Genomic DNA, 57,671 nt, shown 5'->3' on the forward strand with positions numbered 1-57,671 from the left:
GCTTAGCCGGAAATCCTTTGCAGTATTTATTTTCGCTATCGTTATCCGGTGCGTTCGGGCCGCATTTTGCCCAGCTAGGGTTGGCGCAGTTGCCGCGGGCGTTTTGCTGTGCAAATACGATAGAAGCATTGACCTGAGCCTGGGTGCAGTGATCCGGGAACATGGAGCTGAAAGATTTAATGTAAGTACTTTTATTAAAACTCAGGGCAATTTTTTTAAGGGTGTAGATGCCGGAGGCATTCGGGGAATCCCCTTTTTGTGAGCTGAGGTAGTCACTGGGCGGCTGGTTTTGCGGCATGGAATGAAAGCCTTTGGCATTACCGCTTTTTGCTGGTTCACCACAAAAAATATGATGCTGGTTAACCTGCATGCCTTCTATTGGAGTACTCCACTCGCTGAGATTACTGCAGTTTATGCCGTCAGCAAGGGACAAGGCCGGGAGTATCAGGGCTGATATAAATAAGAGTGTTTTCATGGATCCTTCCTTTGTACTCGGGATTATTTCATTGCTCACAGAGCAGGAGTCGGGCGTCCGTCAGACTCCAGAGGGGCGCTTTATAGCAGAATATTGGCGAGATACAAGAAAAATGGCCGATATTAACCTGCTTAACTGACTGCGCCGCCAGTTAAAGGAGGGGGGTATCCTGTTGGTTGTGGGCTTATTTGCCGGAATATTGCGCGGAATTGTCTTATTTCATCCGCTGAGGTGTCTAATTCGCCAGAATTGGTCGGAATATTGAAACAGTTTGGCTACAAAACCTCTGTTTACACTGAACACATTACCGTTAGACTGCTACGATTTTCGTAGTATTTTCTGGGTCTGACATGTCTAAACAACAAAAACTAAGCGTGTTACTGGTCGTTCTGCTGCTGGCCGGTGGTTATTGGTGGTGGTGGCATCAGGGCCGTGAAGATACTGATAATGCCTATGTAAAAGCCGATATCGTGCCGGTCATGAGCCGTATTTCGGGGACGGTAACGGCGACTCCTGCACCGGCCAACCGCCTGGTAGCCGAAGGTGATGTGCTGCTGCAGCTCGACCCGGCGCTGTATCAGGCGAAGCTGGCGGAGGCCGAGGCTGTGCAGGCCGAGGCGGAAGCGCGTCTGGTGCATCTGGCCGACCGTGAGAACGCCCAGCAATCGCAGATTGTCGCCGCCCGTGCCAGCGTGGCTGCCGCCGATGCCGAATGGCGCCGTACGGTGCAGCAGGCTGATCGCCTGTTGCAGTTAATGGGCAAACAATATGTGTCGCAGGATGATCTGGATGCGGCCGAACTGAATAAGGCAGCGGCGCAGGCGCGCCTCAATCAGGCCAAGGCTCAGCTGGCTGCACAGCAGGCCAACCTGGTGACGCTGAGTGGTGAAAAGCCACAGTTGGCTGCCGAGGTGGCCAAGGCTGCGGCGGCGGTACAGCGGGCGCAGCTGGAGCTGGATTACACCACCATCCGTGCGCCGCGTGCGGGGATTGTAACCAGTCGTCAGGTGCAGGTGGGGCAGAGTGTTGAGCCGGGTATCCGTCTGCTCAGTCTGGTGACTGAACCGATCTGGGTGTACGCCAATTTTAAAGAAACCCAGGTTGCCGCTATGGTGGTCGGTCAGGCCGTCGATATTCATGTGGATGCGTTGGGCGGCAAAGTACTGAAGGGCCATATCGACAGTTTCTTTGCTGCCACCGGCTCTGAATTTGCGTTGCTGCCACCACAGAATGCGACCGGCAATTTCACCAAGGTGATTCAGCGTTTACCGGTAAAAATTCTGTTTGATGAAGATCAGGATCTGAGCGCGGTGCGTCCGGGCATGTCGCTGGAAGTGACGGTTTTTACTGAATGAGCGAGCGCTTTCCCAAGCACTGGCTGGCCATCAGTGGCGCTCTGTTGGGCGCTTTTATGGCCATTCTCGATATCCAGATTACCAACTCATCGCTGAAGGATATTCAGGCAGCGCTGGGTGCGACGCTGGAAGAATCTTCCTGGATTGCGACCTCGTATCTGGTCGCCGAGATGATCGCTATTCCGCTCTGTGGTTTCTTTGCTGCCTGGCTATCGCCGCGGCGTTATCTGCTGTGGAACGGTACGATATTTATTCTCGCCTCACTGGCCTGTTCTTTTGCCTGGAATCTGGAGTCGATGATTGTCTTCCGCGCCGTGCAGGGCTTCAGTGGCGGCGCGCTGATTCCGATGGCCTTTACCCTGATTATTACCCTGCTGCCGCTGGATAAGCGTCCTCTGGGAATGGCGTTGTTTGGTGTTACAGCGACCTTCGCGCCAACCATTGGCCCGACGCTGGGCGGCTGGCTGACCGAAGCCTTCAGCTGGCATTACATCTTCTATCTGAATGTTATTCCCGGTATCGCTGTATTAATGTTGCTGGCGGCGGGTCTGGATAAAGAAGAAGGTGATCCGGAACAGCTTAAAAAAATCGATCTTTTCGGCATGCTGACCATGGCTCTCGGCCTGGGCTGTCTGGAGATCATGCTGGAAGAAGGCGCGCGCGACGATTGGTTTGATGCCGAATATATCCGCTGGCTGGGGCTGGTTTCGGCCATGAGCCTGTTTCTGTTTGTGCGCAAACAGCTGACTACGGAACATCCGCTGGTGGATCTGCGCCTGTTCCGCAGCCTCGATTTTTCTCTCGCCTGTGTGGCGTACTTTGTTCTTGGTGCAGGTTTATTCGGCTCGGTGTATCTGGTGCCGTTATATCTGGCATCGGTACATGACTATACGGCGCTGGATATTGGCCTGGTATTAATGTGGGTCGGCTTTCCACAGTTGCCTTTCTTTCCGCTGATTCCCCGTCTGCTGAAATTTATTGACGCCAAATATCTGGTGGCTTTTGGCTTCTTTGTGGTCGGCGGCAGTATGTGGATGAATATGCATATGAGCATCGATTACAACGGCTCTTATCTTATTCCGGCACTGCTGGTTCGTGCTTTGGGACAGCCATTTATTATGGTGCCGCTGTCGATTATGTCGTCGCAGAATCTCGACCCCAAAGACGCTCCCTCGGCTTCTACGCTGTTTAATGTGATGCGTAACCTGGGCGGCGCTGTGGGGATTGCTCTGCTGGCAACCCTGCTGTCGGAACGCACCGATTACCATCTGGCCGAGCTTAAACAGACGCTGGTCAGTGGCAGTCAGAATCTGGCGGAATACCTGCGCCTGCTCGGAGGCGCTCTGGAGAGTGGCGGGGGCAGTGCCGATCAGAGCTATGGTGTCTTGATGAAGGAAGTAACTCAGCAGGCCATGGTGATGTCTTATAACGAGGCTTTCTTTGTGCTCGGGCTGACCCTGATGGTTGCTGCCCTGGCATCGCTGGCGATCCGTTCGGCTGATAAGCAGGCAGCAGGGGCTGAAGCCGCTGTTCATTAATATTGCCGGTTGTTATTAAAGCCGCAGGCGGAGTTTTCCGGCTGCGGCTTTTTTGTTGCCGATTCTGCAACTGGCCGGTAAACCTGCCCGCTTCCGAAAGTTTCCTGCGGCCCGTTTTGCGTCAATTATCCATCCCGGATTTGTTTATATAATTCTTTATTATTGGATTTATAAATTTGTTAACAACGTCTGAGATATTGCGCAGCTGTCCTGATTGGTGAGTAATATTGTCCGGATGCGTGATTGCATTCCGGATGCTATTTGTCCTCAGTAAAAAATTGTCGGATAAGTTGCATTAATTCTTATTTTTTCTTTTTCAGTCTCTGGCCTTAAGGGAATGCTCTGGGTAATATCCGCGGCCGTTCCGGGCATTGTTACAACGATTATTCTAAAGCCGCTGATGGCAAACGATGTGCCAGTTTTTTTTAGCAAGGCTAAAAGGATTTTATCGTGTCATTCTCACTGCGTTATCCGTGGCTGGTTATTGTTGCCGCCATGATACTAATAATAAGTCTGACAACAGGGGCGACAAAGCTGTCATTTGTGTCAGACTTCCGGGTTTATTTCAGTGCTGATAATCCGCAGCTGCTGAGCTTTGAGCAGCTTGAAAAGGATTTTAATAAACAGGATACGCTGACGTTTCTGTTGCGGCCGTCATCGTCAGCCACTGTGCTTGATCCCCTTGCGCTGAATGAAATTGCGCAACTCACCCAGGCCGCCTGGGAAATTCCCTACGCCCGTCGGGTAGATTCTCTTACCAATTATCAGCGTATTCAGTCTGCTGATGACAATATTAATATCGATGATTTCTATCGGCCCGAGCAAGCGTCTGCTTGGGATATTGCGGGTGAGTTGGAATATATCCGGACTCAACCCGATCTGTTGAATCGTCTGGTCAATAAAGACGGCGATCTGGCATTAATTATTGTCAGCCTTTCATTACCGGACGGTGACGAAAAAGCAACCGCCGAACTGGTCGCCTATACCCGTGAATTACTCGCCGCCACAGAATTGCAGTATCTGGATGTGCAGCTGTTTGGTACGGCGATTATTAATCTGGCGCTGGCTGAAGCCGTAGAGCGTGATATGGAAGCCTTGATTCCGGCCAGTTATCTGCTGATTTTCGCCGGTATCTTTTTTCTGACCCGCTCTCTGGCCGGTACTTTTCTGGCATTAACCCTGACGCTGCTGAGTGTAATGGCGACCTTTGGTGCTCTGGGGTGGGCCGGTGCGCTGGGACTGACAACGGCACGCCTGACTCCGGTGGTGGGTGTTGTGCCATCGATGATTATGATTATCGTAATTGCTGACTGTCTGCATATTCTGGCGACCTATCAGCATGGGCTGCGTGCCGGTATGAGCAAAGTACCTGCACTGGCGGAAGCGGTTAAATCCAATATCCGTCCGGTGTGGATTACTTCGATTACTACTGCGCTTGGTTTGTTGTGCCTGAATTTCAGTGAGTCTCCGCCATATCGCGACCTGGGCAATTTAGTCGCTTTTGCCGCGCTGTTAGCTGCGGTGCTGAGTCTGACTCTGTTTATTGCCGCATTGCGTGTTTTACCACAGCCAAAAATACAGCCGGGCCGGACGCTGGCGCATCCCGGACAATGGCTCAGTGGTTTATTGCTGACATTCTGGCAGCGGGTATTGCAGCCGCATCCGCGGGCGTTACTGCTGGGGGCGGTCATTGTTTCAGCGATGCTGGCAGCAGGTGTCAGTCAGCTGAAATTCAATGAACAGTGGCATCAGTATTACGATGAATCTTTTGCGGTTCGCCAGGCACTGGATCTGCAGAACGATAAACTTAACGGCGTTAATTTTATTCAGTACCGCATCGCGGCACAGGATGGTGGCTCGCTGTACCGTACCGAACCTATGCAACAGTTGCAGCAACTGGCTGAGCATCTGGAAACCTTTGCCGAAGTCGGTTTTGTTGACAGTCTGCATCAGCCATTACTGACACTGAATCAGGCACTGCATGATGGCGATAAAAATTACTACCGCATTCCCGCTTCCGATGAGCAGGTCGCTCAGGCAATGCTGCTGTACGAAATGTCTCTGCCTTTTGGCATGGGTCTGAATGAGCGTCTTACTATTGATCAGACCGCCAGCCGTTTTACCGTGCATTTATTCAAGCGTACATCGCGTGAATTAGTGGCCTTTGATCAGGCGTTACTCGACTGGGCGGCAGAACATACTCCGGCGCTGAGTATCGCTCCGGGCAGTGGGCTGGATATGGTATTTGCCCAGATTTCTGACCGTAACAGCATCAGCCTGTTTCAGGGCACATTACTGGCGCTGGTATTAATTTCGGCGGTCATGATGCTGGTACTGCGTTCGGTACGCCTCGGGTTGATCAGTCTGGTGCCGAATTTACTGCCGGCACTGCTGGCCTACGGTATCTGGGGTTATATCAGCGGCCATGTTGATCTGGGGCTGAGCATTGTTGCCTGTATGAGTCTTGGTCTGGTGGTTGATGACACCGTGCATTTTCTTGCCAAGTACCGCAGCGCCAGGGCCAGAGGTGAAAGCACCGAAGCGGCCATCGAATACGCATTTTCTACCGTTGGCGTGGCCATGATTATTACCAGCCTGGTACTGGCCGCCGGTTTTGCACTGTTGCTGTTGTCACCTTTTTCGCCCACCTGGGGCATGGGTGGGCTGATGGCTCTGACGGTTATCGTTGCCTTACTGGCCGATCTTATTCTTTTACCTTTGTTGCTGATGCTGTTGGATCGCGACTGAATTTTTCTGATTTATTCAATTAATGAGACCTCTCTATGACTAACTCTGCTGTTATTGCCGGCGAGCCGTTGCTGCGCCGTATCCGCGCCTGGATGGACGAACGTTTTCCGTTCGCCAATGCCTTGCTGTTTTTTATTCTTTATCTGGTCACCGCCAGTGTTGTTCGTGCCAGTCAGGGCGAATGGTTTTTTAACTGGAGCGATATCGTTTCCTGCCTGATTACCTGGTCGTTGTTTTTAACCATCCGTATTTTCGATGAACATAAAGATTACGAGCTGGATGTTAAAAACCACCCGCAACGTGTACTGCAGAGTGGCCGCATTACTCTGACGCATCTGAAAAGTCTGGGCATTATTGCGGTCATTGCCCAGCTGCTGTGGAGCCTGTTTCTGGGTACCGATACCCTGATCGTCTGGGCCGTGATGTTTGTTTACCTGTGTTTAATGGGTGCCGAGTTTTTTTGTGGCGCCTGGCTGGAAAAACGTCTGTTGCTGTATGCCCTGAGCCATATGGCGATTATGCCGCTGATCGTGCTCTGGCTGGCGGCGATGGCACAACCACAACTGCCGGTGATGCAGCTACTGAATTCTGCACCTTTAATGGCGATGATGAGCCTGGCGTTTATCAGCGGCTTCTGTTTTGAAATTACCCGTAAAACCCGTGGCCCGGAAGAAGAGCGCGAAACGGTCGATTCTTACTCGCGCATCCTTGGCGTACAGGGTGCCGCTAATCTGGTCATTGCGCTGGTCTGCGCCATGGTGGTGAACCAGCTGGTATTACTGTGGCTGCTGGATGTCGCAGTATTAGTGGTTTATGCCATATTGCTGGTACTGGTTCTGGTACTGGCTCTTAAAGCTGTTTTCAAATTCAAACAATCCCCCCATGAAAGCGGCCGTGAAAATAACGAGAAAGCCGTCGCCCTGACGATGTTGCTGGGCTATCTGGTGGTGATTATCGCTGCTGCATTAAACATTCACCTGCTGGGAGCTGCCGTATGAAAAAGGCCCGCGTTTATACTACTCAAGCCCGTTATGAATTCAGCCCTGAACAGAACGCCAGCGTACGCCTTCAGTGCGGTGATAACTGGCGCAATGCCGAAGCCGTGGATGTTTCCAAAAGCCATTTATGCGTGCTGGCTGAACCCTGTGAACAATGGCAGCTGGATGCTGCTTTTACCACGGTGACTCTGGTTCTGGCCGACAAAGAATATGTGCTGCGCGATTTAATCATCAGCAAACTGGAAGTCGCGCAGAATTCTAAATTATGGCGTCTGGTATTGCGTAACGATACCGATGGTGAAAACACCGCCGAAAACAGCCGCCAGCTGTGGCAGATCAGTTATGCGCTGCGTCAGCGTGCGGCAGAAGATGATGGCCGTTTATACGACGAACTGACGTTGCCGAAAGTGCCGGCGCGTGGTTTATACACCGAAGAGGCCCGTCAGGAGCGTCTGGGTTTTGTCCGCGCAGAAACCGGTGCGGCGATGGAGCGGGTAGCGGACATTACTCTCGATCCGAAAGCGCTGGTCAGTAATATCGAAGCGTTAATCGGTACGGTCGAAATTCCGGTGGGTGTGGCCGGGCCATTGCATATCCGTGGCGAACACGCGAACGGTTTATTTTATGCACCAATGGCAACTTCTGAAGGTGCACTGGTGGCATCGGCTACCCGTGGTGCCACAGCGATTTCCCGTGCCGGTGGTGTGAATGTGCGGGTACTGGGCCAGCGTATGCTGCGCGTACCGGTATTCGTATTAAGCGATTTATCTTCGGCGTTATTTTTTGCCGAATGGGTAAAAGACCATCAGAACGAAATTGCCGCCCAAACCCGTAAATATTCGAACTATGCCAATCTGGTGGAAGTGCATACCGAATTAATGGGCCGCACGGTGCACGTACAGTTTGTGTATGAAACCGGTGATGCTGCGGGTCAGAATATGACCACCACCTGCACCTGGCAGGCGTGTCAGTGGATTCTGGCCGAAATGCGTGCTTTCGAAGGGATTGAGTTCGAAAACTTTATGGTTGAGGCCAACCTCTCCAACGATAAAAAAGTTACCTATAACTCTTTCCTGCGTGGCCGTGGTGTGCGCGTACTGGCAGAAGCCGTACTCAGCGATGATGTCTGCCGTAAGGTATTAAAAGTCAGCGCGCGCGAACTGTTCACCGCCTATAACCATTTTGTCGGCGGCAGTATTGCGGCCGGTATGGTCGGTCTGAATATTAATATCGCCAACGTGATCGGTGCGATGTTTACCGCCACCGGTCAGGACATTGCCTGTGTACACGAGTCGGCCATCGGCCAGCTGCATATGGAAATGACCGATGATAATGCGATTTACGCCACGCTGCGCCTGCCAAGTCTGGTGGTCGGTACGGTTGGTGGCGGCACCAGTCTGCCGCAGCAGAAAGAATGCCTGCAGATGATTGGCTGTGCTGGCCCCGGCTGTGCGCATAAACTGGCCGAAGTGATTGCCGGTTACTGTCTGGCGCTTGATTTATCCACGCTGTCGGCCATTGCCAGCGACCAGTTTGCCCGCGCTCACGAAAAACTCGGCCGTAACCGCCCGGTAGAATGGTTAAAACTCGGTGATTTAAATCCGGAGTTTTTCAGCCGTGCATTATCGCAGGGTTTAAACCGCAACGTGCAGGTCAGTGCGCAGCAGAGTCTGAGCCTGTCGGGTAAAGGCAGCAGCATTATTACCGAACTGACAGCACATAAAATCAATAAGCTGGTTGGCCATTATCCGTTCCGCCTGACACTGGACGATGCCGATCAGACGCTGGATGTAATGGTTAAAGTGAAGCCGCTGGATGACGAAGTTATCCTGATGCTTAACTCTATGGCGTCGATGTGTGATGCCCGTCTGGCGCATGCTTACAACGAATTCCGCAAGCATGTTGGTTTCCGTGGCTGTCATGTGCGTGAGCTGGAAGTGATGGCGCAGCAGGATGAACGTTTCCGCCGTGTTGCTCCGACCACCTATATGGCCTGGGCGGATGCCTCACGTGAAGCCTATGTTCTGGTGCAGGAATATCTCGACGGTCTGGAATTAATGGATTCCGCTGACGACACTTCCGGCTGGACGACCGAACACTTTAATGCCGCCGTTGATGGCATTGCTCAGGTGCACAGTATCTGGCTGAACCGCGAAGACGAACTGCTGACTCAGGACTGGATCTGCGACGCACCGAATACCGCCAATATGCTGGAAAAAACCCGCCTGTGGGAAATGCTTGGTGCTCACGCCCAGCAGGAATTCCCGGAGTGGTTCAGTGCCGGTGATATGGAGCGCTTCCGCGATCGCGTGTACAGCATGGAGCAGTGGTATCCGCAGCTGGATGCCTTACCGAAAACCCTGATCCATAACGATTTTAATCCGCGCAATATTGCCTTCCGTCGTCAGGGTAGTGAACTGACACTCTGCGCTTACGACTGGGAACTGGCGACCGTTCAGGCACCGCAACACGATCTGGCTGAATTGCTGGTATTTACCCTGAATCCGGATTTTGATCCGCAGCTGGTGGAAGCCTTAATTGAGCGTCACCGTGTGCAACTGGAACAGGCCGCTGGCGTTACGCTGGATGCTGCACAATGGCGTTATGGCTTTACCCTGACACTGTGGGATCTGGTTGTTAACCGTGTACCTATGTATGTGATGGCCCATACCTTCCGTCATTATCCGTTTATGGAGCGGGTGGTGCGTACCTTCCGTCGTCTGCTGGATCTGGAAATTCAGCGTCTGGAAAACGGAGATCAAAGCCTGTGAAAAAAGACACTGTAAACAGCCCGGCTAATTATTGTCTGGATGCACTGCAGGCCGCAGCGCTGAGTGCTGATCAGGTCGGTGGCAAAGCCTTTAACCTGGCATTTTTAAGCCGCCAGACTCTGGCCATTAATAGTCTTCAGGTGCCGCAATGGTGGGTGGTACCCGTTGCGGCTTTCCGTGCACAGTTACGCTCGCTGAATCTTGAGCAGTGGATTGAAACCGAACTGGCGTCACTGGGCGATAAACCCGACAGCAGCGCGCTGGAACAGGTTGCCCAGGGGATTCAGCAGAAAATCCGTGATGGCGGTTTATTAATTGCCATTGCCGACGACGTACGCACGGCCATTGGCAGCGATGCATTGGCACATGGCTGGTGGGCGGTGCGCTCATCGGTGGTGGGTGAAGATGCTGAAGGTGCGTCTTTTGCCGGACAGATGGACAGCTGCTTATATCAGCGTGGTGAAGAGCAGATTGCCGCGGCCATTATTACCGTGATGCAGAGTGCCTTTAATGCCCGCGCTCTGGCTTATCGCATCCAGAAAGGTCTGGGCCTGACCGATATTAATGCTGCGGTGATTATTCAGCGCATGATTGATGCCGATGTGGCCGGTGTGATGTTTACCGCCAACCCGGTAAATGGTGATCGTGGCGAAGCTTTTATTTCGGCTACCTGGGGTTGTGGTGAAGGTCTGGTTTCCGGCCATTGCAATGCCGATGAAATCAGCGTGCGTTTAAACAGCAATGAACTCAGCGTGCAGGTCAATGATAAAGACCTGTGTCTGGTGCAGGATGCTGAGCAGGGTGGTACCCGTGAACAGGAAGTGGCCGCCGATAAACGTACGGTTGCCTGTTTAACCGACACGCAGATTTTTGCCCTGCGTGATCTGGGACGCCGCATTGCGGAAGCCTATTGCGCACCACAGGATATTGAATGGTGCCTGAAAGACGGTGCGTTTTATATTCTGCAGGCGCGTCCGGTGACGCGTTTACCGGAACAGAACCCCGATACCGACCGTTTGCAGGTCTGGGATAATTCCAATATTCAGGAATCCTATTGTGGGGTAACCACACCGCTGACCTTCAGCTTTGCCAACCGCGCTTATAAAACCGTATACGAGCAGACCCTGCGTTTATTGGGTGTACGTGAAAATGTCGTACAGCAGCATCAGGATATGCTGGAAAATATGCTCGGCCTGATTCGTGGCCGGGTGTATTACAACATTAATAACTGGTATCGCGGTTTATTATTCCTGCCATCTTTCCGTACCAATAAAGCCGATATGGAACGCATGATGGGCCTGACCGATCCGGTAGATCTGATTCAGGATCGCGAACTGAGTGGCCGCGAAAAGCTGGCACGCCTGCCGCAGATGTTGCGCGCATTGTTTGCCATGCTCAGCCGTTTCCGCCGAATGGATGATCTGGTGGCTGAATTCCGCGCGCACTTTGCCGCTGAATATGCCCGGGTCGAGCGCAATAAACTGCACAGCCTGAGCATGGATGCATTAATCAGCCTCAGCCGTACGCTGGATAAAACCCTGCTGAATAACTGGACCACGCCCATCGTTAACGATTTTTACGTAATGATGATGAATGGCAAGGTACACCGTTGGCTGGAAAAACTCGGCGTAGAAAATCCGGCACTGGTACAGAACAACCTGCTGTCCGGTGAAGAAGGCATCGAAAGTACTGAACCTACCAAATTCCTGCTGCGTTTATGCGATGAAGCGCGCACGCAGCCGGAATTGCTGTCGTGCTTAAAAGATCAGCCAAACGATCAGCTTCTGGTTCTGCTGCAATTAAAATTCCCGGATTTCCACAGCCGCTGTCTGCAGTACATTGAACTGTACGGCGACCGCACCATGGGCGAGCTGAAGCTGGAGTCGGTAACGCTGCGTCAGGATGCATCCTTTATGTTTGCGGTGCTGAAAAACTTTTTAAGCCGTGACGATCTGACCCTGGCGACGCTGGCCGAAAACGAAGCCCGTTTCCGTGCCGAAGCAGAACAGGCCGTATTGCCGGCGTTGCAGAAGCAATTTGGTCGCCGTAGCTTAAAAAAATTCCAGCGTGATTTAAGCCGCCTGCGCGATGCCATCCGCAACCGCGAGAATATGCGTCTGGCGCGTACCCGGATGTTTGGTCTGTACCGCGATATTTTCCGTCAGCTCGGTGAGCAGCTGGCGTTTTATTCGCAACTTGAGCAGGCCGAGGATATTTTTTATCTGACGCTGGAAGAAATCTACGCCTATGCCGATGGCCGTTCGGTGACTGCTGATTTAAAACCGCTGGTGGCAATCCGTCGTGCGGAGTTCGCGTCTTACGAAGCGGATGAACCGCCGCATCATTTCCACACCCGTGGGCCACTGTACTGCAATAACCGCTTTGAATATCCGCATGCTCAGGAAGAAACCGCAGCCGCCGATGGCAGTCTGCAGGGCACCGGTTGTTATCCGGGTATTGTTGAGCAGAAAGTGCGGCTGATTTTCTCACCGGACGATGAGCTGAATTTAAATGGTCAGATTCTCTGCACCGTACGTACCGATCCGGGCTGGGCACCGTTATTTCCGACTGCCGGCGGTATCCTGGTGGAGCGTGGCTCAACCCTCAGTCACTCGGCGGTGGTGGCCCGTGAGCTGGGAATTCCTGCGGTGGTGGGCATTCCGGGGTTAACCAAATTACTGGCCGACCAGGAGCTGGTGCGCATGGATGGTTCCAGTGGCCGTGTAGAACGGCTGGAATTTAATGCCGCCGAGTCTGTGTCTGCGGCCGAGGAGTCGGTGGCATGAACAGCATCCCGGAACTGAGTGATGAGTTTTTCCGTATTGCCCGTGAGCGTTACAGTGACGATGCCTTCTGGCTGGGTGAAGACGAAGCTGCAGTGCGCCGTCAGTTCAGTACGGCAAATGATTATTTCCGCACTGGCCGTGCCTGGGCAGAAACCGCAGAAGGTTGTCGTTTAGCCGGTTTTTTTAATCCCGAGCAGCGTATTAATGATGAAGCTGTTGCCTATTTCGGTTTCTGGGAAAACAGCGGCGACACCGACGCGGTACTGAATGCGCAGCGGGATTTATTCGCCCGCTTTGAGCGCTGGGCCGCGGAGCAGGGAGCGGAGCGTATTTACGGGCCGATTAATTTTAATACCTACGGCCCGTACCGTTTGCGCTTAGCCGATGAGCAGGGCGGTATGCCGGGGCCGGTATTTGCCGGCGAACCCTATAATCCGCTCAGTTATGGCGAGCAGTTACAGGCGCTGGGTTACGACATTCATTACCGCTATTACACCCGCATTAATAATAATTTACCGGCACTGGCGCTACAGATGGAAAAACCACTGGCGCAGGCGTTACAGCAATTGCAGGGTGAATTTATTGTCAGCCGTCTGGATGGCGACACCTGGATGAATAATCTGCCGGAGCTGTATCCGTTAATCGACCGTATGTTTCGCCAGAACTTTGCCTACAGCCCGATCAGCGAAGCACAGTTTGTCGCCGCCTGTGGTGAGCCTTTTGCGCGCAAGCTCTGCCCGCAGTCGTCGGTACTGGTACGGCATAAGAGCGGCGCCATTGCCGGATTTTTCCTGTGTTATCCGGATTACAGTCCGCTGCAGGTTGCTGGCTCATTGATGAAGGCTGCGGATATCAGCTACGCCAAGCATGCGGCACTGTTGCCTGAGCCGCGTCTGGCGTTGGCGAAAACCGGGGCTATTCATCCCGATTATCGTCAGGCCGGTCTGTTCACCCTGATGTCGATGCAGCTGACCTGCTGGGCGGCACCTCACTATCAGCGTGTGGCTGCAGCCCTGGTGCGTGAAGATAATCCGTCACTGCGTTATGCCCACAACGGCGAAGAAGTGCGGGTGTACGGTCTGTTTACCAAACAGCTGGCCCGTGCGGCTGCTCAGGAAGGCTGATATGAGCGGGCTGAATTTCTGCCGTCATGTGCTTGAGGAGGCACGGCGTAATCCGCAGCGGTTGGCGCTGGATATTCCATTAATGCAGGGGCGTCGTTGTCTGGGCGCTGAGCAATGTACCTATGGTGAGCTGATGCAGCGTGTGAGTGCGTTGCAGTTACTGTGGCAGCAGCAGGGATTGCAGCCCGGCGAGCGGGTGGTGGTGATCGCCCGGCCGTCGGTTGATCTGTATGCGGTGGTGCTGAGTTTGCTGGCCTCCGGTCTGGTGGCGGTGTTTATCGATACCGGCATGGGCCGCAAGAAAATCCGCATGGCGCTGGCCGATGCCCGCCCGGTGGCGATTGTCAGTATGCAGGTGCTGTTGCGCTGGTTCTGGCTGATCCCTGAACTCTGGTCTTTAAAGCGCTTCAGTATTGACCGGACAACGTTAGGAAGTCGTTCGCTGAGTAAAGCGCTGGCGGCGTTTAAGGGCAAGCTGGCGTCTGTTGATAGCGGCACATGGCCGCAGCTGGCGGCGCCTCCCACAGGCGATCACGGTCTTATTTCCTTTACCTCCGGCAGTACCGGGCGGCCGAAAGGCGCCGACCGGACTCATGCCAGTCTGGATGCCCAGCATGCAGCGATCCGTCATCACTGGCCGGATGCCGATGGCGAGCGTGACAGCCCGTGTTTCCCGGTGATGGTGCTGCATAACCTCAGTTGCGGCATGAGCAGCTGTTTGCCAGAGGTGGATCTGGCTGCTCCGGCACAGGTGGATGCGGCGGCGGTTCTGACACGCTGGCAGCAGCAGGGTGTTACCCGCATCAGTGGTGCGCCGGCCTATTTTCGCGCCCTTTGTGATGAGCTGTTACTGCGCAAGACGACCTTGCCGCAGATCACCAGTCTGGTAATTGGCGGTGCGCCGGTCAGTCAGCTGCTGGCGCGCGATTTGCTGCAGGTCTTCCCCAATGCCTATGCGCGCATTGCCTATGGTTCCACCGAAGCTGAGCCCATTGCCTCGCTGTTGCTGCAGGATTATCTGCACAGTGACGAGCAGCCCGGTGTGGCCGGTTTGCTGGTGGGGAACATTGCCGAAGACACCGATGTGCTGATCTGCAATCTGCCTGCAAACAACGATGCCCTTCTCAATGAAAGTCTGGTTAACGAAAGCCCTGTTAATGAACATCATGTGCGGGATGGCCGTTGTGATGTGGGCGAAGAGGGCGAAATTCTGGTCGCCGGCCGTCATGTGCTGCGTGGTTATTACCACAACCCTCAGGCCGATGCAGAAAACAAAATCCCGCGCGCTGATGGTCTGGTCTGGCACCGTACCGGCGATACCGGCTGGCTCGATGAACAGGGCAGGTTGTGGCTCAGTGGCCGGGTAAAGGATGCGGTGCAGCTTGGCAGCCAGCGCCGTTTGCAGCCGCTCTGGCTGGAGCAACAGCTGGATGCGCTGGCCGGTGTACAGCGCAGCGCGCTGATCGGCTATGAACAGCAGAGCTGGCTGTTCCTGTGCTGTGACGAGCCTCTGGAAAACCTGAAAAGTGCGTTGCTGGCTTTGCTGCCGGCCGGTGAATGGCAGGTTGCCCGGCTGAAGTACATGCCGGTGGATGGTCGCCACAACAGCAAGATTGACCGTCCGCTGCTGCGTCAGATGGCGGCTGCAGGCCGTACCGACATGGTGGTTACCTGGAACAAAACGGAGAGTACATCAATATGAGCAGTTTACCGGCCGGTGGCTGGATTATCCGCCTGAACCGGGTTGATCTGATAACCCTGAGCAGTGTTCCGCTGACCTTGCTGGCCTTGTTTTTTACCTTGCAACAGGAGCTGCTGACGGCGCTGGCGTTGCTGTTTCTGGCGATGACCGCCGATGCGCTGGATGGCTTGCTGGCCCGGCGCTGGGGGCTGACCCGTGAGTTTGGTCGTTACCTCGATGGTTTTATGGACGTGCTGATTTATCTGGTCAGTCCGGCGCTGATTTTACTGCAGTGGGGTTTTGATGGTGCTTATGCCGTGGCGCTGGTGACTATGGTCGCCGCGGGTTGTATCCGTCTGTCGGTATTCAATCAGACCGGCAATATTGAGGATGCGAGCAAGGGCAGCGCCCGCCCTGCCTATCTGGGCATGCCGGTATTCTGGAGCCTGCTGATTATTGCGCCATTGGTATTGCTGGAGCATTGGCTGGGTTGGACTGCCTTTATTAAAGCTTTGCTGGCGCTGGTGCTGCTGTGGTTTTCGGTACAGATGTTGCGCGCCCGGCCGTTCTTTAAGTTCACCTCCCTGGCACAGATGCTGTGGATTACGCTGGGTGGTTTCTCACTGCTGTGCGCCACTACGCTGGCGGCTAAGGGCGCACAGGCGCCGTTGCATCCGCTGCTGATGGCGCTGTACCTGCAGGTGCCGGTGGTGATTGGCGGTGTGGCGCATATGTGGTGTGTCAGCAATGACGTGCTGCCTTCTCTTGCCCGGCCGCTGTGGAAGTCGGCCTTTGGTGCCAACAAAACCTGGCGCGGCGTTTTATTGGTGCCGCTGCTGACGGCGCTGGGCGCACTCTGTCTGTGGCCACTGGAACTGATATTTCAGGCGCTGGGCTGGCCGACCGTGTGGAGTGGTTACTCATTGCTGCTGGCCGGTGCGGTTGCCGGCGCTGGCTATATTCTCGGTGAATTGCCCAATTCCTGGTTTAAGCGCCGGCTGGGCATTGCGCCGGGGCAGGTACCTGAGGATCAGCGTTACTGGTTTATCGCCCTTGATCAGATCGACTCGGCTGTTGGCGTTGCTCTGATACTTGGCTGGTGGCTGGATCTGAGCTGGACGGTGGTGGCCCTGTACATTCTGACCTTCCCGCTGACCGCGCTGCTGGTTAAACAATGGTTGTACCGTAACAAACTCAAAGACAGTGCTGTCTGAGGCGTGAATGAATGCTTGTGGCAGCAGGGCAGATTTTATACACTACGCGCCCTTTTATTAGGTCTCGTCTGGCTGGATGCCATGTTTGCGTGCATAACATGCCGCTGTAATGGTGTTGGGGCAGATGAGTTGATGAACGGCAGGCGATCCCAAAACCTGTCCCTTGATAAACGATCGGAGTGATCTGAAACTATGGTAGTAATCCGTTTGGCCCGTGGTGGCTCTAAAAAACGTCCTTTTTATCACATTAACGTAGCTGACGCGCGTAGCCCTCGCGACGGTCGCTTTATCGAGCGCGTTGGGTTCTTTAACCCTGTTGCTCGCGGCCAGGAAGTTGCTTTCCGCATCGATGCGGAACGCGTTGAATACTGGTTGGCCAAAGGTGCTCAGCCAACTGATCGCGTAGCTAGCTTACTGAAGCAAGCCAAAAAAGCTCAGGCTTAATTGGCGACGACCGGAGTTCTGATGTTGAACGACCAGATTGCGGGTGAGGAAATCACCGTCCTCGGTAAAGTAACCACCGCATTTGGTATTAAAGGCTGGGTGAAGGTGTATTCGTACACAGATCCCATGACCAACATCCTGGATTACCCGACCTGGCTGTTACGTATTAACGGACAGTGGCGCGAATTCAAGGTGACCGACAGCAAACTCCAGCCAAAAGGGTTGGCTGTAGCTCTGGCAGGAATTACCGACCGGGATGCCGCTCTGGCGTTATCCCAGATTGAAATCGGTGTACCTACTTCGGAGTTACCGGAACTCGAAGAAGACGAACATTATTGGTTCCAGCTCGAAGGCTTGAAGGTGGTTAACACCGACGGCGTGTGGCTGGGCCAGGTGAAAGAACTGTTTGATTCCGGCGGCGGTAATCAGGTGATGAGCGTAAAAGGTTGCGAAGGCAGCATTGATAAGCGCGAACGTCTGATTCCATACGCAGAAACAATCGTTCTTGAAGTTGATCTGGATAACGGTGAAATCCAGGTTGACTGGGACCCGGATTTTTAAGCCCGGTGTTGTAATTATGTGGTTTGGGGTTATTTCCCTCTTTCCTGACATGTTCCGCGCACTCACCGACCATGGTGTCAGCGGGCGGGCAGTCAAACAGGAAAAAGTGAGTATCGAATGCTGGAATCCGCGTGATTTCGCCTACGATAACTACCAGACCGTGGACGATCGTCCATACGGCGGCGGCCCCGGCATGCTGATGAAAATTCAGCCTCTGCAGGATGCCATCCACGCAGCCAGAACGGCCGCGGGGGAAGGCGCTAAGGTGATTTATTTATCACCTCAGGGACGCAAGCTGGATCAGGCCGGCGTGTTAGAGCTTGCTCAGCGCGACAAACTGATTCTGGTGGCCGGACGGTACGAAGGTATTGATGAGCGTTTGATTGAGCGCGAAGTCGACGAAGAGTGGTCTCTTGGCGATTTTGTTCTCAGTGGTGGCGAACTGGCTGCCATGACGCTGATGGATGCCGTGATCCGATTGGTACCCGGCGTGCTGGGGCATGACCAGTCGGCACAGCAGGACTCCTTTATGGAAGGCTTGCTGGATTGTCCACATTACACCCGCCCGGAAGTTTACGAAGGGCAGGCCGTACCGGACGTGTTGCTGAGTGGCAACCACGAAAAGATCCGCCAGTGGCGCCTTAAGCAGTCACTGGGCAGAACCTGGCAGCGCAGACCCGATTTACTGGAAGCGCTGGAACTGACAAACGAGCAACAAAGGTTATTGACAGAGTATCTGCAAGAGCTAGAACAGAACTCAGCAGACTGTTAAGGAGCGAACAATGAGCAACAAGAACCCAATCATTCAGCAGATTGAAAATGCGCAGCTGAAAGACAACATCCCTGCATTCAGCACCGGTGATACCGTTGTTGTGCAGGTTAAAGTAAAAGAAGGTAACCGTGAGCGTCTGCAGGCGTTCGAAGGCGTAGTTATCGGTAAGCGTAACCGTGGCCTGAACTCTGCATTCACTGTACGTAAAATCTCCCACGGTGTGGGCGTTGAGCGTACTTTCCAGACTCACAGCCCGATGATTGACAGCCTGGCTGTTAAACGTCGCGGTGACGTGCGTCAGGCGAAACTGTACTACCTGCGTGAGCGTAGCGGTAAGTCTGCACGTATCAAAGAAAAGGTTTAATCCTTCTCTTGCAGAAAAAACGGGCCTCTGGCCCGTTTTTTTATGCCCGTTTTTATGTTTGTTGTTATATCTGTGCAGTGTTTGTCATCAGAAAAGCACGTACGGCTGATATACTGCTGTCTGGTTTGACACTTACTTTCTTGACACTGGCAGGCGCATTTGAAAGGGTAGGGCCCGGAACAAACAAGGGCTCTGGGCCTCCAAGCCTGAATGATGACGTAAAGGTTGCAGTAATGAAGAAAACACTTTTAGCCGCCGCGCTGGGCCTGAGCCTGACGTTACCGGCAATGGGCGCCGCCGCTGACAAAGCGCTGCCGCTCGACAAGCAGGTCGAAGCCAAACTGGTGCAGGCTTTCGGTCCGCGTCTGCAGGTACGTGAAGTTGCGCCTTTGGCTGGCAACCAGATTCTGGAAGTGGTCCTGATTGACGGTTCTGTTATGCACATGACACCGGATCTGAGCCACTTTATTTACCGTGATGAGCTGTATGAGCTGAGTGCCGAAGGCCCGCAGAACATCACCCAGAACCGTAACAATCCTAAGCGTGCTGAGCGCCTGGCGGCCGTCACTGACAGTCAGACGGTTGTATTCAAAGCCAAGGGCGAACAGAAAGCCCTGATCAACGTCTTTACCGATATTGATTGTGGCTATTGCCAGAAGCTGCATCAGGAAATCCCGCGTCTGAACGAGCTGGGTATTACTGTGCGTTATCTGGCTTATCCACGTGCCGGTATCAAAGATCCGCGCAATGGTGAGCTGACCGATTCCTATCGCAAGATTAACTATGTCTGGTGTCAGGCTGATCGCAAGTCCGCAATGACCAGCATGAAGAACACTCAGCGTGACATGAATATGCTGGGTCAGCGTCTGCGCCAGTCTGGTGGTTCAGCAGAACTGGAAGACCAGTACCGTGCCCTGCAGGGACAGGTTGTGGCGATGATGGACAAGAGCAAAGACTGTGGTGCTCCTATTGCTGCCCAGTACGATCTTGGCCAGGAAGTAGGTGTAACCGGTACTCCGGCGATCGTGGTTGATGATGGCCGTCTGTTCCCCGGTTATATGCCGGCAGATGATCTCGCCCGTCGCCTCGGCGTGATGTAATTTCAGTATCGTTTACTGGAATACCTGAAAACCTCCTGCGGGAGGTTTTTTTATACCTTTTTGCAAGGTTATGCACAGCGCACCGATTTACTTCACATTCATCCCATTAAATTAGTACCTTTGTATTAAAACTATAACAGTCTGTTTTCTATGGATATTTTCTGACCGATTGCAGCCTATGAGCTGGCTCTTCATTCCATCGCTCAGATGGCAGCGGCTTTTTTCAGAATTTACCCCCTGAATTATCCACAGATTTTTAAGGGAAGTGATTACTTACCGTCTAGGCCTTTTATTCTCAGGCTGAGTGACGGGGGCGGGTCTGGTGCAACCGGAGGCTCTATTTTGGCGCAGGATGAACTCAGATGATGCATCTTATGCACACTGGGCCATAGGCTTGTTCATTCCGGAGAAATTTGGCCTGAAAATAGGCAAAATGACTATTGATTTTTATAAGCCGTTGAAAAATAAGGATTTTTAATATTGGTTAAAAAGTGATCAATCTAAGGTGGGGCCTCTGTTTATGCGAAACAGGGATACTTTCCAAGAGCTTACTCACAAAGTTATGCACAGAAATTGTGGACATTTTGGCAGTCCTTCCTGCTGGGCACTGAGGACATTTTCAGCGCAACTGGCATTGTTTTTCCCTTGACTTAAAAAATATACCTCCGAGTGGTTATGCACATCGCTGGGTCTCTCTTTTTGAACGGACATTCAAAAGTCAAAAAACTGAAACAAATCGGGAGGGAGTATATAAGCCATTGAATTATATAAGATTTGGCTGTTGTTGTTATTTCAGCCAATCTGACCTGAAGCCGCATGAATACTGGATTTGTGGCACTTATCAGAAACTTACCCAGAGAATTATCCACAGTTTTTGTTGATAACCCAAAGAAAACCAGAAACGGCGCGACCCGGCGCCGTTGTGGATGGTTTTTCCGGCCTTTCAGACGCTCTCTTCGTCGTCCTCATCCGTGACATTCAGGAAACAATCCAGCGATGGATGCGGCGTATCCTGTTCATTGAAACGCAATGCTTCTGGCAGGGCGCCGTACCAGTCAAATTGCTGAACCAGACGTCGCCAGATGCCATCCAATGGGGCATTGAACACCAGCGTTTCACCGCTGACAGGGTGACTCATGGTCAGCTGCGAGGCGTGCAGCAGTAAGCGTGGCGCCTGCAACTGATCGCGGAAATAGCGGCTGTGGCGGCCTTTGCCATAACGGGCGTCACCGATGATCGGGTGGCTGAGGTGTTTCAGGTGACGGCGCAGCTGGTGCTTACGTCCGGTGTGTGGAATGCACTCGACCAGCGAATAACGCGACTGCGGGTATTTATCGATAAAGACTGGAATTTCGGCATGGGCCAGCGAGCGGAAATCAGTGATGGCTTCCTGCTCGGGTTTGATTCTTTCATGTTTGGCGTATTTATCGACCGGTGGCGCCATGGGCTTATCGAGATGGATAAACTCGGGCATCCAGCCACGGACGATGACGAGATAACGTTTATCCACGGCGCGCTGGCGCCACTGGTCGGTAATCAGGCTGGCCATTTCCTGGCTCAGGGCAAAAGCCAGAACACCGGATGTGGGTTTATCCAGACGATGTACCGGGTATACCCGTTGCCCCAGTTGATTACGCAGCAGCTGCAGGGCGAAACGGGTTTCATGGCGGTCAATTTCGCTGCGGTGTACCAGCAGGCCGCTGGGTTTGTTGATAACGACCAGTTCGTTATCGAGGTAAAGAATATCGAGATCCACTGCATGCCCGGCGTGATCACCGGCCCCCGGATAAAACGCGGCACTTTACCCTATGTGCTGCAGTGCGGGTAGCACAGCTGGATTACCGGGAGTGGTCTTGCGCGGTTATATGGCGCAGGTTTTCCATTGGGCGGCAAACTTTGCTACTTTGTGCTCCGCGAATGACTGTCCGTCCAGATTAAAAATAACAAAGGAGTCGTCATGATCAGTCGCTGGATTATTGCTGTATTGCTGTTGTTGGTCCTGCTGTTTGGCACGCTGCGCCAGGTGTATGTAGAAAGTGCTTCATTCCCGGATCGCAGTGGCGCACCGCGTCTGCCATCGACCGAGCTGGAGCTGGTCGCCAGCCTGCCTGAACCTCCCGGAAATCTGGCAGTGGCTGATGATCAGCGGATCTTTTTTACCTTCCATCCGGAAGCTTCGCCAAAAACCAATGTCGCTTTATGGGCGGATGGCGAAGTCAGTGCTTTCCCGTCGTTACAATGGCAACCCGGCGGCAGCGAAGAAGGTGCGCTGAATGAAGTACTGTCGCTGCGCCTGCATAACAATGAATTGTGGTTGCTGGATAATGGCCGTCATGCGCTGAACAGCGTACGTCTGCTGGCCTTTGATATTAACAGCCGCGAGTTGCTGCACAGCTATCGCTTTCCACGCGATGTGTTTCCGCTGGGCGCCCACGCCAATGATTTCCGCATCAGTGCCGATGGCCGCTATTTCTTTATCACCGATGCCAGCCTGCTGGCGCGCACCCCTGCTCTGGTGGTGTACGATCGTGTCAGCAACAGCAGTCGCCGCCTGCTGCAGGGCGACGCCAGTGTCCGCGCCGGAGAGTTTGAACCCGTGGTGCAGGGCCAGGCGATGACCTTGTACGGACTTTTTACGGTTAATCCGGGGGTGGATGGCATCGCACTGGATGACGCCAATGAGTGGCTGTACTTTGCAGCCGTTGCGGCTGACCAGCTGTACCGTATCCGGGTGGCGGATCTTGTTGATACAGAGTTGCCCCATGCAACGCTGAGCTCCCGCGTGGAAAGCCTGGGTGCGAAAACCATGACCGATGGTATGGCAATGGATGCCGCCGGTCATGTCTATCTGTCTGATCTGGAACATTCAGCGATTGTGCGCCGCACGCCGGATGGTGAATTACAGACGCTGTTGCGCAGTGTGGATCTGCGCTGGCCGGATGGCTTCAGCCGTCAGGGCGACTATCTTTATGTTACCTGTTCCGCTTTGCATCAGGTGATCGGCCACAGTCGTGAAGAGATTCTCGCTGCCGGACCTTATCCGATTTACCGTTTTTCGCTGAGCAGGGCAGAATCCTATCTGAATCCCTGACGTATGAGGCCGATGAATGAAGTGTGTTTACCAGGCTGCGGATACACTGGAAGCCCATCTGGTGCTCGGGCTGCTTGAGCAGCATCGTATTCAGGGATTTATCGAAGGGGCTCACCTGACGGGTGGTCTGGGTGAGCTGCCGGTGCAGAATTATGTACGGGTTCTGGTGAACGACGTTGATTACGAGGCGGGGCGGCGGCTGATGCTGGAATACGATCAGGCCAATGCCATCACCGATCCGTTGCCGCAGCCGGTGTTCCGTCACTGGGGCTGGTTTGTATTGGCGTTGCTGGCCATTATTGCCGCTGAAAGTCTGCGTTTTCTCTGATTTTCCTGCTGCTTACTGTTACTGACCGTTGAGCAGGTTCTGAAAGACCGCCTGACTGCCGGCATCATTATCACGATGAAAGTCCGTTAACAGCATGGCCAGATGTTCAGCATCTTCCAGATGCGGAAAGTGACCGGTTTTTACCCGCAGCGCGCCGTTGCTTTTGCTGTGTCTGCTCAGTGGATCATATTCGCCGTCGATGTACTGCTGTGTATTGCTGCTGGCCATACTGGTTTCGCTGCTGAGTGGCAGTTCATAACGATAGTGCAGCAGCTGCGGCAAAACCTGCAGCCCCTGATGGGCACATAATAATTGCCAAAGATCCTGCCGGGTCTGACTGCTTATCGGAGTGAAAGGACCACTCAGGGTTTCCAGATAACGACCATACAGACCTTCACTGATGCAGTGACTGAGCAGCGGGCCCAGCGGTCCGGCGAGCCAGAGTTCACGCCAGAGAAAGTAGCGCGCTTCGCCGCCGCGGCGAGCGGCAATCCAGCTGCAGCGGCCAAATTCGATATCGCCGGGGGACTTAAGCAGCTGGCGGCCAAGGCTGGCGCCGTAATCATGGCCGATAATCTGGCACTGGCGGATATTAAGGTGCCCGAGTAAATCACTCACCAGCTGAGCCTGATCCTGTAAGCGGTAACTGTATTCGGAGGGTTTATCGGAGTCACCACAGCCGGGCAGATCGGGGCAGATCAGGCGGAACTGTCCGGCCAGCATCGGCCACAGACGGTGCCAGTCCCAGCTGCTGCCTGGCAGACCATGCAATAACAATAGTGCCGGACCTTGCCCTTCATCGTGAAAGCCGACACGCAGTCCCTGCCAATGAAAATCACGTTGCTGACTGCGCCAGATATTAGGGTTAAGCACGGCTGCTCCTTAGCAACTTTTTATTATTGTTATTATTTTCACCGGTCCGCTCCGCCGGTACTCAGTCATTAAGATCCGCAGTCAGCAGCAGGTCGGTAATACCGAAGTCGACTCCCAGGCGGCTCAGTTCAGCCGTGATCTGACCGCGGTGGTGAGTCTGATGATTGAATATATGCTGCAGCACCAGATCCAGTGGCTTGGCCATCTCTTCGCCGCGGCTGTTGGTGTACTGCAATACATCGCGGGCGTCATCGGCACGCAGCAGATCGCACCAGCGGATATAGGTATCGTCGAGGCGTTCGCGCAGTGGACGCAGGCTGTTCAGATCGGGGGCGAGGATCACGTTTAATGCGCCCGGAGTGGGCAGATCATGCAGCTCTTCAAGGATGGGAAAGATAAGAGATAAACGTTTGAGCCAGAGAATGTCGGTTACCAGCAGGTGATTCCAGGTGCCAAGCAGTGAGTCAAAATAAAGACCGCAGGATTTTTCCAGTTGCTCACGGCTTAAGGGCATACAGGCCTCAAGCAGCTGCTGATTCATTGTCCGGTTATAGCGGGCGTAGCGACGATAAATGTCTGACCATGACATGATATTTCTCCCGGCTGTGAACAGGTTTTTTATCGCAATCGGTTACCGGTTTTTCCCTGCTGTCAGGCGCATTGGTAAATGCCTGCAGATCTCTACTCTATGTCAGCCTGAACCATGCGGCAAGCAGCGTGGGATGGTTGTTGTTGTGCTTGTTGTTGCAGTTGTTGTTGTCATACGAATCCGCTATTTTCGGGCAACCATTTTTCAGGGAAGCCGGGTCATGAACGGAGCTGTTATCTGTCGTGCAATACTGTTGTTGTTATTCACTCTGCTGAGTCGTCAGGGACTGGCTATTCCGGCCGCCTGGGATCGCACGGATACCAACTGGCAGACCCGCACGTCAGCGCATTTCGAGCTGCATTATCCGGCCCGCTACGATCAGATGGCGCAACACGCGCTGACCATTGCCGAGCGCGTACACGATGAACTGGTGCCGTTTTTCACACAGGAACCGGACGAGCGCACGCAGATGGTGCTGGTGGATGATTACGACTATTCCAACGGTTGGGCCACGCCATTTCCTTTTGTGCAGATTCGCCTGTTTGCCAGTCCGGCTGAGGATGTTGCCGGGCTCGAACATATGGATGAATGGCTGCACGGTCTGATCCGTCACGAGTATGTGCATATTCTGCATATGAATATGAGCCGTGGCGTGACCCGCAGCGGCCGTAAAGTGTTTGGCCGTCTGTTCTGGCTGTTCCCGCATGTGTTTACCCCGTCGATGTTTACCGAAGGGCTGGCGGTCTATCTGGAAACCAACCGCAAGCTGGGATATGGCCGTCTCGACGGCAGTGTCTATGCCATGCAGATGCGGATGGAACTGGACAGTCATCAGGGCGACGACCTGAATCAGGTGGTGGTGCCACTGCGCGACTGGCCACGCGGCAAACACTACTTATACGGTGCCTATTTCTGGCAGTACCTGGCGGAAACATACGGTGAAGAGACGATGAGCCGTTATCTCAACCAGTTCAGCGGTCAGCTGATTCCTTATGTGATGCAGAACTACGTCGCCAAAAAGGTGTTTGGCAAATCCTTTCCGGCGCTGTGGAATGACTACCGGCAGTGGCTGCTGGCCAGCTTCACTCCAGCCACAGAAACGCTGCGGGCGCGGGAAATCTCCGGCGATGCTTTGCCGGTACTGAGCAATACGCAGCAGGTGACCGCCGCAGCACAGGGTTCGCTGCTGCAGGTGATTGATAACGGTGAAGACCGGGCGGAGATCAGCCGCTGGCAGCCGGACGGCCCGGCCGGTAATGGCTGGTCTGTACAGCCGCTGACAGCAACAAAAGGCGTAACCGATGCCGATATCGCCGCCGATGGCACACTGGCTGTCTCGCGCCTGATCAGCCATGCCAGTGGCCGTGACCTGAATGATGTCTTCCTTTGGTTGGCGGACAGCGGCTGGAAGCGCATCAGCAAAGATCTGCGCCTGCGTAAAATCCGCTGGCTGGCAGACGGACAGCAGCTGATCGGCAGCCGCAAGGTGCATGGCCTGAGTGAATTATGGCGATTGCAGCGCGATGGTGATGCCAGCATGTTATGGCAGGGCGGGGATCAGACGGTGCTGGGCAGCTTCGATGTGGCGCCGGACGGACAATCACTGGTGGCGTCGGTCAAGCGGCCACAGCAGGGCTGGAATCTGGAGCGTCTCGACCTGGGCACATTGCGCTGGCAGGCGTTAACGGACACCCGGGCGACTGAGCATCAGCCGGAGTTTCTGCCCGATGGCCGTATTCTCTACAGCGCCGACTACGACGGCGTGTTTAACCTCTATGTGCTGCAGCCGGCAACCGGCATGGTAGATCAATGGACGCAGGTGGTCGGCGGTGCATTTCAGCCGCGCTGGCTGAATGATCAGGTGGCTTATCAGGATTACACCAGCGAAGGTTATCAGCTGAAAATCCTGACACCGCGGGCGCTGGCCAGTTTCAGTATTGCCAGCCGGCAGGGGCGCTATGATTATCCGCCGGCGGTCAGCGGCGTGGTGCCTTCTGAGCGCAGTGACTATTCACCCTGGCCGACGCTGGCGCCTAAGTACTGGCTGCCGTTATTCAGCTTCGACGATTACTCTTCCGCTTTGGGTCTGGCCACCAGTGGCAATGATGCGGTGGGCCGTCATACCTACAGCATTGCCGCCTTATGGGATTTCAAACAGGACTGGGCGGATGTATCTGCCAGCTACTTGTATGACAACCGTTGGTCGCTGCTTTGGAACCGTACTCACAGCTACACCGACCTGAATACCGGGCTGGACGATGATTATTATGCCAAGCGCGAAGATTTGCTGATCGTCCGCCGTGACCATGTATTGGATGCCTTTGAAGATCAGTTGCAGCTGCATCTGGGGCTGGTTGCCGATCATGAAAAAATCGAACGGGCCCCCGCAGGAGTTGATCGTGGTGAAGGCTATGAAGAAACCCTCGCCGGTGTTGCGCTGAGTTTCGATAACCGCGAACTGTACCGCAATGTACCGGGCATCGGCTGGGGAACCTATGCCGATCTGGTGTACGAAAGCAATGATGTGCTGAACAGCGATTACGACGGTTATCAGTGGCAGGCGAGTGTGAAGCACACCTTCGACCTGCCCGGGCGTAATACGCTGAGTCTGGGTCTGGCCGGTGGTGTGGCTGAGCGCACAGCGGAGCCTTTTACCCTGGGCGGTAATAATGGCGAGGAAGCCCTGCTGTTTGGCCGCGATCAGTTTGCCTTGCCGGGCTATGAGGACAATGTGCAGATTGGCCATAAATACTACAACGGCGTGCTGCGTGTTAACCGCTTCCTGACCCGGGTTGAACGCAACTGGGGCATGATTCCGCTGGGATTGGGTGACATCTCCCTCGGCGCCTGGGCGCAGACAGCCAGTGCCTGGTTCCGCGGTCAGCAGCGGCCAGAGCTGAGTGCCGTTGGCGCTGAGCTTGGCATTGATGTGGTGTTGGGCTACAACCTGGTGTTACCCGTCTCTCTCGGGGTAGCCCGCGGTCTGGATGAGGATCTGGGGGAGACCAAAGGTTATCTGCGTACCGCCGTCTTCTTCTGACACAGTGCTGCCTTCCGGAAACAGTTGGCACTGTACACACAGGGCCTGACACCGGTCAGGCTGCTGGTTTTCCGCCCGCGCTATACTGGGCGCGAGACTTAATCAGTAACAGGATTTTGCATGGATTATTTGTGGGTATTAGTGGCGTTCCTTTGTGGCTTCGTCGTCAAGCAACTGGGAATGCCGCCCCTTGTCGGCTACCTGCTGGCCGGTTTTGGTTTGCATGCAATGGGCGTGCAACCGGTTGGCAGCCTGCAGGCGCTGGCCGATCTGGGGATTACCCTGATGTTGTTTACCATCGGCCTGAAGCTGAATATCCGTGCGCTGATGCAAAAGGAAGTGTGGCTGACCAGTGTGCTGCATACCGGTGTCTGGGTGGTGTTACTGGCCGGTGTATTGTTACTGGCAGCCTGGCTGGGCCTGAGCCATTACTTCGATATTCCGCTGACAGCGGCGCTGCTGGTGGCCTTTGCCCTGAGCTTTTCGTCCACGGTCTGTGTGGTGAAAATGCTGGAGGAAGCCTCCGAGCTGAAAACCCGTCATGGCAAGATCGCGGTCGGTATTCTGGTGATTCAGGATATTCTGGCGGTGGTGTTTCTGGTGGCTTCAACCGGTAAAACGCCATCGCTCTGGGCGTTCGGCCTGTTCGGTCTGTTTCTGATCAAACCGCTGTTACACCGTCTGGTCAGTCAGGCCGGACACGGCGAGTTATTGCCGCTGCTGGGGTTTTTCCTGGCGCTGGGCGGCTCTGAACTCTTTACCCTGGTGAATATGAAGGGCGATCTGGGCGCCTTGCTGGTGGGGATGTTATTGGCGTCCCATGCCAAATCGGCCGAGCTGTATAAAGTACTGATGAACTTCAAGGATCTGTTCCTGATCGGTTTCTTCCTGTCCATTGGCTTTACCGCCTTGCCGAGCCTCGATATGGCGCTGACGGCACTGCTGCTGACCGTGTTGTTGCTGGTTAAATTCGTACTGTTTTTTGCCCTGCTGGCGCGCTTCAGTGTTTCTGGCCGATCGTCGTATCTGAGTGCTCTGGCGCTGACCAATTACAGCGAATTCGGTCTGATTGTCGCCAGCCTCAGCGTCAACCGTGGCTGGCTGAGTGAAGACTGGCTGGTAATTATCGCGCTGGTAATGTCGCTGTCGTTTATTCTCAGTAGCTTTATTTACCGTCGTGCGCACCATATTTATGCGTTGCGTAAAGACAGCATTAACCGTTTCGAACGGCCGGGAACCCATCAGGGATTTGAGCAACCGAAAGAAGCCAAAGTACTGATTCTTGGTATGGGCCGTGTCGGTAAAGGTGCCTATTGTGCACTGGAACGTGAATACGGCAGCCGGGTCTGGGGTGTGGAGTCGGATGCTGAGCGTGTCGCTGCGCTGAAAACCGAAGGTTTCAATGTGGTGGTCGGCGACTCCGATGATATGGAATTCTGGCAGAAAGTCAGTACTCAGGGCGTGCGTCTGGTGATGCTGGCACTGCCTTCCCAGACGGAAATGCGCAGCACGCTGGAAATGCTGAAGCTTGCCGGTTATCAGGGCAAAGTCGCTGCGGTTGCGCGCTATGAAGATGAGCGTGCCGAGCTGTTACAACTCGGCGTGGATGTGGCTTTTAACTACTACTCCGAGGTTGGCGCGGGCTTTGCGGCAGAGAGCCGTCACCTGCTGAATGAAGGCGAGCCGCTGGACGTCGCGCAGCAGGTTTAAGCCCGGATCGTTGTCAGAGTCAGTGGCCGGCCTGCAGGCTGGCCAGCAGTTGCTCCGGAGTGCTGGCGCGCAGCAGTTGCCGTTCGCCGTGGGCAAAGCCTTCCTGCTGAACATGGCTGAGCAGATCAAACAATGGCTGCCAGTAGTTATCCACCTCATAGCAGGCGCAGGGTTTGCTGTGTGCACCCATACCGGCCCAGCACCAGATTTCAATCAGCTCATCCAGCGTGCCTATACCGCCGGGCAGGGCAACAAAAGCATCGGCCAGATCAGCCATCAGCGCCTTACGTTCATGCATACCGGCGACATGATGCAGGGTAGTGAGGCCGCGGTGGGCCACTTCCCGCTTGTGCAGTGAGTCGGGAATCACACCGATGACTTCGCCACCTTCGGCCAGTGCGGTATCGGCAATAATGCCCATCAGACCACTGTTACTGCCACCATAGACAATACCGATACCCTGTTTTGCCAGATAGCGCGCCAGGTGCCCGGCAGCCTTAGCGTATTTGGGGTCGTTACCGCTGCGCGCACCGCAGTAAATGGCAATTCGTTGCATAACCTCTCCTCATCATTGTCCTGCAAAGTGTAACAGCGCTGTTTTATAGCTTCCTGCTCTTTTGCCCGGGTTGATTAGGTTGTATGTGTCTATGTGCTGGCTTTCACGCGGCTTTTTCCTGTCTCTGGGTTAGGCTCAGAAAACAGCCTGAAGAGGAGGGCCGCGCCATGGCTAAGATGTCATTCCGTTTTACCACCGAAGTAGAAGTTGAGCTGCGTGGTGACAGTTACGAAGAAATTTATCTGATGCTGAAAGATATGATGCACGGAGCGCGTCCGATCAGTACTCAGGGCAATGTAAAAATCTTTCCGCCGGAGCAGAGTGCGATGTACTTCAGCATGGAGGGGGAGCAGGAGTTGCATGAGATCCCGATGTTTAAAGGGGATTTCCGGCGCGATATTCTGGAACACTGACGGCAGGGCACGGGCATAAAAAAGCCCCGCAGCTTGGCAGAAACGTCTGGCATTTCAGGTGGCGGGGCGATTTTCCGGATGGCTGTTATCAGAACAGCTGCAGTACCAGTGCAGCCTGCTCGCAGTGATCTTTTTCTTTCAGATCGTTTTTCTGCTTTGACTGGCCGGATTTGATCCAGGTATAGCTGCTGGGTGAACCTTTACAGATGGTCAGGCCGAGCACGTTATTCTTGGATTTTACAAACAGATTCATGTTTACCAGACCACGGGTGCGCGAGCGCAGGTGGATTTTTTTCGGCGAAATCGTAAACGAGCGCAAACCATCTTTGGCGGTCACATTCATGCTTTCGCCGGCGGGCGCATTAACGAAGGCCGCATCGTCGCGGATTTCAATACTGGTCCAGTTGGAATCGGTTTCAAATTCCAGTTCGTAGATAGTTTCTTCTGCCGGCGCAGCAACAACGCTGGCAGACAGGGCAGTAAGGGCGGCGAATACAAGTGCTTTCATAATATGAACCTTCCGTGGATCTCTCCGGGATGGTGAATTTAGGGGCGATAAAAAAGGCTTTGAATCATGCTGGCATGTTCAAAGCCCTGTTAGTTATATAGTTCAGACTTCTTATATCGTCAAAGATCTGATACTCGGCAACTCCTTAATAACCGTTATAAATGGGTCTCTGCATATTCCGCCAGAATGGATCTTGGGGAGCCTTCCAGATGAATGGTGCCGCCGCTGCTGAATTCTTTAAAACGCTCAATCAGATAGGTCAGACCTGAGCTGATCGGATTCAGATAAGGCGTATCGATTTGCGCCAGATTCCCCAGACAAACCACTTTTGAACCGGCGCCGGCACGGGTGATGATGGTCTTCATCTGATGCGGGGTCAGGTTCTGGCATTCATCAATCAGAATCAGGCTGTGCTGAAAACTGCGTCCGCGGATGTAGTTCAGCGATTTAAACTGCAGCGGTACTTTCTGCAGAATGTAGTCGACGCTGCTGGTGGCGTGCTCATCGTCATTGTGGAGTGCCTCGAGGTTATCGGTGATGGCGCCCAGCCAGGGCTCCATTTTCTCCGCTTCGGTGCCGGGCAGATAGCCGATGTCTTCGTCCAGTCCACGGGTTGAGCGGGTGGCAATAATGCGGCGGAACTGTTTGGTGGCGACGGTCATTTCGATGGCTGCAGCCAGTGCCAGAATGGTCTTACCGGAACCGGCCTGGCCGGTCAGGGTGACCAAATGTACCTCCGGATCCATCAGCAGATGCAGGGCCAGTGCCTGTGGAATATCGCGCGGTGTCAGCCCCCAGGCACTTTGCGATAACAGTTGTTCGGCAGGCAGATCCTGCAGCAGGGCGGTACCTTCTTCTATCAGCACCACACGGCCGATAAAGCCCTTTTCATCGACGATAAAACGGTTCACATAGAGTTCGTCAGGCAAGTTCTCCAGTGGTACGCGGTGGTAGGTGCCGGTTTCATCGTGGAAGGTTTCAACCTGTGACTGGGTTTCCCAGAACGAATCGGCAAAGGCGTGATAGCCGGTTTCCAGCAGGGATACGTCGGTCAGCAGCTGGTCGTTCTGGTAGTCCTGTGCGCCGACGCCACAGCCGCGGGCTTTCAGGCGCATGTTGATGTCTTTGGTAATCAGAACAACTTCCCGGCGCGGGTATTTTTCCTGCAGCCCTACGAGGCTGTTAATGATCTTGTTGTCGTTCAGGTCGGGTGGCAGTGAGCGGTTAGGCGCTTCAAAGTTATCCAGCAGAATAGACAGATGTCCCTGTACCGAGCCATCCGGGCGGGCAATGGGCACGCCTTTGGCGATTTCGGTAGGGGTGGCATCGCCGATGATATGGTCGATCTTGCGGATTGCCTCACGGCAGTCGGTGGCAATGGACGCTTTGCCCATTTTCAGTTTATCCAGCTCCTCCAGAACGGTCATAGGGATCACCACCTGATGCTCTTCAAAATTCAGGATCGCGGCCGGATCATGAATCAGAACATTGGTGTCCAGAACGTACAGCTTGGTTGCGGATTTACTTGCGGCCATATAAGCACTCTCCTGGTTGCAGGTTGGGCTGATCAGATACAGAAATGGCGGAATGCCACGGTGCGCACAGCGCGCGCAATGGGTCGGGCTTGCGGTCGTCAATGGCTTGGCTGGTGGGTTGAGGTCTGGTTGGGTGTGGCCGAGCGGATTGCAGTACGATGGTTTTTGCGACGAAAGGGTTAACGGGTTGAGCGACAAGGGGGTGAACAACGATGGAAGGGGAGTGGACGTTGCAACTGAGGTTCAGCGTCGGTGGTTGCATACTCTGTGTGCACAGGTCTGTGTGGCCTGCCTGCACTCTGTATCTGCCATATCCTGGCAGGTTGATACTGCTCTCGGGTAGCAACTTACCCTCCCTCCGTGGGTGATCGGTACGCTTTGCCGCCGCTATGCATGTGTCACTTATGCGACAGCAAAAACACGCCTTCAGTTACTATGGCGTTACGCAGACTCCTTGCCAAGTGTTTGTTTTATGACAACGCTTTGTCGGCAATGGTCAGCGGATCTGGCCTGAGTCAGCTTTTCAGCCGCGCCAGAAACTGCGCCAGATCCGGCAATAACTGCAGATAAACGCCGAGCCGGCTGGCCAGCAGTACACCATCTTTACTGGTCAGTTTTTCCTGCGCCTGTTGTACCGTCTGCTGCAGCACCCGGCGTGCACGCAGGCGGTTCATGCCCCATTCAACCCCCGGTGCCAGTAATGGCGATAACAGCAGGGCGGAGAGAATACCACTGCCGATTCCGACCCAGCTGACCCAGGCCGGTACACCGAACCAGCCGGCCCAGAACGCTCCCCACCAACTCTGCTGGCCCAGATACACGCTGCCGGCGACGGTGCCGCCAAGACTGGCGGCGCTGCTGAGCATGGCTTTATCGCCCAGTAAGCGGCCGGTGAGCATGATGGTCAGTGCCAGCATGCCTTCGCGCAGCCCTTCGCTGGGCAGATGCAGGCGTACCAGCTGATGTTCAACATAGCGCTCGAATTCCTGCCGTTGTGCCGGTGTCAGTGCTTGCTGGTCTTCAAGATCATGACGGTAATGCTCGATGATACGCTCACAGTATTGCTGCAGGCTGGCTTCAAGAGCGGGCAGATCAAGCAGCTCCTGCTCCAGAATACGGCGCATTTCCTGTTGCTTGCCGCTGGGGCTGGCAATACCTCCCGGACGGCGGTGCAGCAGACCGAGCAGCGTGCGCGGCAGGGCGAGAAGATCGCCGGGAATATCGCGGCGGTGGCGCCAGTGGCGGGCAAAAACCGCTCTGGCCGGAGCAAAGTGGCGGCGATAGACCGTATCCACACGCTGACTGGCCAGCGCGAAATGCTGGTCGAGCAGTTGCTGCAGCGCCCGGCTGTGTTCTGAAGCCGGTAACGTGTCGTTTTGTGCACGCTTTTGACGGTGCGGAGATGCTGGCTGTTGGCGCATTTTAACCTTTCTAAGACCCTTGATTGACTCTATTGTCGCGGGCCCGATGACTACTGGGCCAAGCTTTTTGGCGGCTTAAGCGTTAGACTGGGGCCGGGCTTAACCACAGTGCCAGACACTCAGGTAAGACCCATCAGGATGACCGTTATCCTGAACAGAATAAAAAAAATTACTCATCAGAAAATGGGGGCGTCATGTCTTTCCTCGCGCGTATTTCGCTGGCAGTGCTGGCGATCAGCAGCATGTCCGGCTGCAGCATGATCTACAAAACAACCGGCTGGTTTGCATACGATTACACCGAAGAGTATGCGATTCCCTATACCATGAAAAGCAGCGACCCGGAGATGGCCTGCGGCATGACCACGGCTATGGCACCGACGCTGATGTCGTTCTCTGAAGTCACTTTTGCTCCGGACCGCGCAGCGGTGACTATGTACATGATGTCCGGCTCCTGTGCCGAAGAAAAAGCCCATGAAGAAGCACTGACCTACGTACGGGCCTTTAAGAGCCAGAACATTGCCGAAGCCAAAGATGCCCGTATCCGCGAAAAACGCGCCTTTGCTGTGGCAGCCAGCCGCCAGTACATGGCGTATCAGCACATGGTGGCCGAGTTTGGCGAGCCGGGCGATAAGTGTCCTGATCTGAGTGAAGATGAAGAAATTTACTGGGTACTGGGCTCTATTGCCGGTATGCAGTCGGTAATGAGTGACCTGCGTTCACAGAGCAGCGTTAACGTACCGAAAGACATCGCCATGAAAGCCGTTCGTGGTCTGCAGTGTGTGGATAACGTGCGCTGGTGGGGACTGCCACAGGCGTTGCAGGCTGGTATCTGGGTAATGATGCCGGACACCGCTCCGAAGGGCACTGACCCATGGCAGGAAATGGCTAACGCCAGCCGTATTGCCACCGCCTCCGGTGTGCGTATGGCCCATGCCATCGAAGTGGTGATTGCCGACGGTTCAGGCAACACCGAGCAGCTGCGTGATGCTATTCGCCGCCATGCAGCTTCGCTGAAGACCACTTCCAGCAATCCGGACTACCGCATGATGGATATTATGGCCAGCCGTCAGATTATGGCTGTATCCGACCGTCTGTGGACGGAAGCAACCGGCGCCCGCACACCGACCGGTGGTCTGGGTACTTTCTGGGATGATGTTCAGCCAAAAGCGAACACCCTGGATATCGACGATCTGCTGGAGGACTGAATATGTTACGGGCATTACTGCTGATGGCTCTGGGTACCAGTCAACTGGCCTTCGGAGCACTGGAAAAACGTACATTCTGTGTGTATGACCCACTGGGCGCCAATGGCTCAATCTATGGCATGACCAAAGACTACAGCACCATTGCACTGGAATGGGGTGTGGATTTCCACCTGCGCGCCTATACCGATGAAAAAATCGCGGTCGATGACTTTAAAGCCGAGCAATGTGACGCAGTGCTGATGACCGGCGCGCGCGCCCGTCCGTTCAACAAGTTTACCGCTACGGTTGAAGCTATTGGGGGTGTGCCGAGTGATGACGTGATGCGCAATCTGGTGAACACCATTGCCTCACCGAAAGCCGCGAAGTTTATGACTGAAGGCCGCTATGAAGTAGCGGGTATTCTGCCGGCGGGGCCTATTTATCTGTTCCTGCGCGACCGCACCGTCGATTCGGTCGAAGAGCTGTCGGGTAAGCGCATTGCCACCATTGAATACGATGAGCCATCGATGAAGCTGGTCAATCATGTCGGTGCTTCGGTGGTGCCGTCCAACTCGGCTAACTTCTCCGGTAAGTTCAATAACGGCAGTGTGGATGCGGCTTACGCGCCGGCGGTGGCTTACAAGCCGCTGGAAATGTACAAGGGCCTGGGTAATAAGGGCGGTATCCTGCGCTTTAATCTGGCCTATCTGGACTTCCAGCTGATTCTGCATAAAGACCGTTTCCCGGCAGAATTCGGCCAGAAATCACGTTTGAAAATCGCCAGCGTATTCGATCGCATGCGCGAATATATCGATAAAGACACTGCCGAAATTGATCAGAAATACTGGGTCGATCTGACACAGGATGATCATGATAAATACAACCAGATGCTGCGCAATGTACGCATCTCTCTGCGTGATGAAGGCGTTTACGACGGCAATATGCTGCGCCTGATGCGCAAACTGCGCTGTGCCGAAACACCGGCCGCCGCAGAGTGTGTCGAAAAACTCGAATAACAATAAACAGCCGGCAACACCGCGGTTCCGTCCGGAGCTGCGGTTGCGGATACCCTGCGCGCCGGCAGCAGTAATTTTCAGAGGTATTCTTCCATGGAGCAGACAGTACGTGTAGGCAACCGCACGGCGTACGAATGGCTCGCCGCTCTACCCGCATTTCTGGTGCTGGTATTTGTTGTCATCCTCAACAGCAGTCACGCATTGCATGCTCAGTTGCTGCAATTGGGTGAGGGTGTCTGGGATGGTTATTTCCAGCTGCGCACCGACCCGGTACAGCCTTCCTGTAACCCGACCATGGATATTGATGCGCAGTTAGCGCGTCTGGTGGCAGAAGCCAATGCTCAGCAGGATGATGAGTGGGATTTATTTGAAGAAGAGCCGGCCGATCCTGCCGTTATGCGTCAGTCGTTATTGGCCGCGCAGGAACAGTGCCAGCAAAAACATGCCCTTTATGAAAGCACCGTTGACCGGGTAACACCGGCCGTCCGTGTATTCCGTGCTATTGAGTTAAGCGTGGCCGAATTCGGCGAATTCGGCTTAAGTGCCCAGCGTATTATGCTGGCGGTACTGGTGCTTATCTGCGGCCTGACCGCGTTATTCCGCCGCCATCATATTGCGCTGCGTCCGATGGAAACGGTGATGGATTACCGCGTTGCTTCCGGTGCTCAGCTGCTGGCCAGTGCAATTCTGTTTTATTCGGTCTACAGCTTCCGTGAAGTCGCGTTCTCTGCCGGTGTGGAAGTCACCACCCAGCACAGTATTCTGCATCATCTGTGGATTATCGGTTTTGCCTTTATTCTGCTGCTGAGTCTCTATCAGTTTCTGTTTATTCCAAAAGATGCCAAGCCCGGCGGCAGCTTCCTGAAGGCACAGCTGGCTGTACCACTGTATGCCACCATGTGCATTATTTCCGGGGTGTACTTTATTTCGGCGGGGCACAGTGCCGGTATTGGTATCTACCTGAACCAGATGATGGAACTGTCACAGCTGTTCCTGAATGTGGGGCTGTATGTGTGGATCGGTATGCTGCTGAAGCGTACTGAACTTGCTCAGGTGGTGTTTAATCTGTTCCGTCCGTTCAAACTGCCACCGGAAATGCTGGCGGTTGCGGTGGTTGCGGTGGCGGCTATTCCAACCGCTTATACCGGCGCCTCGGGTATTTTTGTAATCGCCGTTGGCGGTCTGATTTATAACGAGATGCGCCGCGCCGGCGCGCGTCGTCAGCTGTCACTGGCAGCCACGGCGATGTCGGGCTCGCTGGGTGTGGTTCTGCGTCCTTGTCTGCTGGTGGTGATCATCGCTGCACTGAATAATGAAGTAACCACCGATCAGCTGTTTGGCTGGGGCGTTAAAGTCTTCTTCCTGACCACGCTGTTGTTTGCCCTGATGGCACTGGCAACACGCCAGGGTCCGATGCGTCTGGAAACACCGGACAATGTTTTCCCTGAGTTTTTACGGGCACTGAAGCCGCTGATTCCTTATGTATTTATCATCGGTATTACGCTGGCGATTTATGCCGTGGCTCTGAATGCGTATCTGGATGAGTTTTCTGCGCCTTTTATTCTGCCGGTGCTGCTGCTGGTGATTCTGGTGTATGAGCGTCTGGGGCAGGAAAAAGCCGCACTGAAACGTGAAAACCTGAATATTGATTACGTTGAAAACCGTCTGGAGCAATCCTGGAGTGATCTGCGCCGCGGTAACGATTCCATCGAAAAAACCATCCGTGAAGCCACCACTGAAACCACCGGTCACATTGGTGCGTTACTGATGCTGATGGGCTTGTCGGTGAGCATCGGTGGTGTGGTCGAACGTGCCGAACTGATGAGCATGGTGCCCACAACCTTCGATTCGATCTGGCTGGCAATGGCCTTGCTGGTCGCGATTCTGGTGGTGATTGGTATGGTCATGGACCCATACGGTGCGGTGATTCTGGTCAGCGCCACCATTGCCACTATCGCTTATGACAGCGGCATTGATCCGGTGCATTTCTGGATGGTAACGCTGGTGGCCTTTGAGCTGGGGTATCTCAGTCCGCCGGTGGCGCTTAACCATCTGCTTACCCGGCAGGTGGTTGGCGAAGAAGAGGTTCGCCTGGCGAAAGAAGAAAGCGCCGGTATGAGCTTCTGGTATCGCCATGAGCGTATTCTTCTGCCGCTGACCACCATGGCTATTGCGCTGGCTATTGTTGCCTTTGTACCGCTGGCTATTGGTTACGACTGAGGGTGAGTTTTAAATAATCAAGAACAGAAAAACGGGAGCAGCAGCTCCCGTTTTTTATCCTCCTGTGTCTGCGCTGGTCAGGTAATCCGGCTGTAAACAGCCATGAAAAATTCATCTGTCAGTCGCGCTTTTGTCATCTGATTCTGCGCTTCAGGTGGCTCTTCAGGCCAGTTGGCAATTGAGTACCACATCGGCGCGAATCGTTCACTTTTCACGCTGTACTATGGTTCCAGTATTGTCTAATCTCAGGCGCTCTCACCTGAGGACTATAACAATGAAATGGATCCGCTGTTTGCTGGCTCCGCTGTTCCTGACGGCTATGACTGTTCAGGCGGCGACCGAAACGATGACACTGGCGGCTGATGCCGATGCCGGTGTGCAATTCCCCATGAATATTCAGACTGTGACCGGACAGAGCAGTGACGGAAACCAGTTTCTGTCGGTAACTGCCGATGTGTTTGGCGCGGTTGAAGCGGCTATCAACACCACCGTTGCCGATGTACAGGCAAGCTTCTTTGAATGGAGCTACAACCGTGGTGTCGGTACCATCCCCAATACCTGTCCGGCCGGTTACGACGCCAATGCCGGTCTGTGTGCTGAGCAATGCCCGGCGGGCTTTGATTCTGTTGCCGGCGTGTGCTGGGAACAGTGCCCGGAAGGCTGGTCGGATGGTGGTGCCCTGTGTACCCAGTGGAAATGGTGGCCGGAAACCCGTGCCAAACAATCCTGGATTCAGCCTCGCATCGCTATGCAGTGTGCGCCGGGTTCCGTGAATGAGGCTGGTCTGTGCTACGAGCCTTGTGCCGATACCTTTACCGGGGTTGGCCCGCTGTGCTTTGGCCGTTTTGCCAATAACGACAGTGCCGAGCGTATCCGCCAGCAGGCCGCTGAACAGCAGGCTGATGTTCTGGCCAATCTGGGCGAAAGCGGCATTGTGGTGCCGGAAGGTCAGCAGCCACAGCTGAAGACCGATATGTCTTTTGCGCCGATTGTCTGCGGCCTGGAAGCAGTTGAAGGTGCCTTCGGTCTGCCAGTACCTGATCCGGTAAACATTGGCGGTCTGGCAGTGGATGCGACCGGTGATGCGATCCTCAACGCGATTTCGGATTCGGTGAGCAGCGGCGCCTGGTTCGTACCGAGTCTGGCACAGACCGTTGTACTGGATTTCTCGGCTCAGGCCGGTTGTGAAGACGATGGCGTAGTGGCCAAAGCCTCTCTGAATTTCAAACCCAGCGTAACGGTAAAAGCCAGCACCCGCATGTTCGACAGTGTGCTGCACAATATGGCCGGTGTGGATCTGGGTATTATGAGCGTCTCTGTTTATGAGCTGATCCCGTTCCGTGTGTACGGCACTGTGGGCAGCACCATGAGCACCGATGCGACCCTGACCTCTGTGGTTGACCGCAGCATGCCTCCGCTGATTATCGATGGTAAACAGCATGCCAACAGCACCGCGCTGGCGGTGACTCCGGGCATGGATCTGTGGCTGTCGGCGGAAGCTTATCTGCGCGTGACCAGTATTCTGAGTTTTATTCCGGATCTGCTGCAGCTGGGCGCAGAATTCAAAGTCTGGGTTCTGGAACTGGCGATGCCTTATCAGCTGGAAGAAGGTATGCGTAACGGTGCTGAAGGCTATGAAATGTACAAGCAGGAATCCCTGCACAGCCTGCTGTCTTCCGGCCGTGGTTATGTGGATACTTTCCTGCGTGTCTTCGGTATCGAAACCAATGCGTTCGGTGATAATGCCGATGTGCAGTGGGACGGTTACCACGAAGACAAAACGCTGTTCGATAAAGAGGCCAGCCGTCCGCTCAGTTTCTGAGTAACGCTGCCTGAACGGTAAACCCGAGGCCCTTCCTGTGAAGGGCCTTTTGCTTTTACAGACAGACTGCTCAAAAACGGAGCCCATGATCATCATGCGTTGGTTGCTACGAATTCTGTTGTCACTGCTGGCTTTGCTGATGCTGAGCGGAGCAGGCTTTTATCTTTATCTGCAGACCCTGCCGACCAAACCACCGGCCTTTGTCAATGCGGCCGATCTTGATGAGAGCCAGACTGCACAGCCACTGCAATGTGCGGCGGGTCAGCCACTGAAAGCTGCGTACCGGGTGCGGGTTGAGGTGCTGTCGCGCCTGAATGGTCAGCAGGTGTATGCCTCTAATGTGAGTTTCCGCACTCAGCTGCAGCAGGCAAATGGTGATCTTGTGCGCGCAGTGGCCACGGATATCCGGGTTGATGAAGGCGATGGCGCGGCGACCTTGCCGGATCTGCCCTATCTCAGCCGCGTACAAAGTGCCCGGGGGGCGGTGTTTGTGGCGTTTAATGATCTGGGACTGATGGAGCAGCACCCGCTGGCGGTGATCAGCCAGCTGCTGAAAGGACTGTCTGTCGGTCATGAAGGCGAAACCTACCGTTATGCCTATGACTCGCTGCAGCGCTTATACCGTTACCGCCAGACAGGCGCAGGCAGTGAACGGGCGGTGTTCCGCGCGGATAGCGATTTATCGCTGCTCAGCCGGGATTTTGCCGCTAACCGCAGCGACTGGCGTATTGTCAGCGATGGTGGTTGTCTGCCGCAGCAGCTGACATCCACCGAGCGTCAGGCGCTGCAGGTGGCGGGGCAGCAGGGCTATATCGAGTTCCGTATTCAGGCTGAAGCTATTCCGCCGTATGCCGATCTGAGCCGTTACACCTTTAATGCCGGTGCCAATGCTGCACAGCGCTGGCAGATGCGTCAGGTAAGTACCGCCGATTTTGCTTCACCGGTGAATTCTGCCGCTGATATGTGGGCAGTGTTTGCCGGTTTTGCCAAAGAACGTAATACCGCCCGCCTGATCCGTGCCGCGGAATATCTGCTGGATAACCTCTCGCCTTATGAACTGGCCGACGCTCTGCAGGGTCAGGGGATGGAACTCAGTGATGAGGCCGGGCGTGATCTGATTTTTGCGCTCGGCATCAGTGGTCGGCCGGAGGCTGAGGACTTTATGCTCGACGTATTGCAGACCTTGCCACAGGGCGCCGGTGAAGCGGTGGATATGCAGAAAGTACGCCTGATGGTGGCCCTGTCTGCCTCAGGACAGGTTACGCCGCGGGCGTATTCCGCACTGGATTCACTGGCGCGCAATACTCAGGAAAGCGTTAACGTTCAGGCTAATGCCCTGATCAGCATGGGCAGCATGGTGCGTCAGCTCGAACGGCAGGGCAGCGATAACAGCAGTCAGGAGCAACAACTGACACAGCTGTTAAGTGAGCGTCTGGACGGCCCGCAGGCAGCCTCAGCCATTATGGCGGCCAATAACGCCGGACTGACCAATCTGGAGCCTGAAATCATTGCTCACCTGGGCTCATCGTCGAGTCGTGAGCGTTATGCCGCCGGGATGACCCTGAGCCGTAATCCGCAGCATTATCCGCTGTTGCTGGAACACCTGCAGGGGGAAACCTCCAACCTGGTGAGTCAGGCTATTCTGGCCAATATGGATGTGAGTAAACTCAGTCAGATACAACGTGGTCAGCTGGATCAGATCGCCAGCGACAGCGCCGATGTCGATAAGGCGATGTTAATTCAGCGCTTTCTTGCTCAGTAATGCAGATAACAGGCATAAAAAAACGCCGTGTATACGGCGTTTTTATTTTTCTGTGCACTAATGCAGCAGTAATTCATCGCAGCTGAATTTTGACGCTGGTACCGGCACCAAAGCTGATATCGCGGATAATCACATCGCCCATATGCTGACCCTCAGAGCCAGCGACTCTTACGTTGCGGAAGGCAATCTGCTTGATGGTGGTCGGCATCTGTACTTCCAGCGAACCGTCGGCATTGATGGTGGTACGTGGACCGGGTTCGTATTCAACACCGGACACTTCCATTTCAGCATCCAGCAGGTTGGTGCCGGGAATCAATGATGACGCCAGGCTTTCCAGCGTGGTAATGGCTGCATCATTGCTGTCGAGATCACTGTTTACGATATCCAGCAGGCGTTCATAGTTGGTCATTGCGCCCTGAGCGGTAATATCAGACATTGCGCTGTCGGACATCATCTGCATGCCACTGCGCTCGGTAATCTGCTGCTCTGCAATGGCGCTGTTATCTGTTGCGGCATTGGCGTTGGCCATAAATGGCTGAATAGGGCCAAGCAGGACGGCACTGATGGCGGCAATCAGACGATAACGGGATTGTTTCTTCAGTGCTTTGCTGAGCTGACGTTCGGTTAACCAACCGTTGTTAACCAGTACTTCACCAAGGCGCATGCCGCTTTGGGCCTGCAGTGTGAGTGCTTCGTCCAGTTGTTGGCGGGTGATCAGTCCTTTATGAATGAGCAGGGTGCCCAGACGTGAGCGCTGTTGTATTTCTTGCCGCTTTTGCATGCTAGCCGACCTTTTATGGGTTCTTGTTATTCCGTGTCCGGTTATGCTGCCCCAGTGGCGCAAAGGGAACAACAAAAGGACTTTGACGGAAACCGTTTATTTGTCATCTGGCCTCTTTAACTCATTGAAATTAAAAGGAAATACAAAAGCAGGCCAATTTGTAACTGAACGTTGCCGGGGACTGGATATTTTCCCCTTACTGCGAGTATAGACAGGAATGTCAGGGCTGCTGGTCTGGAACCCGGTGATAGGCAGGATGGATGAGCAGATTGACAATATTAATTTACCCCCTGGGCTTTTTACCGCTACTCTGCGGGCAATTGTCGTGGCTGGTCCGTAAACGGCAGGCTGTTGTTGCCGGATAAACACTCTGTATCGGGCATTATCGGGCATTTAAATCGTCCATCGATTTATCCCGGCGGCATTGCTCCCTATAATGGCCGCCATTGACACCGAATTCTGACATTGGAGACGCATCAGCATGAGCGCAGCACGCCACGTTAAGTTATTGATTCTGGGTTCCGGTCCTGCCGGTTACACCGCTGCGGTTTATGCCGCGCGCGCCAACCTGAATCCGGTGATCATCACCGGCATGCAGATGGGTGGTCAGCTGACCACCACCACCGAAGTGGATAACTGGCCGGGTGACGCCATGGGCGTTCAGGGGCCAGAATTGATGGAGCGTATGAAAGCCCATGCTGAGCGCTTTGAAACTGAAATTGTGTTCGATCAGATCAGCGAAGTTGATGTGCAGCAGCGTCCTTTCCGCCTGAAAGGCGACAGCGGTGAATACACCTGCGATGCATTGATCATTGCTACCGGCGCCAGCGCCAAGTATCTGGGTCTGGAAAGTGAAGAAGCCTTTAAAGGTAAAGGTGTTTCTGCCTGTGCGACCTGTGATGGTTTCTTCTACCGCAAAAAACGCGTCGCCGTGATTGGTGGTGGTAACACCGCCGTGGAAGAAGCGCTGTACCTGTCGAACATCGCTTCTGAGGTAGTGGTGATTCACCGTCGTGAAGGCTTCCGCTCTGAGAAAATCCTGGCCGATAAACTGATGGAAAAAGCGGCTAACGGTAACGTGACGATTCACTGGAACAGTGAGCTGGACGAAGTGCTGGGTGACGATATGGGCGTAACCGGTATGCGCATCAAAAACCGTGAAACCGGTGAGACCCAGAATATTGAGCTCGAAGGTATCTTCGTGGCTATTGGCCACTCACCAAACACCGGCATTTTCGCAGGCCAGCTGGAAATGAAAGACGGCTACCTGGTAGTGCAGAGCGGTTCTAACGGCAATGCAACCCAAACCAGTGTTGAAGGTGTGTTTGCCGCCGGTGACGTGTCCGACCACATCTACCGTCAGGCCATTACCTCGGCCGGTACCGGCTGTATGGCCGCACTGGATGCTGAGCGTTACCTGGATAACCTGAAGTAATCCTGGTTTCTGACCGAATAAAAAAGCCCGGCTCTGGCCGGGCTTTTTTATGGCTGCGGAATCTGAGCTTCTTTACTACCTGCTCCGCCATTCAGTTGCAGCAGAGCCGGTAGTGGCGTCAGCTGGCTGGTAGTTACAGGCACGGCGGCTGAACCGGCCTGACTGATCTGTTGCAGGCGTTCGCTGGTTAATGGGTGGGTCTGGAACATCAGCGCCCAGCGGCTTCCATCGTGTTCTGCGAGCATATTACGGAAGAACTCATCGGCTCCGCTACTGTGGCCATAATGGCTTTGCAGTATTTCAAGTGCGCGCTGATCGGCGCTGCGCTCCATATCCCGGCTGAAACTTAACAGCGTCAGCAGACTGGTGTGCTGGCCGATCATACTGGCAGCCCCTTCACCACCGATGACGCTGCCAAGCAGAGTGATTGCCAGTTGTTCCAGCGCCAGAGTCATTGGGTGACGCTGCTCCACGTGGGCATATTCATGGGCCAGCACCATGGCCAGAGCATTTTCCGACGACACCTGAGTTAACAGGCCACGGGTCACGAATATATGGCCACCGAGTGTGGCAAAGGCGTTGGGTGTGTCTTCATCCGCTAACCAGTGCAGCCGCACCTTTAATGGCGAGCTTTGTTGGCTGAGCAGGTTGTCCAGCAATTGCTGAAGTGCCTGCTGGCGTTCTGTATCTGCAGCGTGCGCGTCCTGAGTGGTGGGCTGCAGTGCGCCGGATACGGCTTCCGGGGCGGAGGAGAACCAGCGGCTTTCCCAGGAATAAGGAATCTTAGGCCCCAGCCACTGGGCACTCCAGCCCAGCAGCAGGGTCAGCACGAACATCAAAACCAGCAGTGCGCCGGCCAGCAGCAGAAAGTCTTTGAGCGGATGTTCGTTACGGTTATTGATCTGTTCGGGCAGTTTGGGGTTGCCCTGTGGCAGGGGCGAGCCCCGCCTGGGCGCATGGTTGTGTAAGGGAGGGACGCTCATCTCAGCGTGCCACTGCCGACGCAGCAGAAGCAGAAACCGGTGTTGGAATAAGAGCCGTTCCGTATGCCAGTACCTCTACTGACCCTAACCCCTGTCCGGCATTCTGGCCGATGCGGCTGGTTTCGAACTTGAGGTTAAACACCGCCTCAGCTCCCAGGCTCTGCGCTTCTTCCTGCATGCGCAGAATGGCTTCGCGGCGGGCGCGATCCAGCAGGCTTTCATAGGCGCCCACACGGCCACCAAATAAACCACGTAAGCCTGCAGCAACGGTTTTAAAGTAATCCACCGAAATAACCACTGAGCCGGTGACCAGCGTGCTGGCATGGTTCTGAAACTGAATGGGTGGCATGCGGTCTGGTAGTACCAGCAGACTGCGCAGGGCGTCTTCGCGGGCAATAATGCTGCGGTAATGACGTGATTCTGCCAGCCGGCCAAAGCCATAGCCCAGCGCCAGCAGCGTCAGAAAGACAATCAGCTGACCCATCAGCGATCCTCCAGAATCACCGCCGTACCGTAGACGAAGATTTCGGATGCTCCGGCGGCGATGGATGAGGTAGAAAAGCGCACATTGACTACCGCATTGGCGCCCAGAGCGCGGGCCTGTTCGCTCAGACGCTGCAGAGCTTCATCGCGGGATTCGGATAACAGCTCGGTGTAGCCTTTGAGTTCACCACCAAAGATGTTTTTCAGCCCTGCCATAATGTCACGGCCTGCATGCTTGGCACGCACGGTGCTGCCCTGCACCAGTCCGAGATGGGTGGCGATTTTTTTACCGGGGACGACTTCCATATTACTGATCAGCATACTGGCTCCTTGTGTTTGGTCGCCTTATTAAGCCCTGTGGGGCAGAAAAAGGGAATATGGCGGTTTTTATAGCCGGGAAGCAAAACAACCAACATGAACTAGACTTGTTGGGAATAAACCTCACTCTGGCCAGAGAGCAGATACTCATGATGGAGCAGTTTTCCGGATGGACACTGGGGCTGATGATCGCAATAGCGGCGCTGTCCCTGTTCTTCCACTTTTACCGTTATTCCAACCGCACCGCTGAAATTGCCCCCAATATTCTGACCAGTATTGGTATTTTCGGCACGTTCCTCGGTGTGGCTCTTGGCTTATGGCATTTTGATACGACTGATATTCAGGGCAGTGTACCGAAGCTGATGGACGGTCTGAAAACCGCGTTCTGGTCATCCATTGTGGGGTTGCTGGGTGCTCTGACACTGAAAATCCGCGCTGCTCTGGCACAGACCGGACGGCGTGAAGTCAATCAGACCCGGGTGGCAACCATCGACGATCTGGATGCTTCACTGAAGCATATTGCCGACCAGATGAATCCGGAGCAGGAAAACGGTTTGCAGCATTTATTACAGCGTCAGCATCTGCAGACTCTGGAGCGTATGAATCAGGTGATTGGTGCCCTCGACAGTTATCAGGAACGCATGGCAGAAGCCAACGCTAAAGCATTGGTTAATGCGATTGAAGCCGTAATGCGTGAATTCAATACCAAAATTAATGAGCAGTATGGCGATAACTTCAAACGCCTGAACCAGTCGGTTATTGCCATGCTTGAGTGGCAACAGAATTACAAAGACCAGTTAAATACCCTGATTACCGAGCAGGAGCGCACCTCGGGTTCTATGCAGGAAGCCAGTCAGGCGTTCGAATATATGGTGAAACATGCCAATGCGTTCAATGGTATTTCTGAGTCGTTGCAGGATCTGCTGAACGGCCTGGAGGCCCAGCGCGCGAATCTTCAGTCACAGCTTGGCAGTCTGGCCGATCTGGTTAATCACGCCGCCGATGGTTTACCGAAGCTTGAAGACCGTATTGTTGCATTAACTCAGGGAATGGCCGATGCCGTGCAGATGCAGCAGCGCTGGGCGGTTGATGAACTGGGTAAAATGCAGCAGAGCATTGAGCAGCAACTGCAACAGAATCTGACCGACAGTGGCCAGCGTTTACAGGATCAGCAGCAGCAAAGTCTGCAGCAACTACAGCGTATCGGCGAGCGGGTTGAACGTCAGGTGGTGGTGCTGGATGAGAGTATGGAAGAGGAGCTGAATAAAGCCCTGAAATCCTTCGGTATGCAGCTGACCGCGTTGTCCGAAAAATTTGTCAGTGATTACTCACCACTGACTGAGAAACTGCAACGACTGGTGCAAATGGCAGAACAGATCGATGAATGAAAATGAACTGGAGCAGCTGAAAGAGCAGGAAGGGCACTGGGTTGCCGTTTCCGATTTAATGGCTGGCCTGATGATGGTGTTTATGCTGATTTCCATTGTCTTCATGATTAATGTCGAACAGGAACGCGATAAAATACGCGACGTCGCCATTCTGTACGATCATCTGCGTGTGCAGCTATACGAAGATTTAAAAAGCGAATTTGCTGATGATATGCAGCGTTGGGGAGCGGAGCTGGATAAAGACCTGACCTTCCGTTTTAACAATACCGAAGTGCTGTTCGATAAAGGTGCCGCTGATCTTAAGCCGGAATTTCAGTCAATACTGGCGGACTTTTTTCCTCGTTATATCGGTATTATTACCCGTGAAAAATACCGTGACGATATTCTTGAGGTGCGTATAGAGGGCCATACCTCCAGCGCCTGGTACGGTGCCCTGAGCGATGATGATGCCTATATCCGCAATATGGATTTATCACAAAAGCGTACGCGTTCTGCTCTGGGTTTCGTGCTCGAATTACCGGATGTCAGCGCCAATAAAGACTGGCTTAAATCTCACCTGACAGCGAATGGCCTGTCATCAGCCAAAGTTGTGCGCGACGATAACGGTGTGGAAAATGACGAGCGCTCACGACGGGTGGAGTTTAAAGTCCGCACTGATGCAGAAGGGCGGATTGCCACCATTCTGGATCGGGTATTGCCGTGAAGATTACCGACTTTTTTCAGGATGAAGGCTTTAACCGTTTGCGTGAACGCATGGGAACCGATGCCTTGGGCAACTTTGAATTATTCGATCCCGCCCGTCAGCTGACCTATGCCGAGCGTGAAGCTCTCGATAACGGCATGCTGACTGCCGAAGGGCAGGCATTACGTATCCTAAAAGATAAAACCCTGGCCTTTAAAAACACCCGTGTCTGGCTTTTTTATGAGCAGGATTATCATCTTGCCTATTGTCAGAAAGTGCAGGCGTTGCGCCATCATCAGGATCGTTTACAGATTGGCACCGGAGCGCTGTCGGCTAAAAAGACCGAAGGCGTATGCCTTGAGTGTTTGTCTGTGCTGCAATATCAGGGCGTGGACGCACGCCGCTTACGGCGTGCGGAGTTTTCTGAACAGATCAGGGAGCAATTCTCGCTGGAGCTGTTTAAACAGGAATATCCGTTTTATCCGGTATAAGAACCGGCACGGCCAGAAAGCCGTGCTGTTCTGCGGATTACTGCCAGTTAAACTGATTCCAGCGGGCTTTATCCCAGCTTGCTGTCTGGTCGGTGTCGCCACCTGAGGAATTGTCTGATCCGTCGCCGGTATCGCCACCTGAGGAATTATCCGATCCGTCACCGGTATCACCGCCTGAGGAGTTATCTGATCCGTCGCCGGTATCACCGCCTGAGGAATTATCCGATCCGTCACCGGTATCACCGCCTGAGGAGTTATCTGATCCGTCGCCGGTATCACCGCCTGGGGAGTTATCTGATCCGTCGCCGGTATCGCCGCCTGAGGAATTATCTGATCCATCGCCGGTATCACTGCCTGAGGAATTATCTGATCCGTTGTCTGTATCCGTTGGTATATTGTCTTCCGGTGTACTGTCTCCGGAACCGCCAGCACCACCGCAGGCGGTTAAGGTCAGAAAGAAAACAAGAATAAAAGCCAGTTTCATGGGCTGACCTTCTCAATGATAATGTGATCCAGAAGGTTACTCAGCTCCGTAATTTCCTCAGAAAAGTCCGAATTAACGCTGACGTCATCATCAGTAAAATCGTAATCTCCTATACTGACGACTTTCTTTGCCTGTCTTAGCGTATTGCTTATAAAACCAAGCGACATAATCCGGTTTCCGAGAACCACATTCGCTGAAAACGATACGTTTGCCTTTTCATAGTGGTTTCTGAATTCATAGGGACTATCTTCACCGAAGTTTGAATAATGTTTGCTGCGGATTACATTGAAGCCAACGTTTTTATTGTAGGCGCTGGGATAGCCGGAAAGAGTGGTGTTATTGCAGACATAGTCGCTGCTCCCAAGGGGAATAAAGGTCACGGGAGAAAACATAACATAGCGACTACCATCATCTTTCTCTGTTACCTGAAACGGGTAGGTGATGTGATAAATATCACCGTTTACAGGATCGACAACTTTGTATTTGGTTAAGCGGTATTCGGTATCACCAAGGTAGAATGATGTTCCGAGCGGTGCGGTTTTTTTTGAGTAAGTATAAGGAATGTCGATAGCATTATCTGAGCACTGAAAACCAGACTGGTTAGTGTCTCCGGATTTCAGATCAGAAATCTGCCCTGCAAGATATTCGAAGTTTTCATTTACTTCAGAAGCTCTGGCCGGAGTATTCGCGGAAAATGTGTGAGGTAAATCTGCCATAGAGGTTGCCGAATACAGAAACATAGATAAGACGGCCAAACCGGTACTGCGCATACAAGAACTCCTGCTGGGGCATACTTTTTAGTTTGTCAGTAGTAAAAAATAAATGGGCGCTTTATTCAAGATGCTGAGGCTGAGGAACTTCAGCAGCGGATCTTTCATTATGAGTAAAGGAGATCCTTACGCGAGGCTGGATGCAAGAAAATTGATTAATTATTAATCAGAAGGTTTGGCAGACGCCGGTGTTCTCAGATTGTTTGCCGTTATGGTGCTGAAAATCGCAGGCCTGGTGGCCTCCCCATCAGGACTTGAACCTGAATCTGACGCTTAGGAGGCATCCGTTCTATCCGGTTGAACTATAGGGAGAGGCGGGCATTTTAACGGCTGACAGCGGTGCTGTCAGCCTTTGTTGTTAAACGTCACCCAGAGATTCTTCTTCGAGGTCTTTATGGTGGCGCTCTTCCCACTGAAATTCGGTGATCAGGCGGTCGAGGTAGCGCTGTGCCATGGCCGATATCATGGTGAAGGCAAAGCCGCAGATAGTATTGCCTTCGTCATCATTGATGATATGGCGGGCTTCCAGGCTGCAGTCCATGGTGTTTTCTTTGTTAAATCTTACCCGCGCGATAGGAAAATCACGTTGCTCTTCCAAGCGCTTTTTAACATTAGCGCTGAAGTGAGCTTTGAAGCCGCTTGATGACAGATCAAGCAGACGACCGAGCAAATCGCCTTCACCATCGTTCATTTTAATTTTCAGCAAAATGTTGTGCGCAGGTGGAACGGCGACGCGATAGGCAGTACGGCGCTGCAGATACAGAACCTGTTCAGGAAACTCCGCACGGTATTGTTCTTTCTGGGGCTGGTACTTCAGCCGGCCGGTCATGCGGAATTCAATACGCACACCCTGACTGTCGCATTCTATATGAAAGCGTTTTCCCGCCCGGATAAGATCATTGCCATGTTGCGGAATGACTTTGTCCATGAAAAAGCTGCGGCTTTTAAAGTCTGTTTGTGGAATGGCGGAGGTGAACTCTTCGTCGCTGCCGTCAATCCGTACTTTAACCGGTGTGCCCATCAGGACGATTTTGCGCAATGCTCCGTAAATATCTTCCGGTTCATCGAGCAGGTATTCTTGATTTTTTTCCTCAGACATTGCCCTTGGTTCCCAGACATGATCAGACCTGAATGTACCCTTGTCCCTGCTTCAGGCTGCTTGCTTTCCCTTTATCGTTATATAAGTGTGGATCATTCTGCTGACCACGCAAGATTTTAAGTTTTTGCAGGGTGCGATGACGGGCGTGAAGGACGATATCGGAGAGCTGAACCGATAGCTTCTGGTTCTGTTTGTACTGGTTCTCAAGGTTGGACCATAGGAGGCGGATGTTTGCCGCAGCGGCAATATCCTGATGCTGAAGGCATTGCGCAGATTGTGGCAGGCCCGATGCTTTCATCCATAGAAGGCGTTGTTCGGCGTGATCCTGTAACTGGCGGAGGCAGAGTGTTTTTTCCTGCTGGAGTGTTTGCAGGCCTTGCAGGTCGTTGTTGGCCAGAGCATCCCGTTCCTGTTCAAGAATCGCGTGGATTCCCGTGGTTAATTCCAGCTCGGTTTGCAGGAAAGCTGCGAATTGCGCGATGTCTGTGCTCATAGGAGTTCACTGCTTCAGTTGAGACGATCCTCAAAATCAAGCATTTTTCCTGCCAGCTTTTCATAGTCGATCTTGTATTCGCCTTTTTCGATGGCTCCGCGAATGCGTTCTACGGTTGCGTCATCGACGTCAGGCATTTCACGGATTTCCGCTTCAACCTGCTGAATGCTTTTGCTGCTGGCGCTCAGCTTGACCTGATCGGTGAAGACTGCGCTTTCCTGCGCTTTGGCGGTTGGTGCCGGGTCTTTATTTACCGGTTCGTTACGGGTGCGTGAACTGTTATCTACACCACCGGTTAACTTATTGATATTCATAGACAAATCTCCGAGCCAGTTAGGCATTTTACACTCCTGCATAGGTGTTATCGGCGGCCATAGTTGGAACTTTAGCAATTTTTTGAAATTTTATTCGACCTGTACTAAGCCCCGTCCGGCCACCCGGCCATAAACGATTTTCTGTGACTGCTCATTACGCACCCGGATTCGTTCGTCCTGCCGGCCATTTTCCAGCGCGGTACCGTTCATTTCAATGCGGATACCCGGGCGGTTGACGCGGATTTTGACCCTCTCGCCACGGTTTATGATGACGGGAGGATCGAGCATGTCCGGACTGAGTACGGTGCCGGCGCGCAGGCTGCGGCGGCTGATCTGCTCCTGAACATCTTCCGGATGGAGGTAATAGCCTTTGGTCAGTTCTCCGGTGTCATGGCGCACCATGGAAATATCATCTGGGGTCAGGGGCTGGCCGGCGCTGACGGGTTTCCGTAGTACGGCAACCGCTTTGTAAATGTGCAGCTGAACGGCCAGATGCTGCTTCCAGTAGGGCGTATTACAGCTGAGTTCAAGTCCGTTGCGCCCGGCCTGCAGAGGTTTGACCAGAGCCAGATCGAAGCCTCCCTCGCAATCGGGAAGCTGGTAGTCTGCCGGCAGCCCCGGAAAGGAAAGTGCACTGTCAGATTCATGACCACTGATTTCCTTCCAGCGAATAAGCAGGCGTTGTTCAACATCCTGTTGCCAACCGGAAGCCTGGGGCGCCGGTGCGTACAGCAGCGGAATTGCAGCAAGGAAAATTGCAGCAAATATCCGACAGCGGCGCTGGTTCTCTACTATGCTCATAAACACGTGATACTGAATGTCATTTATCTGGCGTTAAATCTGTGGGTTCAGCAGGTACAGCAAAGGTCATGCCGGATCGATTTTTTGGGAGCTTGTTATGGCAGGTGTGTTAGACACAGTGAATCAGCGCACGCAGCTGGTTGGTGAAAACCGGCTTGAGCTGCTGCTGTTTCGCGTCAATGGACGGCAGGTTTATGGCATCAACGTCTTTAAGGTTAAAGAAGTGCTGCAATGCCCGAAACTGACAATTCTGCCGGGCAGTAACCCGGTGGTCCGTGGTGTGGCGCATATCCGTTCGGGCACGATTCCGATCATGGATATGAGCATGGCAACGGGGAACACGCCGTTGCAGGATCTGAAAAATGCTTTCGTCATCATTACCGAATACAACCTGAAAACTCAGGGCTTTCTGGTGGCTGGTGTGGAACGCATCATCAATATGAACTGGGGAGATATTCATCCGCCACCAAAGGGAACCGGTCGTGAGCATTATCTGACGGCGGTTACTGAAGTGGATAAGCAGTTGGTCGAAATCATTGATGTGGAAAAAATTCTGGCGGAAGTTTCGCCGGTTAATGAACAGATCAGTGAAGGGGTGGTCAGCGAGGATGTTCATGCCAAAGCGAAAGCTAAAAAAGTGCTGATTGTTGATGACTCTAAAATTGCCCGTAAACAGGTAAGCCGTTGTTTGGAAAATGTCGGTGTAGAAGTGGTTGCACTGAATGACGGGCGTGAAGCCTGGGAGCATCTGTATGCCATTGCCGAGGCCGGAGAAAACATCAGTGATCATTACATGATGATGATTTCTGACATCGAAATGCCGGAGATGGACGGTTATACCCTGACCACGCGTGTGCGTGGTGACAGCCGTATGGCAGGATTCTTCATTGTGCTGCACTCTTCTCTCAGTGGTGTCTTTAACAAGGCGATGGTGGAAAAAGTGGGAGCCAACGATTTTATTGCCAAGTTTGATCCGGACATTCTGGCTGAACGGGTAGTACGACAAGTGAATGCAGCCGGTTAGGCTATGTGGATGAAATTATGACCAAAGACATGTCAGTGGATGAATATAACCGCTTCCGTCAGATGTTGGAAAAAAGCAGCGGTATTATGCTGGGCGAAGGCAAAGAATATCTGGTTACCAGTCGTCTGCGGCGCATGATGGAACGGGAATCGGTTGCCAGTATTTCAGACCTGCTGGTTGCTATGGAGCGCAACCGCAGCCTGCAGGAAAGTGTTATCGATGCGATGACCACCAACGAAACCCTGTGGTTCCGTGACGAACACCCTTACCGGATTTTTCGTGAGAAGCTGTTGCCAGAACTGGCACAACACCGGCGTCCGCTGAAAATCTGGTCGGCAGCCTGTTCTACCGGCCAGGAACCTTATTCTCTCAGTATTGAGATTGAAGAGTTCAGAAAAAAGAATCCGGGTCAGCTGATGACTGGCGAGCGTATTACCGCAACGGATATTTCCCCCAGTTCTCTGGCTGCAGCTAAAGAGGGGGTGTATCAACAATTGGCTATCCGCCGTGGTATGAACGATCAGCATCTTAAAGTGTATTTCGATGAGGTGGATTCAGATCGCTGGCGTATTAACAGCCAGGTGCGCAGCCGGGTGGATTTCCGTGCCCAGAATCTGCAGCAGAGTTTCTCTCTGCTGGGGAAATTCGACATTATTTTCTGCCGTAACGTACTGATCTATTTTTCTGCCGATCTGAAGCACGACATTCTGAGACGCATGCATGGCAGCCTGAATCCTGGTGGTTACCTGATGCTGGGAGCTTCAGAGGCAATGAATAACCTGAGCGATTATTTCGAAATGGTGCAATGCCATCCGGGGATTGTGTACCGGGCGAAGAAGATCGGAGGTGTATAGCCTGTTTGCCGCCGGTCGGTAAAGGTTTGCCGTTGCCGTTGAATTGCCGCTCCATTGCCGCCTTAAAGGGCGGCTTTTTATTTTCAACCTATTGAAAAATAAGGATTATTTTTTTTGGCACAGGGGTTGCTATCTTCCAGTCATAGTCACGTAAGAGAATCAGATTATGGCCTCTATCAATTTCACCAACGCTCTCGGCGTTCATCCTTCTGCACTGCAGCTGCGCGCGGCGCGGGCAGAAATTCTGGCGAATAATCTGGCTAACTCCGACACCCCGGGGTTTAAAGCACGTGACATCAATTTTCAGGCTGTACTGGCCGGAGAGATTAACTCCCGTAGCAGCGTAGCGCTGGAGCGCACTCACTCCGGTCATCTCAGTGGTCACAGCCAGCGCGATGATGAATTGCTGTACCGCAATCCGATTCAGCCCTCCATTGATGGCAACACCGTCGACTCGCAGATGGAGCAGGCGCTGTATGGCCGTAACAGCATGAATTACAACGCCAGCTTTGAATTTCTCAGTGGCAAGTTCAAAGGCATGAAAGGCGCGATCCGGGGAGAATAATTATGTCGTTATCCAACGTATTTGATATCGCCGGTTCCGGCATGAATGCTCAGTCGATCCGGATTAACACGACCGCCAGTAATATCGCCAACGCAGAAAGTGCATCCAGCTCGGTCGATGAAACCTACCGTGCACGTAAGCCCTGGTTTGCGGTGATGCATAAAACTTTTATGGAAGTGAATGCCAATAACGAGTTTCAAAGCATTGAAGATGGTACCGGAGCCGGTGTTCAGGTGATGGGGATTGTGGAGAAGGATGCGCCGTTGCAGCAGCGTTTTCAGCCGGATCACCCAATGGCAAATGAAGATGGTTATGTGTACTACCCGAACGTGAACATCGTTGAAGAAATGACCGATATGATGTCTTCATCGCGCAGCTATCAGATGAATGTAGAGGTGCTGAAGACCGCAAAACAGATGCTGCAACGTACGTTGACTCTGGGACAGTAAGGAGCAGGTTATGGCAATTAATGAAGTCGGTAATAACACTGCTGCGCTGGATCAGTACCGCAAGCCCAGCAACAGTGCGGAGCCAAAAGATAACGAACTGGGACGTGATGCGTTTCTGGAGCTGATGGTTGCTCAGCTGAACAATCAGAACCCGCTGGAACCGACCGATAACCAGGCCTTTGTGGCACAGCTGGCACAGTTTTCCACGGTAGAAGGGATCGACAAACTCAATACCACCAGTGAAAGCATGATGTCGCGCTTTAACTCGGCTTCGGCGTTACAGGCATCCAGCCTTGTCGGCCAGTCGGTCATTGTGGAAGGCAATGAAACCGGTCTGCTGCTCAGTGGCGGGGTGGTCAGTGGCTACACCGAGGTGCCGGAAAGTGCCAGCAATCTGCAACTGAGCATCGAAGACGAAAATGGCGTTCTGCTGGAACAGATTCCACTGGGTAACCGTACCGCCGGCTCGATGTCCGTTCGCTGGGACGGTCTGAATATGATGGTCGATGGCGAAATTATCGACATCGATGTGAATAAGCTTAACCGTCAGGAATATTACAAAGACGAAGACGGTGAGCTGGTCCTCGATGCCGAAGGCAACAAGATTCCTGTGCCTTATCCGGCTGGTGAGTACGTATTCAAAGTCACCGGCACTATGGGTGGCAAATCAGAAGAGTTAGGAATGCAGATGAGCTCACGGGTTGACAGCGTCACCATGAGCGGCAGTGGAACGGTCACTCTGAATCTGGCGGGCGGTCGCAGTGCCTCGCTGGATCAGATTAAACAGATTCTGGATGAGTAGTTCGGAACGGGCAACGGAGACTAGATTATGGCTTTTAATATTGGTTTAAGTGGTATTCGGGCTGCCTCGACCGACCTTGAGGTAACAGGTAATAACATTGCCAACGCCAGTACCACCGGCTTTAAGCAATCACGGGCGGAATTTTCCGACGTGTACACCACCACATTGCTGGGTACCGGTGTTAAACCGGTCGGCAGCGGGGTTATGGTGGATAACGTCCGTCAGCAGTTCAGCCAGGGTAATATCAGCGGCACTGAAAGTGCGCTGGATATGGCCATTGACGGTAACGGCTTCTTTGTTCTGGAGGATCGCGGCAGCGTGTCTTACACCCGTGCCGGGATTTTCTCTCTCGATAAAAATGGCTATGTGGTGGCCAATAACGGCTCCCGTTTACAGGGCTACGCTGCCAATGAGAATGGTGTGGTTAATGGTGTACTGGGCGACATCCGTATTCAGGTTGCCAATCAGCCACCGCGACTGACCAATCTGGCATCGGCCATTCTGAACCTGAATGCCAGTGAAAAGGTATTGCAGGAGCAGGGTCTGCAGCTGGTATCCAATGGTCTGGCAATCGGTGCTGCAGATTCCGGTATTGCCGAGTCGACCCGCAGTATTCTGGATTCTGCCGGTCAGCCAACGACTGGCGGCACGCCGGCAGCGGTGGCTTTTGATGGTGCGTTGGGTGGTGGTAATACCGTCGCCAACGTGGCCACTGCCGGTACCGCCGGTGGTGAAACCTTTGATGTTGACCTGGGTGACGGCAACGGCGTGCAGACCATAACGCTGCAGGCGATTCCGGCCGGCTCTACTCAGGCAGAAGCCCTGACTCTGATTCAGCAGTCGATTGATACCGTGCTGGGTTCCCAGCAGCTGACAGCGACAACGGATGGCACCGGTAATCTGGTGTTCCAGCGTGCTGGCTACAGCGCAACGGATGGTTCCAGCTTTGCCTTTACCAACTCCGCCACTATGGCGGCCTTTGGTGCGGCCGGTGCCGTGACCGCAGGTACTCAGGGCTCACTGCTCTTTGTAGGTTCCGGTGCATTGACCGCTGACTTCCGCAGCATTCCCGGCACATCTACGACGACCCGTACTACCGCCACACCATCATTGAATATCGTGGCTTCTGATCCCGGGCAGTTTGCCCAGCTGACCGCCAGCAACCTCTATGGCGCGCTGGATATCAGTGCCGGTAGCGGTAACGTACTGGCCTTTACCATCGCTACCGAAACCGGTGCTACCTATCCGATTAACCTGAGCCAGGCAGCCTGGCAGGGCGCGGCTCCGGGGTCGGGTTATGCCACTTTAAGTATTGCTGATGCCGTGGCGCAGATTAATACGCAGATCACTGCGACTGCGGGGGCGGGTAACGAAGAAGTGCTGGCTGTTAATAATGCCGGCCGTATTGAGTTTCAGGTTCAGGCTCCGGCAACACAGGGGGACTATCTGCAGATTG

52 protein-coding genes and 1 tRNA gene (2 of these 53 running past the window's edge) are annotated in these 57,671 nt (G+C 53.7%); 34 read left to right on the forward strand and 19 right to left on the reverse strand.

Annotated elements, in window-relative coordinates:
* Nucleotides 1–475 carry the 5' portion of an EndoU domain-containing protein gene (locus HUF18_RS18800; RefSeq protein WP_225693422.1) on the reverse strand. It extends 89 nt beyond the left edge of the window, so the window shows 475 of its 564 coding nt (coding positions 1–475); its start codon is at nt 473–475; the stop codon falls past the left edge of the window.
* Between the two features lie 350 nt (nt 476–825).
* Here HUF18_RS18800 and HUF18_RS18805 point away from each other — a divergent pair, with 350 nt between their 5' ends.
* The 14 genes from HUF18_RS18805 to HUF18_RS18870 all read left to right on the forward strand — a co-directional run bounded on the left by HUF18_RS18805 (nt 826) and on the right by HUF18_RS18870 (nt 19,931).
* Nucleotides 826–1,830, forward strand: coding sequence for an HlyD family secretion protein (locus tag HUF18_RS18805; protein WP_225693424.1), 1,005 nt, complete (start codon nt 826–828; stop codon nt 1,828–1,830).
* Nucleotides 1,827–3,368 carry a DHA2 family efflux MFS transporter permease subunit gene (locus tag HUF18_RS18810; protein WP_225693426.1) on the forward strand — a complete coding sequence of 514 codons (1,542 nt, stop codon included), beginning with the start codon at nt 1,827–1,829 and terminating at the stop codon, nt 3,366–3,368. Before HUF18_RS18805 ends, HUF18_RS18810 begins: the two co-directional genes overlap by 4 nt.
* A gap of 450 nt (nt 3,369–3,818) precedes the next feature.
* A complete protein-coding gene (locus HUF18_RS18815) occupies nt 3,819–6,116 on the forward strand; it encodes an efflux RND transporter permease subunit (protein WP_225693428.1) in 2,298 nt (765 codons plus the stop codon).
* Between the two features lie 35 nt (nt 6,117–6,151).
* Complete coding sequence (locus tag HUF18_RS18820; protein ID WP_225693430.1) at nt 6,152–7,114, forward strand: UbiA family prenyltransferase; 963 nt, start codon at nt 6,152–6,154, stop codon at nt 7,112–7,114.
* On the forward strand, nt 7,111–9,885 hold the full coding sequence (locus tag HUF18_RS18825; RefSeq protein WP_145465917.1) for a phosphotransferase: 2,775 nt from the start codon (nt 7,111–7,113) through the stop codon (nt 9,883–9,885). The genes HUF18_RS18820 and HUF18_RS18825 overlap by 4 nt, the downstream gene beginning before the upstream one ends.
* A complete protein-coding gene (locus HUF18_RS18830) occupies nt 9,882–12,671 on the forward strand; it encodes a phosphoenolpyruvate synthase (RefSeq protein WP_225693431.1) in 2,790 nt (929 codons plus the stop codon). Before HUF18_RS18825 ends, HUF18_RS18830 begins: the two co-directional genes overlap by 4 nt.
* Nucleotides 12,668–13,795, forward strand: coding sequence for a hypothetical protein (locus HUF18_RS18835; RefSeq protein WP_225693433.1), 1,128 nt, complete (start codon nt 12,668–12,670; stop codon nt 13,793–13,795). The genes HUF18_RS18830 and HUF18_RS18835 overlap by 4 nt, the downstream gene beginning before the upstream one ends.
* 1 nt (nt 13,796) lies before the next feature.
* Nucleotides 13,797–15,497, forward strand: a complete 1,701-nt coding sequence (locus HUF18_RS18840; RefSeq protein ID WP_225693435.1) for an AMP-binding protein — start codon at nt 13,797–13,799, stop codon at nt 15,495–15,497.
* On the forward strand, nt 15,494–16,690 hold the full coding sequence (locus tag HUF18_RS18845) for a CDP-alcohol phosphatidyltransferase family protein (RefSeq protein WP_225693438.1): 1,197 nt from the start codon (nt 15,494–15,496) through the stop codon (nt 16,688–16,690). Before HUF18_RS18840 ends, HUF18_RS18845 begins: the two co-directional genes overlap by 4 nt.
* Before the next feature lie 192 nt (nt 16,691–16,882).
* A complete protein-coding gene (gene rpsP / locus HUF18_RS18850; RefSeq protein WP_145465908.1) occupies nt 16,883–17,134 on the forward strand; it encodes a 30S ribosomal protein S16 in 252 nt (83 codons plus the stop codon).
* A 21-nt stretch (nt 17,135–17,155) separates the two neighbouring features.
* On the forward strand, nt 17,156–17,695 hold the full coding sequence (gene rimM, locus HUF18_RS18855) for a ribosome maturation factor RimM (protein ID WP_145465906.1): 540 nt from the start codon (nt 17,156–17,158) through the stop codon (nt 17,693–17,695).
* A 16-nt stretch (nt 17,696–17,711) separates the two neighbouring features.
* Nucleotides 17,712–18,467 carry a tRNA (guanosine(37)-N1)-methyltransferase TrmD gene (gene trmD / locus HUF18_RS18860; RefSeq protein ID WP_145465904.1) on the forward strand — a complete coding sequence of 252 codons (756 nt, stop codon included), beginning with the start codon at nt 17,712–17,714 and terminating at the stop codon, nt 18,465–18,467.
* A gap of 10 nt (nt 18,468–18,477) precedes the next feature.
* Nucleotides 18,478–18,831: a 50S ribosomal protein L19 gene (gene rplS / locus HUF18_RS18865; protein WP_145465902.1), complete on the forward strand. Its 354-nt coding sequence runs from the start codon at nt 18,478–18,480 to the stop codon at nt 18,829–18,831.
* Nucleotides 18,832–19,064: 233 nt separating this feature from the next.
* Complete coding sequence (locus HUF18_RS18870) at nt 19,065–19,931, forward strand: thioredoxin fold domain-containing protein (protein ID WP_145465900.1); 867 nt, start codon at nt 19,065–19,067, stop codon at nt 19,929–19,931.
* A gap of 943 nt (nt 19,932–20,874) precedes the next feature.
* On the opposite strand, the gene HUF18_RS18875 is transcribed toward HUF18_RS18870, so the two are convergent.
* Nucleotides 20,875–21,687, reverse strand: a complete 813-nt coding sequence (locus HUF18_RS18875) for a pseudouridine synthase (RefSeq protein ID WP_225693440.1) — start codon at nt 21,685–21,687, stop codon at nt 20,875–20,877.
* A 201-nt stretch (nt 21,688–21,888) separates the two neighbouring features.
* Here HUF18_RS18875 and HUF18_RS18880 point away from each other — a divergent pair, with 201 nt between their 5' ends.
* Together HUF18_RS18880 and HUF18_RS18885 are read left to right on the forward strand one after the other, a co-directional pair.
* Nucleotides 21,889–23,022: an SMP-30/gluconolactonase/LRE family protein gene (locus HUF18_RS18880; RefSeq protein WP_225693442.1), complete on the forward strand. Its 1,134-nt coding sequence runs from the start codon at nt 21,889–21,891 to the stop codon at nt 23,020–23,022.
* 16 nt (nt 23,023–23,038) lie between these two features.
* On the forward strand, nt 23,039–23,350 hold the full coding sequence (locus HUF18_RS18885) for a putative signal transducing protein (RefSeq protein WP_145465894.1): 312 nt from the start codon (nt 23,039–23,041) through the stop codon (nt 23,348–23,350).
* A gap of 18 nt (nt 23,351–23,368) precedes the next feature.
* On the opposite strand, the gene HUF18_RS18890 is transcribed toward HUF18_RS18885, so the two are convergent.
* Together HUF18_RS18890 and HUF18_RS18895 are read right to left on the reverse strand one after the other, a co-directional pair.
* The gene (locus HUF18_RS18890; RefSeq protein WP_225693445.1) at nt 23,369–24,223 is read right to left on the reverse strand and encodes an alpha/beta fold hydrolase; all 855 of its coding nucleotides are present in this window, start codon (nt 24,221–24,223) and stop codon (nt 23,369–23,371) included.
* Nucleotides 24,224–24,284: 61 nt separating this feature from the next.
* Complete coding sequence (locus HUF18_RS18895; RefSeq protein ID WP_186435732.1) at nt 24,285–24,812, reverse strand: DinB family protein; 528 nt, start codon at nt 24,810–24,812, stop codon at nt 24,285–24,287.
* A 220-nt stretch (nt 24,813–25,032) separates the two neighbouring features.
* Here HUF18_RS18895 and HUF18_RS18900 point away from each other — a divergent pair, with 220 nt between their 5' ends.
* Both HUF18_RS18900 and HUF18_RS18905 read left to right on the forward strand, forming a co-directional pair.
* Nucleotides 25,033–27,852, forward strand: a complete 2,820-nt coding sequence (locus HUF18_RS18900; protein ID WP_225693447.1) for a hypothetical protein — start codon at nt 25,033–25,035, stop codon at nt 27,850–27,852.
* Between the two features lie 120 nt (nt 27,853–27,972).
* A complete protein-coding gene (locus HUF18_RS18905) occupies nt 27,973–29,562 on the forward strand; it encodes a cation:proton antiporter family protein (protein ID WP_225693449.1) in 1,590 nt (529 codons plus the stop codon).
* Nucleotides 29,563–29,581: 19 nt separating this feature from the next.
* On the opposite strand, the gene HUF18_RS18910 is transcribed toward HUF18_RS18905, so the two are convergent.
* The gene (locus HUF18_RS18910) at nt 29,582–30,118 is read right to left on the reverse strand and encodes an LOG family protein (RefSeq protein ID WP_225693451.1); all 537 of its coding nucleotides are present in this window, start codon (nt 30,116–30,118) and stop codon (nt 29,582–29,584) included.
* Between the two features lie 167 nt (nt 30,119–30,285).
* Here HUF18_RS18910 and HUF18_RS18915 point away from each other — a divergent pair, with 167 nt between their 5' ends.
* Nucleotides 30,286–30,531 carry a hypothetical protein gene (locus HUF18_RS18915; protein WP_145465882.1) on the forward strand — a complete coding sequence of 82 codons (246 nt, stop codon included), beginning with the start codon at nt 30,286–30,288 and terminating at the stop codon, nt 30,529–30,531.
* A gap of 88 nt (nt 30,532–30,619) precedes the next feature.
* On the opposite strand, the gene HUF18_RS18920 is transcribed toward HUF18_RS18915, so the two are convergent.
* The 3 genes from HUF18_RS18920 to HUF18_RS18930 form a co-directional block, all read right to left on the reverse strand.
* Entirely contained in the window at nt 30,620–31,039 is a 420-nt protein-coding gene (locus HUF18_RS18920) for a hypothetical protein (protein WP_145465880.1), read from the reverse strand.
* A 155-nt stretch (nt 31,040–31,194) separates the two neighbouring features.
* Nucleotides 31,195–32,574, reverse strand: coding sequence for a PhoH family protein (locus HUF18_RS18925; protein WP_145465878.1), 1,380 nt, complete (start codon nt 32,572–32,574; stop codon nt 31,195–31,197).
* Nucleotides 32,575–33,089: 515 nt separating this feature from the next.
* Nucleotides 33,090–33,995, reverse strand: a complete 906-nt coding sequence (locus tag HUF18_RS18930) for a hypothetical protein (RefSeq protein WP_225693453.1) — start codon at nt 33,993–33,995, stop codon at nt 33,090–33,092.
* 194 nt (nt 33,996–34,189) lie between these two features.
* On the opposite strand from HUF18_RS18930, the gene HUF18_RS18935 reads away from it, so the two are divergent.
* The 5 genes from HUF18_RS18935 (at nt 34,190) to HUF18_RS18955 (ending at nt 41,999) form a co-directional block, all read left to right on the forward strand.
* Nucleotides 34,190–35,200: a hypothetical protein gene (locus tag HUF18_RS18935; protein WP_145465876.1), complete on the forward strand. Its 1,011-nt coding sequence runs from the start codon at nt 34,190–34,192 to the stop codon at nt 35,198–35,200.
* Nucleotides 35,201–35,202: 2 nt separating this feature from the next.
* Nucleotides 35,203–36,195, forward strand: a complete 993-nt coding sequence (locus HUF18_RS18940; protein ID WP_145465873.1) for a putative solute-binding protein — start codon at nt 35,203–35,205, stop codon at nt 36,193–36,195.
* A 93-nt stretch (nt 36,196–36,288) separates the two neighbouring features.
* Entirely contained in the window at nt 36,289–38,415 is a 2,127-nt protein-coding gene (locus HUF18_RS18945) for a TRAP transporter large permease subunit (RefSeq protein WP_145465871.1), read from the forward strand.
* A gap of 274 nt (nt 38,416–38,689) precedes the next feature.
* Nucleotides 38,690–40,237, forward strand: a complete 1,548-nt coding sequence (locus HUF18_RS18950; RefSeq protein WP_145465869.1) for a hypothetical protein — start codon at nt 38,690–38,692, stop codon at nt 40,235–40,237.
* Between the two features lie 85 nt (nt 40,238–40,322).
* The gene (locus HUF18_RS18955; protein WP_225693455.1) at nt 40,323–41,999 is read left to right on the forward strand and encodes a hypothetical protein; all 1,677 of its coding nucleotides are present in this window, start codon (nt 40,323–40,325) and stop codon (nt 41,997–41,999) included.
* Between the two features lie 73 nt (nt 42,000–42,072).
* Here HUF18_RS18955 and HUF18_RS18960 read toward each other — a convergent pair whose 3' ends face one another.
* Nucleotides 42,073–42,780 carry a hypothetical protein gene (locus HUF18_RS18960; RefSeq protein WP_225693457.1) on the reverse strand — a complete coding sequence of 236 codons (708 nt, stop codon included), beginning with the start codon at nt 42,778–42,780 and terminating at the stop codon, nt 42,073–42,075.
* Nucleotides 42,781–43,261: 481 nt separating this feature from the next.
* Between HUF18_RS18960 and trxB the strand changes: the two genes are divergently transcribed.
* Nucleotides 43,262–44,215 (forward strand): thioredoxin-disulfide reductase, encoded by a 954-nt coding sequence (gene trxB, locus HUF18_RS18965; protein ID WP_145465863.1) that lies wholly within the window; start codon nt 43,262–43,264, stop codon nt 44,213–44,215.
* A gap of 47 nt (nt 44,216–44,262) precedes the next feature.
* Here trxB and HUF18_RS18970 read toward each other — a convergent pair whose 3' ends face one another.
* The 3 genes from HUF18_RS18970 to HUF18_RS18980 are packed head-to-tail and all read right to left on the reverse strand — an operon-like array spanning nt 44,263 to nt 46,002.
* Nucleotides 44,263–45,198, reverse strand: coding sequence for a M48 family metallopeptidase (locus tag HUF18_RS18970; RefSeq protein WP_225693459.1), 936 nt, complete (start codon nt 45,196–45,198; stop codon nt 44,263–44,265).
* Between the two features lies 1 nt (nt 45,199).
* Complete coding sequence (locus HUF18_RS18975) at nt 45,200–45,682, reverse strand: YbjQ family protein (protein ID WP_145465859.1); 483 nt, start codon at nt 45,680–45,682, stop codon at nt 45,200–45,202.
* A complete protein-coding gene (locus HUF18_RS18980; RefSeq protein ID WP_145465857.1) occupies nt 45,682–46,002 on the reverse strand; it encodes a YbjQ family protein in 321 nt (106 codons plus the stop codon). Before HUF18_RS18980 ends, HUF18_RS18975 begins: the two co-directional genes overlap by 1 nt.
* 146 nt (nt 46,003–46,148) lie before the next feature.
* On the opposite strand from HUF18_RS18980, the gene HUF18_RS18985 reads away from it, so the two are divergent.
* Genes HUF18_RS18985 through HUF18_RS18995 form a run of 3 tightly spaced genes read left to right on the forward strand, consistent with a single transcriptional unit; the run spans nt 46,149 to nt 48,560 of the window.
* A complete protein-coding gene (locus HUF18_RS18985; protein ID WP_145465855.1) occupies nt 46,149–47,387 on the forward strand; it encodes a hypothetical protein in 1,239 nt (412 codons plus the stop codon).
* On the forward strand, nt 47,380–48,090 hold the full coding sequence (locus tag HUF18_RS18990; protein WP_145465853.1) for an OmpA/MotB family protein: 711 nt from the start codon (nt 47,380–47,382) through the stop codon (nt 48,088–48,090). The genes HUF18_RS18985 and HUF18_RS18990 overlap by 8 nt, the downstream gene beginning before the upstream one ends.
* A complete protein-coding gene (locus HUF18_RS18995; protein ID WP_225693461.1) occupies nt 48,087–48,560 on the forward strand; it encodes a hypothetical protein in 474 nt (157 codons plus the stop codon). The genes HUF18_RS18990 and HUF18_RS18995 overlap by 4 nt, the downstream gene beginning before the upstream one ends.
* A 37-nt stretch (nt 48,561–48,597) precedes the next feature.
* Here the strand turns inward: HUF18_RS18995 and HUF18_RS19000 are convergent, their stop codons facing one another.
* The 7 genes from HUF18_RS19000 to flgA form a co-directional block, all read right to left on the reverse strand.
* Complete coding sequence (locus tag HUF18_RS19000) at nt 48,598–49,044, reverse strand: hypothetical protein (RefSeq protein ID WP_225693462.1); 447 nt, start codon at nt 49,042–49,044, stop codon at nt 48,598–48,600.
* Entirely contained in the window at nt 49,041–49,814 is a 774-nt protein-coding gene (locus tag HUF18_RS19005) for a hypothetical protein (protein WP_225693464.1), read from the reverse strand. Before HUF18_RS19005 ends, HUF18_RS19000 begins: the two co-directional genes overlap by 4 nt.
* 236 nt (nt 49,815–50,050) lie before the next feature.
* Nucleotides 50,051–50,126: transfer RNA gene (locus HUF18_RS19010), tRNA-Arg, on the reverse strand.
* A 46-nt stretch (nt 50,127–50,172) separates the two neighbouring features.
* Complete coding sequence (locus HUF18_RS19015; protein ID WP_145465846.1) at nt 50,173–50,913, reverse strand: flagellar brake protein; 741 nt, start codon at nt 50,911–50,913, stop codon at nt 50,173–50,175.
* 22 nt (nt 50,914–50,935) lie between these two features.
* Nucleotides 50,936–51,406: a flagellar export chaperone FlgN gene (gene flgN, locus HUF18_RS19020; RefSeq protein ID WP_225693466.1), complete on the reverse strand. Its 471-nt coding sequence runs from the start codon at nt 51,404–51,406 to the stop codon at nt 50,936–50,938.
* Nucleotides 51,407–51,420: 14 nt separating this feature from the next.
* Nucleotides 51,421–51,747, reverse strand: a complete 327-nt coding sequence (flgM, locus tag HUF18_RS19025) for a flagellar biosynthesis anti-sigma factor FlgM (RefSeq protein ID WP_225693468.1) — start codon at nt 51,745–51,747, stop codon at nt 51,421–51,423.
* 63 nt (nt 51,748–51,810) lie between these two features.
* Nucleotides 51,811–52,521, reverse strand: a complete 711-nt coding sequence (flgA, locus tag HUF18_RS19030; protein ID WP_225693470.1) for a flagellar basal body P-ring formation chaperone FlgA — start codon at nt 52,519–52,521, stop codon at nt 51,811–51,813.
* 97 nt (nt 52,522–52,618) lie between these two features.
* Between flgA and HUF18_RS19035 the strand changes: the two genes are divergently transcribed.
* From HUF18_RS19035 to HUF18_RS19060, 6 genes are all read left to right on the forward strand, one after another.
* On the forward strand, nt 52,619–53,545 hold the full coding sequence (locus HUF18_RS19035) for a chemotaxis protein CheV (protein ID WP_145465840.1): 927 nt from the start codon (nt 52,619–52,621) through the stop codon (nt 53,543–53,545).
* Nucleotides 53,546–53,562: 17 nt separating this feature from the next.
* On the forward strand, nt 53,563–54,399 hold the full coding sequence (locus tag HUF18_RS19040; protein WP_274704275.1) for a CheR family methyltransferase: 837 nt from the start codon (nt 53,563–53,565) through the stop codon (nt 54,397–54,399).
* A gap of 166 nt (nt 54,400–54,565) precedes the next feature.
* Entirely contained in the window at nt 54,566–54,964 is a 399-nt protein-coding gene (flgB, locus tag HUF18_RS19045; RefSeq protein ID WP_225693472.1) for a flagellar basal body rod protein FlgB, read from the forward strand.
* Between the two features lie 2 nt (nt 54,965–54,966).
* Nucleotides 54,967–55,413: a flagellar basal body rod protein FlgC gene (flgC, locus tag HUF18_RS19050; protein ID WP_145465836.1), complete on the forward strand. Its 447-nt coding sequence runs from the start codon at nt 54,967–54,969 to the stop codon at nt 55,411–55,413.
* A 10-nt stretch (nt 55,414–55,423) separates the two neighbouring features.
* Nucleotides 55,424–56,215 carry a flagellar hook assembly protein FlgD gene (locus HUF18_RS19055; protein WP_145465835.1) on the forward strand — a complete coding sequence of 264 codons (792 nt, stop codon included), beginning with the start codon at nt 55,424–55,426 and terminating at the stop codon, nt 56,213–56,215.
* A 27-nt stretch (nt 56,216–56,242) separates the two neighbouring features.
* On the forward strand, nt 56,243–57,671 hold the 5' end (the start) of the coding sequence (locus HUF18_RS19060; RefSeq protein ID WP_225693474.1) for a flagellar hook-basal body complex protein. Its footprint extends 2,207 nt past the window's final position; the window shows 1,429 of its 3,636 coding nt (coding positions 1–1,429); its start codon is at nt 56,243–56,245; the stop codon falls past the right edge of the window.

Source organism: Thalassolituus sp. ST750PaO-4 (assembly GCF_020320405.1).
Lineage (GTDB): Bacteria > Pseudomonadota > Gammaproteobacteria > Pseudomonadales > Oceanobacteraceae > Venatoribacter > Venatoribacter alkanivorans.

Coding starts and splice junctions, on each gene's coding strand:
- HUF18_RS18805 (WP_225693424.1), top strand. CDS start 826: ATGTCTAAACAACAAAAACTAAGCGTGTTACTGGTCGTTCTGCTGCTG.
- HUF18_RS18810 (WP_225693426.1), top strand. CDS start 1,827: ATGAGCGAGCGCTTTCCCAAGCACTGGCTGGCCATCAGTGGCGCTCTG.
- HUF18_RS18820 (WP_225693430.1), top strand. CDS start 6,152: ATGACTAACTCTGCTGTTATTGCCGGCGAGCCGTTGCTGCGCCGTATC.
- HUF18_RS18825 (WP_145465917.1), top strand. CDS start 7,111: ATGAAAAAGGCCCGCGTTTATACTACTCAAGCCCGTTATGAATTCAGC.
- HUF18_RS18835 (WP_225693433.1), top strand. CDS start 12,668: ATGAACAGCATCCCGGAACTGAGTGATGAGTTTTTCCGTATTGCCCGT.
- HUF18_RS18840 (WP_225693435.1), top strand. CDS start 13,797: ATGAGCGGGCTGAATTTCTGCCGTCATGTGCTTGAGGAGGCACGGCGT.
- HUF18_RS18845 (WP_225693438.1), top strand. CDS start 15,494: ATGAGCAGTTTACCGGCCGGTGGCTGGATTATCCGCCTGAACCGGGTT.
- rpsP (WP_145465908.1), top strand. CDS start 16,883: ATGGTAGTAATCCGTTTGGCCCGTGGTGGCTCTAAAAAACGTCCTTTT.
- rimM (WP_145465906.1), top strand. CDS start 17,156: ATGTTGAACGACCAGATTGCGGGTGAGGAAATCACCGTCCTCGGTAAA.
- trmD (WP_145465904.1), top strand. CDS start 17,712: ATGTGGTTTGGGGTTATTTCCCTCTTTCCTGACATGTTCCGCGCACTC.
- rplS (WP_145465902.1), top strand. CDS start 18,478: ATGAGCAACAAGAACCCAATCATTCAGCAGATTGAAAATGCGCAGCTG.
- HUF18_RS18870 (WP_145465900.1), top strand. CDS start 19,065: ATGAAGAAAACACTTTTAGCCGCCGCGCTGGGCCTGAGCCTGACGTTA.
- HUF18_RS18880 (WP_225693442.1), top strand. CDS start 21,889: ATGATCAGTCGCTGGATTATTGCTGTATTGCTGTTGTTGGTCCTGCTG.
- HUF18_RS18885 (WP_145465894.1), top strand. CDS start 23,039: ATGAAGTGTGTTTACCAGGCTGCGGATACACTGGAAGCCCATCTGGTG.
- HUF18_RS18895 (WP_186435732.1), bottom strand. CDS start 24,812: ATGTCATGGTCAGACATTTATCGTCGCTACGCCCGCTATAACCGGACA.
- HUF18_RS18900 (WP_225693447.1), top strand. CDS start 25,033: ATGAACGGAGCTGTTATCTGTCGTGCAATACTGTTGTTGTTATTCACT.
- HUF18_RS18905 (WP_225693449.1), top strand. CDS start 27,973: ATGGATTATTTGTGGGTATTAGTGGCGTTCCTTTGTGGCTTCGTCGTC.
- HUF18_RS18910 (WP_225693451.1), bottom strand. CDS start 30,118: ATGCAACGAATTGCCATTTACTGCGGTGCGCGCAGCGGTAACGACCCC.
- HUF18_RS18915 (WP_145465882.1), top strand. CDS start 30,286: ATGGCTAAGATGTCATTCCGTTTTACCACCGAAGTAGAAGTTGAGCTG.
- HUF18_RS18920 (WP_145465880.1), bottom strand. CDS start 31,039: ATGAAAGCACTTGTATTCGCCGCCCTTACTGCCCTGTCTGCCAGCGTT.
- HUF18_RS18925 (WP_145465878.1), bottom strand. CDS start 32,574: ATGGCCGCAAGTAAATCCGCAACCAAGCTGTACGTTCTGGACACCAAT.
- HUF18_RS18930 (WP_225693453.1), bottom strand. CDS start 33,995: ATGCGCCAACAGCCAGCATCTCCGCACCGTCAAAAGCGTGCACAAAAC.
- HUF18_RS18935 (WP_145465876.1), top strand. CDS start 34,190: ATGTCTTTCCTCGCGCGTATTTCGCTGGCAGTGCTGGCGATCAGCAGC.
- HUF18_RS18940 (WP_145465873.1), top strand. CDS start 35,203: ATGTTACGGGCATTACTGCTGATGGCTCTGGGTACCAGTCAACTGGCC.
- HUF18_RS18945 (WP_145465871.1), top strand. CDS start 36,289: ATGGAGCAGACAGTACGTGTAGGCAACCGCACGGCGTACGAATGGCTC.
- HUF18_RS18950 (WP_145465869.1), top strand. CDS start 38,690: ATGAAATGGATCCGCTGTTTGCTGGCTCCGCTGTTCCTGACGGCTATG.
- HUF18_RS18955 (WP_225693455.1), top strand. CDS start 40,323: ATGATCATCATGCGTTGGTTGCTACGAATTCTGTTGTCACTGCTGGCT.
- HUF18_RS18960 (WP_225693457.1), bottom strand. CDS start 42,780: ATGCAAAAGCGGCAAGAAATACAACAGCGCTCACGTCTGGGCACCCTG.
- trxB (WP_145465863.1), top strand. CDS start 43,262: ATGAGCGCAGCACGCCACGTTAAGTTATTGATTCTGGGTTCCGGTCCT.
- HUF18_RS18970 (WP_225693459.1), bottom strand. CDS start 45,198: ATGAGCGTCCCTCCCTTACACAACCATGCGCCCAGGCGGGGCTCGCCC.
- HUF18_RS18975 (WP_145465859.1), bottom strand. CDS start 45,682: ATGGGTCAGCTGATTGTCTTTCTGACGCTGCTGGCGCTGGGCTATGGC.
- HUF18_RS18980 (WP_145465857.1), bottom strand. CDS start 46,002: ATGCTGATCAGTAATATGGAAGTCGTCCCCGGTAAAAAAATCGCCACC.
- HUF18_RS18985 (WP_145465855.1), top strand. CDS start 46,149: ATGATGGAGCAGTTTTCCGGATGGACACTGGGGCTGATGATCGCAATA.
- HUF18_RS18990 (WP_145465853.1), top strand. CDS start 47,380: ATGAATGAAAATGAACTGGAGCAGCTGAAAGAGCAGGAAGGGCACTGG.
- HUF18_RS19000 (WP_225693462.1), bottom strand. CDS start 49,044: ATGAAACTGGCTTTTATTCTTGTTTTCTTTCTGACCTTAACCGCCTGC.
- HUF18_RS19005 (WP_225693464.1), bottom strand. CDS start 49,814: ATGCGCAGTACCGGTTTGGCCGTCTTATCTATGTTTCTGTATTCGGCA.
- HUF18_RS19015 (WP_145465846.1), bottom strand. CDS start 50,913: ATGTCTGAGGAAAAAAATCAAGAATACCTGCTCGATGAACCGGAAGAT.
- flgN (WP_225693466.1), bottom strand. CDS start 51,406: ATGAGCACAGACATCGCGCAATTCGCAGCTTTCCTGCAAACCGAGCTG.
- flgM (WP_225693468.1), bottom strand. CDS start 51,747: ATGCCTAACTGGCTCGGAGATTTGTCTATGAATATCAATAAGTTAACC.
- flgA (WP_225693470.1), bottom strand. CDS start 52,521: ATGAGCATAGTAGAGAACCAGCGCCGCTGTCGGATATTTGCTGCAATT.
- HUF18_RS19035 (WP_145465840.1), top strand. CDS start 52,619: ATGGCAGGTGTGTTAGACACAGTGAATCAGCGCACGCAGCTGGTTGGT.
- HUF18_RS19040 (WP_274704275.1), top strand. CDS start 53,563: ATGACCAAAGACATGTCAGTGGATGAATATAACCGCTTCCGTCAGATG.
- flgB (WP_225693472.1), top strand. CDS start 54,566: ATGGCCTCTATCAATTTCACCAACGCTCTCGGCGTTCATCCTTCTGCA.
- flgC (WP_145465836.1), top strand. CDS start 54,967: ATGTCGTTATCCAACGTATTTGATATCGCCGGTTCCGGCATGAATGCT.
- HUF18_RS19055 (WP_145465835.1), top strand. CDS start 55,424: ATGGCAATTAATGAAGTCGGTAATAACACTGCTGCGCTGGATCAGTAC.